The sequence below is a fragment of the Streptomyces sp. MGP-P1 genome, assembly GCF_057766565.1.
Genome location: NZ_JBYMEM010000006.1, coordinates 966,094 through 1,021,547, shown reverse-complemented (window position 1 = coordinate 1,021,547; position 55,454 = coordinate 966,094). Strand labels below are relative to the sequence as shown.

General features: G+C 71.4%; 52 protein-coding genes and 2 pseudogenes (2 of these 54 only partly in view). 17 read left to right on the top strand and 37 right to left on the bottom strand.

Annotated elements, in window-relative coordinates:
* Together AC3CH1_RS20300 and AC3CH1_RS20295 are read left to right on the top strand one after the other, a co-directional pair.
* On the top strand, positions 1–853 hold the 3' portion of the coding sequence (locus tag AC3CH1_RS20300) for a glycoside hydrolase family 64 protein (RefSeq protein ID WP_488464453.1). The gene continues 359 nt to the left of window position 1, outside the view; the window shows 853 of its 1,212 coding nt (coding positions 360–1,212); the start codon falls outside the window, past its left edge; its stop codon occupies positions 851–853.
* A 158-nt stretch (positions 854–1,011) separates the two neighbouring features.
* On the top strand, positions 1,012–1,764 hold the full coding sequence (locus AC3CH1_RS20295) for a peptidoglycan-binding domain-containing protein (protein ID WP_488464220.1): 753 nt from the start codon (positions 1,012–1,014) through the stop codon (positions 1,762–1,764).
* Between the two features lie 62 nt (positions 1,765–1,826).
* On the opposite strand, the gene AC3CH1_RS20290 is transcribed toward AC3CH1_RS20295, so the two are convergent.
* Positions 1,827–2,351, bottom strand: a complete 525-nt coding sequence (locus AC3CH1_RS20290; protein WP_488464219.1) for a hypothetical protein — start codon at positions 2,349–2,351, stop codon at positions 1,827–1,829.
* 235 nt (positions 2,352–2,586) lie between these two features.
* Between AC3CH1_RS20290 and AC3CH1_RS20285 the strand changes: the two are divergent.
* From AC3CH1_RS20285 to AC3CH1_RS20275, 3 genes and pseudogenes are all read left to right on the top strand, one after another.
* A pseudogene (locus AC3CH1_RS20285) lies at positions 2,587–2,976 on the top strand (mycothiol transferase); the annotation flags it as partial.
* Positions 2,977–3,465: 489 nt separating this feature from the next.
* A complete protein-coding gene (locus AC3CH1_RS20280; protein ID WP_488464452.1) occupies positions 3,466–4,629 on the top strand; it encodes a DNA gyrase subunit B in 1,164 nt (387 codons plus the stop codon).
* Between the two features lie 254 nt (positions 4,630–4,883).
* A complete protein-coding gene (locus AC3CH1_RS20275; RefSeq protein ID WP_488464218.1) occupies positions 4,884–5,504 on the top strand; it encodes a YceI family protein in 621 nt (206 codons plus the stop codon).
* A gap of 116 nt (positions 5,505–5,620) precedes the next feature.
* Here AC3CH1_RS20275 and AC3CH1_RS20270 read toward each other — a convergent pair whose 3' ends face one another.
* From AC3CH1_RS20270 to AC3CH1_RS20255, 4 genes are all read right to left on the bottom strand, one after another.
* On the bottom strand, positions 5,621–6,649 hold the full coding sequence (locus AC3CH1_RS20270; protein WP_488464217.1) for an iron-siderophore ABC transporter substrate-binding protein: 1,029 nt from the start codon (positions 6,647–6,649) through the stop codon (positions 5,621–5,623).
* 82 nt (positions 6,650–6,731) lie between these two features.
* Positions 6,732–7,583: an ABC transporter ATP-binding protein gene (locus AC3CH1_RS20265; protein WP_488464451.1), complete on the bottom strand. Its 852-nt coding sequence runs from the start codon at positions 7,581–7,583 to the stop codon at positions 6,732–6,734.
* 106 nt (positions 7,584–7,689) lie between these two features.
* Positions 7,690–8,778 carry a FecCD family ABC transporter permease gene (locus tag AC3CH1_RS20260; RefSeq protein ID WP_488464216.1) on the bottom strand — a complete coding sequence of 363 codons (1,089 nt, stop codon included), beginning with the start codon at positions 8,776–8,778 and terminating at the stop codon, positions 7,690–7,692.
* Entirely contained in the window at positions 8,775–9,842 is a 1,068-nt protein-coding gene (locus AC3CH1_RS20255; protein ID WP_488464215.1) for a FecCD family ABC transporter permease, read from the bottom strand. The genes AC3CH1_RS20260 and AC3CH1_RS20255 overlap by 4 nt, the downstream gene beginning before the upstream one ends.
* Before the next feature lie 212 nt (positions 9,843–10,054).
* Between AC3CH1_RS20255 and AC3CH1_RS20250 the strand changes: the two genes are divergently transcribed.
* A complete protein-coding gene (locus tag AC3CH1_RS20250; protein WP_488464214.1) occupies positions 10,055–10,627 on the top strand; it encodes an MSMEG_1061 family FMN-dependent PPOX-type flavoprotein in 573 nt (190 codons plus the stop codon).
* A 35-nt stretch (positions 10,628–10,662) separates the two neighbouring features.
* On the opposite strand, the gene AC3CH1_RS20245 is transcribed toward AC3CH1_RS20250, so the two are convergent.
* Both AC3CH1_RS20245 and AC3CH1_RS20240 read right to left on the bottom strand, forming a co-directional pair.
* Positions 10,663–11,055, bottom strand: coding sequence for an SCO4402 family protein (locus tag AC3CH1_RS20245; protein ID WP_488464213.1), 393 nt, complete (start codon positions 11,053–11,055; stop codon positions 10,663–10,665).
* A gap of 3 nt (positions 11,056–11,058) precedes the next feature.
* Positions 11,059–12,966 carry an RHS repeat domain-containing protein gene (locus AC3CH1_RS20240; protein WP_488464450.1) on the bottom strand — a complete coding sequence of 636 codons (1,908 nt, stop codon included), beginning with the start codon at positions 12,964–12,966 and terminating at the stop codon, positions 11,059–11,061.
* Between the two features lie 1,273 nt (positions 12,967–14,239).
* Between AC3CH1_RS20240 and AC3CH1_RS20235 the strand changes: the two genes are divergently transcribed.
* Entirely contained in the window at positions 14,240–14,788 is a 549-nt protein-coding gene (locus AC3CH1_RS20235) for a hypothetical protein (protein ID WP_488464212.1), read from the top strand.
* 76 nt (positions 14,789–14,864) lie between these two features.
* On the opposite strand, the gene AC3CH1_RS20230 is transcribed toward AC3CH1_RS20235, so the two are convergent.
* Positions 14,865–15,479: a GNAT family N-acetyltransferase gene (locus AC3CH1_RS20230; protein WP_488464211.1), complete on the bottom strand. Its 615-nt coding sequence runs from the start codon at positions 15,477–15,479 to the stop codon at positions 14,865–14,867.
* Between the two features lie 65 nt (positions 15,480–15,544).
* Between AC3CH1_RS20230 and AC3CH1_RS20225 the strand changes: the two genes are divergently transcribed.
* Together AC3CH1_RS20225 and AC3CH1_RS20220 are read left to right on the top strand one after the other, a co-directional pair.
* Positions 15,545–15,766: a hypothetical protein gene (locus AC3CH1_RS20225; protein ID WP_488464210.1), complete on the top strand. Its 222-nt coding sequence runs from the start codon at positions 15,545–15,547 to the stop codon at positions 15,764–15,766.
* Positions 15,767–15,868: 102 nt separating this feature from the next.
* Positions 15,869–16,342, top strand: coding sequence for an NUDIX hydrolase (locus tag AC3CH1_RS20220; RefSeq protein ID WP_488464209.1), 474 nt, complete (start codon positions 15,869–15,871; stop codon positions 16,340–16,342).
* 151 nt (positions 16,343–16,493) lie between these two features.
* Here the strand turns inward: AC3CH1_RS20220 and AC3CH1_RS20215 are convergent, their stop codons facing one another.
* Positions 16,494–18,017, bottom strand: coding sequence for a catalase (locus tag AC3CH1_RS20215; RefSeq protein WP_488464208.1), 1,524 nt, complete (start codon positions 18,015–18,017; stop codon positions 16,494–16,496).
* A 144-nt stretch (positions 18,018–18,161) separates the two neighbouring features.
* A complete protein-coding gene (locus AC3CH1_RS20210; protein WP_488464207.1) occupies positions 18,162–18,428 on the bottom strand; it encodes a GlsB/YeaQ/YmgE family stress response membrane protein in 267 nt (88 codons plus the stop codon).
* 340 nt (positions 18,429–18,768) lie between these two features.
* On the opposite strand from AC3CH1_RS20210, the gene AC3CH1_RS20205 reads away from it, so the two are divergent.
* Positions 18,769–18,939: a hypothetical protein gene (locus AC3CH1_RS20205; protein WP_488464206.1), complete on the top strand. Its 171-nt coding sequence runs from the start codon at positions 18,769–18,771 to the stop codon at positions 18,937–18,939.
* Between the two features lie 49 nt (positions 18,940–18,988).
* Here AC3CH1_RS20205 and AC3CH1_RS20200 read toward each other — a convergent pair whose 3' ends face one another.
* Together AC3CH1_RS20200 and AC3CH1_RS20195 are read right to left on the bottom strand one after the other, a co-directional pair.
* Positions 18,989–19,972: an NAD(P)/FAD-dependent oxidoreductase gene (locus tag AC3CH1_RS20200; protein ID WP_488464205.1), complete on the bottom strand. Its 984-nt coding sequence runs from the start codon at positions 19,970–19,972 to the stop codon at positions 18,989–18,991.
* A gap of 76 nt (positions 19,973–20,048) precedes the next feature.
* The gene (locus AC3CH1_RS20195) at positions 20,049–20,462 is read right to left on the bottom strand and encodes an ATP-binding protein (RefSeq protein WP_488464204.1); all 414 of its coding nucleotides are present in this window, start codon (positions 20,460–20,462) and stop codon (positions 20,049–20,051) included.
* A 113-nt stretch (positions 20,463–20,575) separates the two neighbouring features.
* Here AC3CH1_RS20195 and AC3CH1_RS20190 point away from each other — a divergent pair, with 113 nt between their 5' ends.
* Positions 20,576–21,412 carry a helix-turn-helix domain-containing protein gene (locus AC3CH1_RS20190; protein WP_488464203.1) on the top strand — a complete coding sequence of 279 codons (837 nt, stop codon included), beginning with the start codon at positions 20,576–20,578 and terminating at the stop codon, positions 21,410–21,412.
* A complete protein-coding gene (locus tag AC3CH1_RS20185; RefSeq protein WP_488464202.1) occupies positions 21,409–21,681 on the top strand; it encodes a DUF397 domain-containing protein in 273 nt (90 codons plus the stop codon). The genes AC3CH1_RS20190 and AC3CH1_RS20185 overlap by 4 nt, the downstream gene beginning before the upstream one ends.
* Positions 21,682–21,755: 74 nt before the next feature.
* Here AC3CH1_RS20185 and AC3CH1_RS20180 read toward each other — a convergent pair whose 3' ends face one another.
* The 3 genes from AC3CH1_RS20180 to AC3CH1_RS20170 form a co-directional block, all read right to left on the bottom strand.
* Positions 21,756–21,998 (bottom strand): hypothetical protein, encoded by a 243-nt coding sequence (locus tag AC3CH1_RS20180; protein WP_488464201.1) that lies wholly within the window; start codon positions 21,996–21,998, stop codon positions 21,756–21,758.
* Positions 21,999–22,192: 194 nt separating this feature from the next.
* Positions 22,193–23,065 carry an AraC family transcriptional regulator gene (locus AC3CH1_RS20175; protein WP_488464200.1) on the bottom strand — a complete coding sequence of 291 codons (873 nt, stop codon included), beginning with the start codon at positions 23,063–23,065 and terminating at the stop codon, positions 22,193–22,195.
* Positions 23,066–23,194: 129 nt separating this feature from the next.
* On the bottom strand, positions 23,195–24,076 hold the full coding sequence (locus AC3CH1_RS20170; protein WP_488464199.1) for an NAD(P)-dependent oxidoreductase: 882 nt from the start codon (positions 24,074–24,076) through the stop codon (positions 23,195–23,197).
* A gap of 140 nt (positions 24,077–24,216) precedes the next feature.
* Between AC3CH1_RS20170 and AC3CH1_RS20165 the strand changes: the two genes are divergently transcribed.
* Positions 24,217–24,804, top strand: coding sequence for a TetR/AcrR family transcriptional regulator (locus tag AC3CH1_RS20165; protein ID WP_488464198.1), 588 nt, complete (start codon positions 24,217–24,219; stop codon positions 24,802–24,804).
* A gap of 28 nt (positions 24,805–24,832) precedes the next feature.
* On the opposite strand, the gene AC3CH1_RS20160 is transcribed toward AC3CH1_RS20165, so the two are convergent.
* Positions 24,833–24,973: a hypothetical protein gene (locus tag AC3CH1_RS20160; protein ID WP_488464197.1), complete on the bottom strand. Its 141-nt coding sequence runs from the start codon at positions 24,971–24,973 to the stop codon at positions 24,833–24,835.
* 255 nt (positions 24,974–25,228) lie between these two features.
* Positions 25,229–25,462, bottom strand: coding sequence for a hypothetical protein (locus AC3CH1_RS20155; protein WP_488464196.1), 234 nt, complete (start codon positions 25,460–25,462; stop codon positions 25,229–25,231).
* A 216-nt stretch (positions 25,463–25,678) separates the two neighbouring features.
* Here AC3CH1_RS20155 and AC3CH1_RS20150 point away from each other — a divergent pair, with 216 nt between their 5' ends.
* Entirely contained in the window at positions 25,679–26,689 is a 1,011-nt protein-coding gene (locus AC3CH1_RS20150) for a YdcF family protein (RefSeq protein ID WP_488464195.1), read from the top strand.
* 120 nt (positions 26,690–26,809) lie between these two features.
* Complete coding sequence (locus AC3CH1_RS20145) at positions 26,810–29,104, top strand: FlgD immunoglobulin-like domain containing protein (RefSeq protein ID WP_488464194.1); 2,295 nt, start codon at positions 26,810–26,812, stop codon at positions 29,102–29,104.
* A gap of 118 nt (positions 29,105–29,222) precedes the next feature.
* Here the strand turns inward: AC3CH1_RS20145 and AC3CH1_RS20140 are convergent, their stop codons facing one another.
* The 10 genes and pseudogenes from AC3CH1_RS20140 to AC3CH1_RS20095 all read right to left on the bottom strand — a co-directional run bounded on the left by AC3CH1_RS20140 (position 29,223) and on the right by AC3CH1_RS20095 (position 42,184).
* Entirely contained in the window at positions 29,223–30,614 is a 1,392-nt protein-coding gene (locus tag AC3CH1_RS20140; protein ID WP_488464193.1) for a hypothetical protein, read from the bottom strand.
* Between the two features lie 57 nt (positions 30,615–30,671).
* Positions 30,672–33,155: a glycoside hydrolase family 3 N-terminal domain-containing protein gene (locus tag AC3CH1_RS20135; protein WP_488464192.1), complete on the bottom strand. Its 2,484-nt coding sequence runs from the start codon at positions 33,153–33,155 to the stop codon at positions 30,672–30,674.
* A gap of 407 nt (positions 33,156–33,562) precedes the next feature.
* The gene (cimA, locus tag AC3CH1_RS20130) at positions 33,563–35,170 is read right to left on the bottom strand and encodes a citramalate synthase (protein WP_488464191.1); all 1,608 of its coding nucleotides are present in this window, start codon (positions 35,168–35,170) and stop codon (positions 33,563–33,565) included.
* Between the two features lie 340 nt (positions 35,171–35,510).
* On the bottom strand, positions 35,511–36,125 hold the full coding sequence (locus AC3CH1_RS20125; RefSeq protein WP_488464190.1) for a TetR/AcrR family transcriptional regulator: 615 nt from the start codon (positions 36,123–36,125) through the stop codon (positions 35,511–35,513).
* A pseudogene (locus AC3CH1_RS20120) lies at positions 36,122–37,164 on the bottom strand (agmatine deiminase family protein). Before AC3CH1_RS20120 ends, AC3CH1_RS20125 begins: the two are co-directional and overlap by 4 nt.
* 178 nt (positions 37,165–37,342) lie before the next feature.
* The gene (locus tag AC3CH1_RS20115; RefSeq protein ID WP_488464189.1) at positions 37,343–38,446 is read right to left on the bottom strand and encodes a branched-chain amino acid aminotransferase; all 1,104 of its coding nucleotides are present in this window, start codon (positions 38,444–38,446) and stop codon (positions 37,343–37,345) included.
* A 257-nt stretch (positions 38,447–38,703) separates the two neighbouring features.
* Positions 38,704–39,780, bottom strand: coding sequence for a 3-isopropylmalate dehydrogenase (locus AC3CH1_RS20110; RefSeq protein WP_488464188.1), 1,077 nt, complete (start codon positions 39,778–39,780; stop codon positions 38,704–38,706).
* A gap of 111 nt (positions 39,781–39,891) precedes the next feature.
* Positions 39,892–40,020 carry a hypothetical protein gene (locus tag AC3CH1_RS20105; protein WP_488464187.1) on the bottom strand — a complete coding sequence of 43 codons (129 nt, stop codon included), beginning with the start codon at positions 40,018–40,020 and terminating at the stop codon, positions 39,892–39,894.
* A gap of 334 nt (positions 40,021–40,354) precedes the next feature.
* Complete coding sequence (locus AC3CH1_RS20100; RefSeq protein ID WP_488464186.1) at positions 40,355–40,906, bottom strand: GNAT family N-acetyltransferase; 552 nt, start codon at positions 40,904–40,906, stop codon at positions 40,355–40,357.
* Positions 40,907–41,116: 210 nt separating this feature from the next.
* Positions 41,117–42,184, bottom strand: a complete 1,068-nt coding sequence (locus AC3CH1_RS20095; protein WP_488464185.1) for a S1 family peptidase — start codon at positions 42,182–42,184, stop codon at positions 41,117–41,119.
* A 201-nt stretch (positions 42,185–42,385) separates the two neighbouring features.
* Here AC3CH1_RS20095 and AC3CH1_RS20090 point away from each other — a divergent pair, with 201 nt between their 5' ends.
* The gene (locus AC3CH1_RS20090; protein WP_488464184.1) at positions 42,386–43,096 is read left to right on the top strand and encodes a nitroreductase family protein; all 711 of its coding nucleotides are present in this window, start codon (positions 42,386–42,388) and stop codon (positions 43,094–43,096) included.
* A gap of 168 nt (positions 43,097–43,264) precedes the next feature.
* On the opposite strand, the gene pruA is transcribed toward AC3CH1_RS20090, so the two are convergent.
* Positions 43,265–44,896: an L-glutamate gamma-semialdehyde dehydrogenase gene (gene pruA, locus AC3CH1_RS20085; RefSeq protein WP_488464183.1), complete on the bottom strand. Its 1,632-nt coding sequence runs from the start codon at positions 44,894–44,896 to the stop codon at positions 43,265–43,267.
* An 80-nt stretch (positions 44,897–44,976) separates the two neighbouring features.
* Positions 44,977–45,903: a proline dehydrogenase family protein gene (locus AC3CH1_RS20080; RefSeq protein WP_488464182.1), complete on the bottom strand. Its 927-nt coding sequence runs from the start codon at positions 45,901–45,903 to the stop codon at positions 44,977–44,979.
* A 191-nt stretch (positions 45,904–46,094) separates the two neighbouring features.
* Here AC3CH1_RS20080 and AC3CH1_RS20075 point away from each other — a divergent pair, with 191 nt between their 5' ends.
* Positions 46,095–47,243, top strand: a complete 1,149-nt coding sequence (locus tag AC3CH1_RS20075; protein WP_488464181.1) for a PucR family transcriptional regulator — start codon at positions 46,095–46,097, stop codon at positions 47,241–47,243.
* A gap of 39 nt (positions 47,244–47,282) precedes the next feature.
* Here the strand turns inward: AC3CH1_RS20075 and AC3CH1_RS20070 are convergent, their stop codons facing one another.
* The 8 genes from AC3CH1_RS20070 to serA form a co-directional block, all read right to left on the bottom strand.
* Positions 47,283–47,642 (bottom strand): STAS domain-containing protein, encoded by a 360-nt coding sequence (locus AC3CH1_RS20070; protein ID WP_488464180.1) that lies wholly within the window; start codon positions 47,640–47,642, stop codon positions 47,283–47,285.
* Positions 47,639–48,907, bottom strand: coding sequence for a PP2C family protein-serine/threonine phosphatase (locus tag AC3CH1_RS20065; RefSeq protein ID WP_488464179.1), 1,269 nt, complete (start codon positions 48,905–48,907; stop codon positions 47,639–47,641). Before AC3CH1_RS20065 ends, AC3CH1_RS20070 begins: the two co-directional genes overlap by 4 nt.
* The gene (locus AC3CH1_RS20060) at positions 48,907–49,716 is read right to left on the bottom strand and encodes an alpha/beta fold hydrolase (RefSeq protein WP_488464178.1); all 810 of its coding nucleotides are present in this window, start codon (positions 49,714–49,716) and stop codon (positions 48,907–48,909) included. Before AC3CH1_RS20060 ends, AC3CH1_RS20065 begins: the two co-directional genes overlap by 1 nt.
* 168 nt (positions 49,717–49,884) lie before the next feature.
* Complete coding sequence (locus AC3CH1_RS20055; protein WP_265599140.1) at positions 49,885–50,667, bottom strand: isoprenyl transferase; 783 nt, start codon at positions 50,665–50,667, stop codon at positions 49,885–49,887.
* 82 nt (positions 50,668–50,749) lie between these two features.
* Complete coding sequence (locus tag AC3CH1_RS20050) at positions 50,750–51,280, bottom strand: hypothetical protein (RefSeq protein WP_488464177.1); 531 nt, start codon at positions 51,278–51,280, stop codon at positions 50,750–50,752.
* Positions 51,277–51,975 (bottom strand): hypothetical protein, encoded by a 699-nt coding sequence (locus tag AC3CH1_RS20045; protein ID WP_488464176.1) that lies wholly within the window; start codon positions 51,973–51,975, stop codon positions 51,277–51,279. Before AC3CH1_RS20045 ends, AC3CH1_RS20050 begins: the two co-directional genes overlap by 4 nt.
* A 127-nt stretch (positions 51,976–52,102) precedes the next feature.
* Positions 52,103–54,637: a Tox-REase-5 domain-containing protein gene (locus tag AC3CH1_RS20040; protein ID WP_488464175.1), complete on the bottom strand. Its 2,535-nt coding sequence runs from the start codon at positions 54,635–54,637 to the stop codon at positions 52,103–52,105.
* Positions 54,638–54,928: 291 nt separating this feature from the next.
* A protein-coding gene (gene serA / locus AC3CH1_RS20035; RefSeq protein ID WP_488464174.1) for a phosphoglycerate dehydrogenase crosses the window boundary here: on the bottom strand, positions 54,929–55,454 show its 3' portion. The gene runs 1,067 nt beyond the window's last position; the window shows 526 of its 1,593 coding nt (coding positions 1,068–1,593); its start codon lies beyond the right edge, outside the window — the gene reads right to left on this strand; the stop codon is at positions 54,929–54,931.

Sequence of the window (55,454 nt, the reverse complement as noted above, 5' to 3'; positions counted from 1 at the left end):
CTACCTCAACCCGGGCCCCTCGCTGGTGGAGCCCGCCTTCGCGACGCCCACGGACCCCAACTACGGGCGCACCTGGTCGTTCTGCGAGTTCACCTTCAACACGCAGCAGCTGTACTCCAACATCAGCTACGTGGACCTGATCACCGCCCTTCCGATCGGGATCACGCTGGAGGGCGACGGGACGCACGTCGTCGCGCCGCACCCGGAGGGCGCGGTGCAGCGGATCGCGGACGACCTCACCGCCCAGGCCGCCGCCGACGGGCAGCCGTGGGACAAGCTGATCACCCGGAGCGACGACGGAGGCGTCCTGCGGGTCGTCTCGCCGCAGAACATCATGGCCCCGTACTTCGACCGGCCCGCCGAGATGCCGTTCCGGGACCTGTTCACCGCGCAGATCGACGAGGTCTGGGAGAAGTACCGCTCCGAGGACCTGCGCATCGACCTCCAGGGCGGCCGGGGCACGCTGGCCGGCCGGGTCAGCGGGGACACGCTGACCTTCCAGGGCGGCCACACCTTCGTCAAGCCGCAGACGAAGGACATCTTCACCTGCAATCACGGCCCGTTCACCAACAACCCGGGCGACTCCGACGACAAGAAGGCGATCCTGGCCCGGCTGGCGGCGGGCTTCAACCGCTCGATCATGCTGAGTCACCCGAGCCAGCCGAACGGCACGTCGACGGCGGACTACTACAAGGGAACCGTCACCAACCACTGGTCCCGGGTGGTCCACGCGAACAGCCCCATCGGTTACGCGTTCCCGTACGACGACGTCCGCCCGGACGGCCAGCCGGATGTCTCGGGCGCGGCGCACGACGGGAACCCGCGCCGCTTCACGGTGAGCGTGGGCTCCTGACGCCCGCCCGGTAGGCATGTGCGCCCCCGCCCCCGTGTCGCTTCGGGTGGGGGCGCACGCATGCGCGACCGACGCTGTGCGGGTCCATCCGATACGCCATCAATTGACATGTTGTGTGGCGTTCTTGACTTCGCCCGCGCGCCCCGGGACGGTTCCGTATGCGAACGAACCGACTCCCCCGCCGCGTGCTCGCGGCCGTCGCCGCCGGATTCCTGCTCACCGCAGCGGCTCCGGCGCACGCCGACCCCGCCCCGCCGCCGTCCCCCGCCCCGCCGTCCCCCGCCCCGCCGTCCCCCGCCCCGCCGTCCCCCGCCCCGCCGTCCCCCGCCCGGCAGGCTCCCGGCGCGCAGGCTCCCGGCGCGCACGGCCTGCGCGCCTTCCAGCAGAGCTACGGCCTGCCCGCGACCGGCCGGGTGGACACCGCCACCGCGCAGCTGCTCAGGTCGGCCCCGGACAGCGAGCTGCGGGTGTTCTTCGCCGCCGCGGCCGACCTCGGCCCGGAGCAGCTCGCCCACGCCCGGACGGTCATCGGCGTCGGGAAGGGGGCGGAGCTTTCCGAGGAGGCCCAGGTCATCGCGCTGATGACGGCCATGCAGGAGTCGAAGTTCGTCAACTACACGTCTCCGGTCGACCATGACTCGCTCGGCGTCTTCCAGCAACGTCCCAGCATGGGCTGGGGCACGCCGGCGCAGATCACCCATGTGCCGACCGCGTCGAAGTCCTTCTACGGGCTGCCCTCGCCCAGCGCGAATCCGGGGCTGCTCCAGATCGACGGCTGGGAGTCGATGGAGCCCGGCGACGTGTGCCAGGCGGTCCAGCGGTCCGCGCACCCGGACCGGTACGCGCAGTGGGAGGACTTCGCCCGGGACCTGCTGGAGCGGGAGGGCCCGGGCGTGGACCCGATCCCGTAGGGCCCGGTGCCATCAGGCGGTGGGGGTCGCCCCGGGGTGGGGCGACCCTTGGGCTTCCGCCGTCAGCAGCCGCCGCAGTTGTAGTACGTCACGTCCCAGTGGTTGCCCTCGTCCGCGTAGATGTTGCCGGAGCCGGACTGGTACTGGCGCGCGCCGTCGCCCCGCGTGCCGATGTAGGTGAAGGTGCGGGTGACGTAGTTGTTCAGGCAGGTGCTCTTGGAGAAGTCGAGCTTGTAGCCGTTCCAGTGGGAGTACGTGCCGCCGGCGTGCCCGGTCTCCGTACCGCCGGTGATGTTGAGCGCGCAGCCGGTGGCGCTCCTGAGGGTCTGCGCGCCCTGGGCGCTCGCCAGGTTGAGCTGGTCGAAGGACGTGCACGTGGGGACGTTCCGGTTGGAGCAGCCACCGGAGGACGACCAGGTCACCCCGGACGAGGTGAACCGGGAGGTCGCCTGCGCGTGGGTCAGCTTGGTCACGGCGTGCGCCTCGGTGGCGCCGCTGCCGAGGGCGCCGATGCCGGGCGCGAAGAGGGCGCCGAGGACGAGGGCCAGGGCGGTGAGGGCGGAGCGGAGTCGTGGACGGGTCACCATGGGGGATTCCTCCTGCTCATGACAAATCAGGGGACGTACGGGCGCGGGGCCGCGCACGCCGGGCAGGGAGATAGTGCCCGAGTTCTACGCGCGTCCGCCAGAGGGCGCGGCGCCTCAGCCTCTGGGGGCCTCGGGGGGGGCGGGCCCTACGTCACCGCGACCGGGTGTCAGGGCCGCCTTTCCGGCCGACCGGACACTCGGGCAACGAACCGGTGGATCACGTTAATGTTCCCGGATGACAGAGACACAACAACGGCGCGACGTGGGCCCGCCCGACAGCGGCTCCGACGAGAAGGCGACACTGCTCGCCTTCTTGAACTACGTCCGCGACGCGGTGATCTCGAAGGCGCGGGGCCTCGACGACAGGCAGGGGCGCACACCCGGCGTGCCGTCGGGGACCAGCGTTCTCGGCCTGGTCAAGCACCTGACCGCGGCGGAGCTCTACTGGTTCGCCTGGGCCTTCGAGGGTGCCGATATGGAGCATCCGGACTTCGGCATGGATCTCGCCGAGACGGACGGCGCGGCCGGTCTCCTCGCCGCCTATCGCCGCGCCATCGAGCGGTCCGACGAGATCATCGAACACTGTGGCGACTTGAGTCAGCCGTGTGCTCGATCGGCCGGCAAGGCGGCCGTCGTGCGATCGATGCGATGGGTGCTGGTGCACATGATCGAAGAGACGGCTCGCCAGCGGGTCACGCCGACATCCTCCGCGAGCAGGCCGACGGTTCCATCGGCAGGTAGTTGCCGCGCGCCACCCGAGCGGGCTCAGCCGTTTGCATCGAACCGCGAGCTTGCTCACCGTGTCTCGTCGCTACGGCACGGCGCCTCGCGGCGGTCCATGCGCGCCCGGTGGTCCATCGGGTCGAGCTTCGGCGCCCGCCCACCCGACAAAGGTGGAACGAGAGGCCTCAGAAGTGCCCGGAGTGAGGGCGTACGTGGCTTCGGCGGGGTCGCGGCCGCGTTCCGGGCCCGGTCCGCGGCCCGCCTGGCCGACTGCTTCCCGGCACGCTCCCACCCACCCGCTCGCGGCTTCGACCGAACACCTCTGACCTGGTGTTTTCATGGATCCTGCATAGGCTGCGGACATCTACCGAGCACTATGGGAGGGGTCTTCGTGAGCGGGAAGAGGATGGGGTACGGCGGTGTCGGGATCGAGTCGCTGGAGGGGCGGGAAGCCGTTCGGAAGCGGCCCGGTATGTGGGTTGGCTCGACGGGCGAACGCGGGCTGCACGAGTTGGTGTTCCAGGCCGTGGGCTGGTCCGTGAACCGTGTCCTGGCCGGCCGCGAAGGCGGCTCCGTCGACGTCACGCTGACCCAGGACGGCGGAGTGCGGGTCGCCGACGACGGACCTGAGGTTCCCTTCGGGGCCGACGCGGACAGCGGCGGCGGTCTCGAAATGCTGCTGACCGGTATGCCCGCCGCCGAACGCGGTGGTCGGCACATCGCGCACCTGAGCCCCGTCAACCGTGCGGGGCTCTTCGTGCCCAACGTTCTGTCGAGCAGGCTGACGGCCGAGGTGCGGCACGGGGGGACGCGTCGGGTCCAGGAGTACGCGCGCGGCATCGCGGCCGCCCGGCCCGTCGCCACGGGGCCGACGGCCGGAAACGGGACGGTCATCGCCTTCTGGCCCGACGCGGAGCTCTTCGAGACGACGCGGTGCTCGTTCGCCGTGCTGGCGGAGCGTTTCCGGCAGGTGTCCTTCCTCAACCGGGGCCTGGGCATCTCGTTGACCGACGAGCGCCCGGCGGGCGGCCCCCGGGCGGTCAGCTTCCGCTTTCCGGACGGCGTGCGGGACTTGGTGGCCGCCCTCGACGCGGAGAACGGGGCCTTCCCCCCTCCGGACGTCGTCGGCTTCGAGCAGGAGGATCCGCGAATGGCGGGGACGATGGAGGTGGCCCTGCTGTGGAGCGGCTCCCACCCGGAGCACGTACGCGGCTTCACCAACAGCCGGGCCACTCGCCAGGGAGGCACGCACGTGGATGGCTTCCGGGACGGAGTGGCGGCGGCGGTCACCGCGTACGCGCGTGAACGAGGGCTGCCGGCAGGGAACGGCGCTCCCCTGGCCGACCGGATCGGCGACGGCCTCACGGCAGTCGTGTCGGTGAAACTCGACCACCCCGAATACCTCGGCGCCACGCGCGAGTTGCTGGGCAACACCGAGGTGCGCGGCTGTGTCGGGGAGGCTGTCCGTGAACACCTCGGCCGATGGTTCGACGAGCAGCCGCAGCGCGCCGCGCAGATCGTCGACCGGATCCTCCGGACCGACCACCGGGACTGAACAGCCCGCAGAGCCGTGCGCGGCGGCGCGGACGGGCTCGTTCGCGTGCACCTGAGTCCGCTGAGCGCCGCAGGCGGCCAGTCCGGCCGGTTGTGCCGCTCAGAGCGTGCACGCGAATGCCCGGACACACGAATGCCCGGATCTAGATGTTGAACTTTGAACTAGATGGGGTTACAGTCGAACTCGTTGAAGGTTGAACAACACCTTCGGCACCGCTCGATCCACCCCCCGTAGCGCATCCCCGAGGAGGAGCCATGGCTCTGTTCACCCGTAAGTCGACCGCCGCCCCCACCGTCACCGAGGCCCCCGCGGTGGACCCGGCGCTGGCCGCCCTGACCGGCACGTACACCATCGACCCCTCGCACAGCAGCATCGGCTTCACCGTGCGCCACGCGATGGTCACGAACGTGCGCGGCTCCTTCGGCGAGCACGAGGGCACCCTGGTGGTGGACGGCACGGACCCGGCGAACTCCTCCGCCTCCATCGACGTGAAGATCGCCAGTGTCGACACCGGCATCGCCGACCGCGACGGCCACCTGGTCAGCGGCGACTTCTTCGACGCCGAGCAGTTCCCCCTCATGACGTTCCGCTCGACGAAGGCCGAGCAGCTGGGCGGCGAGGCGTACCGGATCGCCGGCGACCTGACCATCAAGGACGTCACGCGCCCCCTCTCCATCGACCTGGAGTTCAACGGCTCCGCCACCGACGTCTACGGCAACGAGCGCGTCGGCTTCGAGGGCAGCGCGGACATCCTGCGCTCCGACTGGGGCCTGACCTGGAACGCGGCGCTGGAGACCGGCGGCGTGATGGTCAGCGACAAGGTGAAGCTGACCTTCGACATCTCCGCGATCAAGGCCGCGGCCCCGGCGGCCTGACGCCCCGGCGGCCCGACACGACCGGCCGCCGCGCGCGTCCGCCCGGTACACAGCAGCGCCCCGCACCCGGTTCTCCCGGGGACGGGGCGCGCGGTGCGTTCGGTGCCGATTCGCGGCTACTTGGCGACCTTCTCCGCGAAGAGCGGGACGACCTTCTCCAGCGCGTACGAGACGGACAGGACCGAGTCCGTGGCGAAGGCCTGGGAGATGTCCTGGTCGTCGAAGACGATGTCGTGGCCCGCCTTGACCGACGGGACCGCCTTGTACAGCGGGTCGCCGCCGATGTCGGTGGCCGGAATGCCGATCGGCGCCATGACCGTGAGGTCGGCGTCGAGCAGGTCCAGGTTCTCCTTGGAGACCGGGACGGAGAATCCCTCGCCGGCCTTGGCCTCGGCCTCCGGGTTGTTCTCGAAGCCGAGCCGCTCGACGAAGTCGACGCGCCCGGTTCCACCGACGTAGACACCGAAGCCCTCGGAGGTGCGCGAGCCGACCGTGATGGTCTTGCCCTTGAACTCGGGGTGGGCCTTCGCGGCGGCCTCGAACTTCCTCTCGGTCTCCGCGATCAGCTTCTCACCCTTCTCCGGTACGCCCATCGCGGCGGCGATCATCGTGGTCTGCTGCTCCCACGAGAGCTTGTACTGGTCGCCGCCCTTCGGCACGCCGACGGTCGGGGCGATCTTCTTCAAAGTGTCGTAACGCGTCTGGTCGCCGCTGGACTTGGTGTCCAGGATCAGGTCCGGCTGGAGTGAGGCGATCTTCTCGAACTCCGGCTCCATGGTGCCGATCAGCTCCGGCTTCTCGTCGTACATGCCCTTGGCCCACGGGCCGACGCCCTCGCCGCCGAACGGCAGCCAGTCGCTGGCCCCGACCGGCTGGCCGCCGAGCGCGAGCACGGTCTCGGCGTCGCCCCAGCCGAGCGCGACGATGCGCTTGGGCTGCTTGTCGACGGTGACCTCGCCGAACTTCGTCGCCACCTTGGCGGGAAAGGCGCCCGCGGAAGCCCCTTCGGAGGCGGAGGAGGCGGAGCTGTCGGAACCGTCCGACGAGCCGCAGGCCGAGAGGCCGACGAGCAGGGCGGCGACAGCGCCGACCGCGAGGAGGGGGGTGCGGCGCAGGCGCCGGGTCCGGGGAGCGGAAGCGTTCATGCCTTTTAGGTTAGCCTCACCTAACGACAACGGTGCCATCGGGGTGGTCCCGTCCCGGAAACGACTACCCGGATATCGCGTCTCAGGCGGCCGGGCCCTTCACATGGTGGCGGCCCAGCGGCACGACCATCGGGGTGGCCGACGCCGGGTCCTCGATCACCGAGCAGCGCATGCCGAAGACCTCGCCGACCAGCTCCTCTGTCACGATGTCGACGGGCCGGCCCTCCGCGACGATCCGCCCAGCCTTCATGGCGATCATGTGGTCCGCGTACCGGCAGGCCAGGTTGAGGTCGTGCAGTACGGCCACCATGGTGACGCCCTGCTCGTGGTTGAGGTCGGTGAGCAGGTCCAGGACGTCCAGCTGGTGGCTGGCGTCCAGGAAGGTCGTCGGCTCGTCGAGCAGCAGGATGTCCGTGCGCTGGGCGAGCGCCATCGCGATCCACACCCGCTGGCGCTGGCCTCCGGACAGCTCGTCCACCGACCGGTCGGCGAGTTCGAGGACGTCGGTCGACAGGAGGGCCCGCGCGACCGCCTCGTCGTCCTCGGCGCTCCAGCGGCGGAACCAGCCCTGGTGCGGGTAGCGGCCACGTCCCACCAGGTCGGAGACGGTGATGCCCTCGGGGGCCGTCGGGCTCTGCGGCAGGATCCCGAGCACGGCGGCGACCTCCTTGGTCGGCATGTCCTGGATGGACCGGCCGTCCAGGAGCACCGCCCCGGCGGTCGGGGCCAGCAGCCGGGCCATCGCCCGCAACAGCGTCGACTTCCCACAGGCGTTGGGGCCGACGATGACGGTGATCCGGCCGGGCGGAACCGCCACGCTCAGGCCCGGGACGATCTCGCGTTCGCCGTAGCCGAGCCGGACGTCCCGGGCTTCCAGAGTGTGATCGGCCACGAGGGGGCCACGCCTTTCGTCGTCCTGTTGGTACGTCGCCATGTCCTGCTGGTACGTCGCCATGCCCTGTTGGTACGTCGCCATGCCCTGTTGGTACGTCGCCATGCCCTGTTGGTACGCCGCCATGTCCTGCTGGTACGTCGCCATCTCAGCCCCCGCCGCCCACGCGGTTGGCGCGCGCCAGGAGCAGGAGCAGATACGGGGCGCCGATGATGCTCGTGACCACGCCCACCGGCAGCTGCACGGAGGGCAGCGCGTGCTGCGCCGCGAAGTCGGCGACCAGGACCAGCAGCGCCCCGGTCAGGGCCGCCTGCGGCAGGGCCGCGCCCCGGCCCGGGACCAGGCGGCGGGCGATCGGGGCGGCGACGAACGCCACGAACCCGACGGGTCCGGCGGCGGCGGTCGCGACCCCGGCGAGCGCGGTCGCGCAGCCCAGCAGCGCGAGCCGCCCGCCCTCGACCTTCGCGCCGAGCCCGGCGGCGGCGTCGTCCCCGAGCTGGAGGGGGCGCAGCGCGTGGGCGGCGAGGACGGTGAGCGGGACGAGGACGCCGAGGGCGATGAGCAGCGGCCACACCTGGCCCCAGGAACGGCCGTTGAGGCTGCCCGCGAGCCAGCGGAACGCCTCCTGCGCGTCGGTGACCTCGGAGCGGGCCATCACGTACCAGACGACACTGGACAGGCCCATGCCGACGCCGATCCCGACGAGGACCAGGCGCTGGCCGGCGATTCCCTGCCGCCAGGCGAGCAGGTAGATGACCGCCCCGGCGACCAGCGAACCGGTGAGGGCGCTCGCGGAGAGGGCGACTCCGCTGACCTGGAAGAGCAGGGCGGCGGTGACGGCGACCGCGCTGGCCCCGGCGCTGATGCCGATGAGGTCGGGGCTGGCCAGGGGGTTGCGCAGGACGGTCTGGAAGACGGCTCCGGAGAGGCCGAATCCCGCGCCGACGAGGATCGCGAGGAGGGCGCGGGGCAGCCGCAGTTCCAGGACGACGAACCGCGATCCGCCGTCGCCGCCGCCGAACAGGGTGGCGACGACCTTCCCGATCGGCATCACCATGTCGCCGAAGCTGAGCGAGACGCCGAACATGACGATCACGGCGGCCAGCAGGGCGGCGCCGACGAGGACGGAGCGCCGGAGGCTCCGGCCTCGTACGGCGGACACCTGGCGTACGGCGTCGGCGAGCCGCTCCTGGTCCGCGCGGGCGGCGTCCTCGGCAACGGGGGTCGGCAGGCTCACAGCTCCACCAGCTTCCTGCGCCGGACCAGCCAGATGAACGGGACGCAGCCGATGGCGGCCGTGATCACGCCGACCTGGACCTCTCCGGGGCGGGCGATGACCCGGCCGACGATGTCGGCGATGAGGAGCATGACCGGGGCGAGCACCATGCTGTACGGGAGCACCCAGCGGTAGTCGGGTCCGGTGATGAGCCGGGCGGCGTGCGGTACGGCGAGCCCGACGAAGCCGATGGGCCCGGCGACGACGGTGGCCGCGCCGCAGAGGATCACCACGGCGAGGGCGGACACCAGGCGGATGGTCCCGACGCGCTGGCCGAGGCCGCGGGCCAGGTCGTCGCCGAGGGAGAGGGCGTTGAGCTGCGGTCCGAGGGCCAGTGCGAGGACGACGCCGACCGCGATGAACGGCGAGACCTGCCACAGCACCTCGGAGGACCGGGCGGTCAGCGCGCCGAGCTGCCAGAACCGGAACTGGTCGTAGCTGCCGCGGTCCTGGAGGAGGATCGCGCTGGTCACCGAGGTGAGCACGGCGCTGGTCGCGGCCCCGGCGAGCGCCAGCTTCACCGGCGTGGCGCCTTCCCGCCCGAGCGAGCCGACTCCGTGGACGAGGAGGGCGGCGAGCAGCGCGCCGAGGAAGCCGAACCAGATGAACTGGGTGGCGACGGTGAACCCGAGCAGGGTGATCGAGCAGACCACGGCCACGGACGCGCCCGCGTTGATGCCGAGGAGCTGGGGGTCGGCGAGGGGGTTACGGGCGACGCCCTGCATCACCGTGCCCGCGAGGCCGAGCGCGGCGCCCGCCAGCAGCCCGGCGACGGTGCGCGGGATGCGGACCTCCTGGACGATGAGCTGCCCCTTGACGGCCGTGTCCGGGTCGAGCACGCCGTCGACGACGTCACGGAAGGGCACGTCACCGGAGCCGATGGCGAGGCTGGCGACGACGGTGAGGAAGAGCACGGCGAGGGCGGCGAGCAGCCCGAGCGCGAGTACGGGCCGGCTGCGCTTGCGCCGCGTCTCCTTGCCGCCGCGCGACGGCTTCTCCTTCGCCAGGAGGGCCGGGCCGCTCACGACCCGGCCACCGGGGCGGCCGGAATGCGGTGGTGCACTGTTCGTTCCTCAACCCTTGCTCGTCGGCGCCGGGAGCTCCCCCGGGCACGGATGACGCCCTCGTCGACCGGTCCACCCCGGACGGGGAACACAAGGGGGCCCAAAGTAAGGTCACCCTAACAGCGCCTGTTCGACAGCGCGCTGCCGCACCCCACGAGCTCCGGAGCACTTCCTTGTCGTACGCCGCCGCCCCCTCCGCCCCCGCCACCGGTCCGCTGGCCGGGGCCGTACCCCTGGGCTCGGCGGACGAACTGCGCGAGCTGCTGGGGACCCCGCACCCGATCGTCATCGACAAGGTCCACGACCGGCTCACCGAGGACGACCTGGACCTCCTGGCCCGCTCGCCGCTGTGCACCATGGCCACGTCGGACGCGGCCGGCAACTGCGACGCGACCCCGCGCGGCGGTGCCCCCGGCTTCACCCATGTCCTGGACCCGGGCACCATCGCCATCCCCGACCGCCCGGGCAACCGCCGCGCGGACAGCTTCCACAACATCCTGGCCAACCCGCGCGTGGGCCTGCTCTACCTGATACCCGGCGCGATGGACGTCCTGCGCGTCAACGGCCGGGCCCACATCGTCACGGACGCCCCGTTCTTCGACGCGATGACGGTGAAGGGCCAGCGCCCGAAGCTCGCCCTGGTCGTCGAGATCGACGAGATCTTCCGCCACTGCCCGGCGTCGCTGAAGCGGTCGGGGGTGTGGGCGCCTCAGACGTGGGCGGGCTCAGGAACAGCGGCGAGCTGAGCCAGCTTCCCCCTCAATGAGAACGGTGAGAATCTTCATCCCCGAGCGGATGTGTTTTCTCCGCCTGTTGCTGTGGACAGCACCTCCACCACGTTCGCTGATTCACGCCCTATCGGATCCCAAAGAGGGTCAGTTCCAGAGTTTTCACCAGTGAGTCCCCCGTCTTCGATAGCTGTCTCGAATGCCGCTCTCAGACGTTGAACAGCGTCTACTTCTCCTGGGCTCGCCAACGTAAGCCCAAGCGCGCCACGAGGATCATGCAGGAGACCACTCGTGTCGTACAGAAAGTTTACGAGATCATCAAAGTCCAGCTCTGATGAGTTCGCCTTTTGGAGGTTCAGCGCACGCCAGGAGGGATCAGCCAGCCTCGCGAGATGCTCCATTATGAGCATCCTCATCTCCGGATACTGCACATGTGCATCAATCACGGCTCACCCCGGAGAATCCCAACTCTTCCAATTGATCCACTCACTGTACGGTATATGACCTGCAGCGTGTCCGCTCTTCAGAGTCCCGCCTTGGACCTGAGGTAGCGGCTTGCCATCGCGGCCAATTATGGCGCCACCGCTATTGATCACCACATGGTCCACCTTCTGAGAGTCCGCACCATTCGGATCACCTCTATCAACCCGAATGCTTGCCTGCTTGGGCCCCCTCCAGACGAACCCGTATTTGATTGACCCGCCCTTCTTCACAGAAGCTCTCATGCTTCGAGTCATCTCAGGGCCGCTCCAGCCGGCTCCACGCGGCACCTTCCCTGCGGCACCCTCGGGGAACCAACCGACGCCGTAGGACTTGGGGAGGCCTGCCGCGCCCCCCTTCCCACCAGGTCGACGTGCCGCACCGCCCAAACCGAACATGGCAGCCAAAGCGCCTGGAACCAGGTAACTATCGGACTCCGTATCCATCCCTTGTTCGGCAGCCCAAGCATCGTATTGGGCCCCGAGGTCACACCCTCCGGCCTCCTGGTTGTCACCCCAGCAGTCCTGATTGAACGGCGTGTACAGAAGCTCCGCCGCGCCCGCCGCATTCCTCAGCAAGCCAAGGAGAGATTCTCCGACAGGGTCAGGTTTGTGCAGAGAGACACAGCCGTGGTTCCCGCAAACTATCCCGCCGGGCCCGACGACAAGAGGAGCGCCGCCACCACCTCCACCGCCACCGCCACCGCCGTCGGTGCCCCCGGAACCGCCGGTCGGGGCCGTCCCGTTCCAGCCCGGCCCGCCGTCGCCGGGCGGCGAACTGGTGTTGATCGGGAACGACGGGTCCGGCTTGCCGCTGTTGTTCCCGGGCTGGCACCTGCCGTTCCCCGGGTCCAGACACGTACCGGTCGGGTCGGAGTTCGTGGCCGGGGCCTGGCCGGCGTAGCTGTAGCCGTTGAGCGTCTGGTGTTTGTCGATTTCGAGCAGCGGATCGACGCTGATGAACTGGCCGATCCCCGGGTCGTACTCGCGGGCACCGATATGGGTCAGGCCCGTCGCGGAGTCGGCCGGCTTGCCGAGGAACGCTTTGTCGTCCGGCCAGGCGGTCGGCTTGGGCCCGCGCGGAGCGCCGAACGGCGTGCTGTAGCGCTTCGTGACGGCCTGAGTGGTGGCATCGGTGGCGATGCTGCTGGTGCCGTGGTGGTCGGCGGCCAGGAAGCTGAGCTTGGTGCCGGCCGTGCCCGACGTGGCCGTACGGACGGCGAGCGTCTGACCCGCGGCGCTGTAGTAGCGCGTGCCCGTGACCGTCTTCGCGGTGCCCTTGACGGTGAGGCGTACCTCCGTCGAGCCGAGGTAGAGGACCGTGTCCCCGTCACCGGTAGCGCGGCGGATCAGCAGTTCCCCGTCCGCGTCGTACAGGTAGCTGGTCTCCAGGGCCGGCTTGGTCCCGACCGCCGGTTCGGTGGTGGAGGCCAGTTCACCCTCGGAGTTCCAGGCCAGGGTCTGGGTGGCCTGGGTGCCGGGACGGTTGGTCGTGTTGCCCGCCAGGTCGTAGCCGTACGTTGCGGCCTTCGCACCGGTGGTCTTCACCAGGGGGTGGGGCTGACCGGTCGGCGTCTTGTACTCGTAGCCGGTGGTCGCGTCACCGGTCGCGGTGTGGCTGGTCTCACTGCTGCGCTGGCCCGCGCTGTTGTAGCTGTAGCTCGTCCAGTACGGGGCCGCGCCGTCGAGGTTGGCCGTCGTGCGGCCGGAGGTGGCGCAGTCGGCGGACTTCGGGGTCCAGGCCTCGGTCAGGCGCCGGTGTGCGTCGTAGGTATAGCACTGGTTGTCGGCCTTGGTGCTGCCGCCCAGCGTGGTGGGGTCGAGGATCGACAGGACGTTCCCGGCGTCGTCGCGGGCGAAGTTGAGGTCCTGCAGCATGTACGGGTGGGTCTGGTCCGTCACATGGCTGCGCGTGAGGCGGCCGGTGCCCGGTTCGTACTTGTTGGTGATGTAGGTGTTCTTCGCACCCGCTCCCAGCGAGAGCTGTTCCACCTGGCCTATGGCGGAGTAGGTCACACCGAGGAGATAGGGGCTCGTGCCCGAGAGCTTCGTGACCAGACCGGTGGGGTCGTACGTGGCCGAGACGATCTCGGCGGCGAGGCCTCCGGCGCCGGGCTCCTTGGTGTTGGCAACGCTCCCGTCCGGGAAGTAGGCCGTACCGAAGGTCAGGGTGGACGTGACAGCCCCGGAGGTGACCATCGGCTCGTCGGCCGGCAGCACGACGGTGCTACTGGTGGGACGGCCGAGGGTGTCGTATGCCGTGACCTGCTTCTTGTACTTCTTGCCGGTGGCTCCGCCTACGTAGCGGGTGGACGCGTCGGGCAGCCCCTTGAGGAGCGTGTCGTAGGTCCAGTCCGCGAGCTTGTTGGCGTCCGATTGAGCGGTCTGCCACAGACCGGTCTTGCGGCCCTGCTCGTCGTACGCGTAGAGAAGCTTCGCGTTGCGCGAGTCCGTGGTGACGCCGACCTGGTCCAAGTCGGTGTACTCGGTGCGGGTGCGGCCCTTGTCCGGGTCGGTCGTGTCGGTCTCGCGGCCGAACAGATCGTAGGAGTAGGTCCACTTGGCGTCGTCGACGCCGGTGATCACCGACGGCTTGCTGTCACGGGTGTAGTCGTACTTCACCCGGGTGTACGGGGTGCCGGCAGCGGCTCCGTACGCCGTGTCCGTCGGAGTGGTGCCTCCGTAGGTGCGAGTCTCCGCGGTCCGGCCCAGCGCGTCGGTGATGGTACGAGTGGCGTTGCCGCCCTTGGTCGCGGTGGTGGCGGTCGAGTCTCCGGTGTAGCTGGTGGTGGTCGACCAGCGGTCCTCCCCGAACACGGTGAACGTGGTCGTCGTGGGCCGGGCCGCGGCATCGAACACGGTCCGGGTCAGCCCCGGGGTGTGGGCGTAGGAGGCACGGGCGTAGGTGCCGTTGGGGGCCTTCAGGTTGTCGTAGATGTCCGCGTACGTGAGGTTGTGGAGGAGCGCTCCGAGCGGGAGACCGTCTTCGCCAACCCCGATGGGACGACGTCCACGCTGGAGAAATCGATCACTCCGGTTCGCGTGGCTTCCGGCCCCGAGAACTTCAGGGATCACTGACTGCTACGGCGATCCCCGCCCCACGCCGACGGACGGCGTGCCCAAACCCAGGCGGGTCGCTAGCATCCACGGCATGATCAGCGATCCCGTGGCCGAGCTGCGTCTTGAGGGTGCACCGACGGTGGAGCACATCGACTTCGAGGCCCTCGACGGATTCCGCTTCGCGGACGGCGGGGGGTTCCCGGATTCCTATCGGGCGTTCGTTCGCCACGCGGGGTGGGGACGCACCTTCGGGATGTGGCTGGTCTATCCACCGGTCCTGCCGGAGTACGCCGACGGCCTGCACGGTCGGGCCGACCGGCTCACGGCGCGTCTTCGCGCGAGCTACCGAGAGGGCGAGGCCGAGGAGTTCGACTGGATGATCGAGCCGGACGGCCACTGGTACCTGGCGGCCACGCTGGAGGTCTTCGCGTGGAGCGAGAACGGCGATGCCCTGGTGTGGAACACCGCATCACGCGACAGGAACGGGGAGTTCGCCGTCTGGGAATCGCGTGGTTGCGACTCGCTGCACCACCTCGGCGCCGACCTCCGTCAGGCGCTGCCGCTGATGCGCGCCCGCTCCGACCAGGCCTTCGGGCCGCGCCCGTTCGCCGTGGAGCCCCTCCCCGCCGCCCGCCTCTGAACAGGCCGGCGCGCCGATCGTGGTCATACACTCGACGCGGCGGGCGGGGCCTCGGGCCCCACCCTCCGTCGTTCTGCTAGCGCCCGGCCGGGCGCGGCTCCCGCCGCATCACCCACAGCGCCGGGCCGCCGCCGGGCAGTGCCGCCTCGCCCAGCACCGTGAAGCCGAAGTGCTCGTAGAAGGGCAGGTTGTCCGGCTTGGAGGACTCCAGGTAGACCGGCAGTCCCGCCGCGTCCGCCTTCGCGAGCCCGGAACGCAGCAGCGCCGCCCCGTGCCCCTGCCCCCTGGCGGCCGGGTCCGCGCCGACGACCGCGAGGTACCAGTGCGGTTCCTTGGGTCCCTGCTCGGCGGCTGCCTGGACGGCCTCCCGGAACAGGGGCGCCCGGTCGCCCAGGATCTCCTCCAGCTCCGCGACGGTCTCCGCGTCGGGAACGGCCTTCTCCTGCCCCTCCGGCGACACCCAGAACGCGGCCGCCGACCCGGTGCGCTCGCACACCCCGTGGCGGCCGTACTGCCGGGTGAAGATCGTGGTGAAGTAACGGACCAGGTCGGGCTCGCGCGAGGCCCCGCCGGGGAAGAACCACCCCATCATGGGGTCGTCGGCGAAGGCGCGGGCCAAGATGCGGCTGATCGACGGGGCATCGTCGAGCGTGGCCGCCTGAGGCGTGTTCTTTATCGACATACAGGTCATTCTGCACCGCGATGATCTTGAGCGGTGAGGGGGGTGGCGAGAACGGCCGGCGTTCGGCAAGGCCTGTGCGACCACGCGTACGCCGTCGGTGCCTCCCGGCCCGCGCCGGCCGGAACGCCGCCCGCCTTCTGCTGGTACTGGGCGCGATCCAGGTGGCCGCCACGGCCGTGGCGTTGTTCGTCGGCCTCACCCCGCTTCTCCTGACGGCACTCCCCGCACTGCTCCTTCTCGCACTCTGCTACGGCGTGGAGCAGCGCGCCGCCCGTGCCCGGCGGCACGGCCCCTGACCGCCTCGCAAGGCCCCCGCGAGGTCGACCCACCAGGACGACGGGCGCCCGGAGCCGGACACGGCATGGCCGACCGTGCCCGCCGCGGCCTAGTCTCCCCGCATGGATCGGCGACTGGCCGCGTACGCGGTGTGCATCGAGGACGGGCGGGTGCTGCTCGCGCTTGCCGTGGGTCCGGGCGGCGAAAGGACGTGGACCCTCCCGGGCGGCGGGGTCGAGCACGCGGAGGATCCGTACGACGCGGTGATCCGGGAGGTCGCCGAGGAGACCGGTCTGGAGGCCGTCGTCGAGCGTCTGCTCGGGGTGGACTCACGGGTGGTTCCGGCGGGCGAGCGCCGCCGGCCCGGTGCGCCCGAGCTGCAGAACGTCGGTGTCTTCTACCACGTACGTGTCACCGGTGGCCGACTGCGGCCCGAGCCGAACGGCGACACCGCCGAGTCGGTGTGGACCCCGCTGCCCGAGGTCGCCTGCCTGCACCGGTCGTCGCTGGTGGACGTCGGGCTCGCCCTGGCGCGGTCCCTTCCGCCCTCGGGGCACGTCGCCCCGGTCTCGGTCGGCGGCCTGATCCAGCACTGAGCGATGCCGTGTGGAGGGGTCCGGAGCACGGTGGCGGGCCGCTGCACCTTCGCCTTGAGCGCCCGGGCCCACGGTGCGGGGGAGCAGACGGCGAGGCCCTCGCCCCGTCGGTCCGACGGGGCGAGGGCCTTGCTGGACGGCCGGGCCCGCCTCAGGCCTTGCGCTGCATCGACGAGCGCGCCGGGTTGCTCTGCTCCGCCGCCTTCGGGTCTTTCTCGCCCGCCTTCGCGCGTACGCCCTGCTCGACGCGCTTGCCGAGGGTGGCGTCCACGTTCGTCCAGTACTGGAACGCCCGCTTCAGCACCGGCTCGGTCACCCCGTTCAGCAGGTGGCCGACGATGTTGTCCACCAGCCGGTCCCGCGCCGCGTCGTCCATGACCTCGCGGACCAGGGTGCCCGGCTGGCCCCAGTCGTCGTCCTCGGCGTGGTCCACGTAGGCGGCCCGGGTGATGTCGCCGTCCGCGTACCAGCTCGGCGGGGTGCCGTAGCGCTCCGTGTCGGCCGCCGGGCCGCCCTTGGAGTTCGGGGCGTAGACGGGGTCGGTGGTCTTCCGGTACGCCATCGCCCCGTCCTTGGAGTACGTGTGCACCGGGACGACGGGGGCGTTGACGGGAAGCTGCTGGTAGTTGCCGCCGATGCGGTAGCGGTGCGAGTCCGCGTAGCTGAACAGCCGCGCCAGCAGCATGCGGTCCGGGCTCGGGCCGATGCCCGGCACCAGATTGTTCGGCTGGAAGGCCGCCTGCTCGATCTCGGCGTGGTTGTCCGTGGGGTTGCGGTCCAGCGTCATCCGGCCGACCTCGATCAGCGGGTAGTCGCCGTGCGGCCACACCTTGGTCAGGTCGAACGGGTTGAAGCGGTAGTCCTTCGCATCCTCGTACGGCATGATCTGGACCTTCAGCGTCCAGCTCGGGAACTCCCCGTCGCGGATGTGCTCGAAGAGATCACGCGTGTGGTAGTCCGTGTCCGCGGCGGCCATCTGGTCGGCCTCGTGCTGCGTGAACGTCTCGATGCCCTGGTCGGTCTTGAAGTGGTACTTCACCCAGAACCGCTGGCCCTCGGCGTTGATCCACATGTACGTGTGCGAGGTGTAGCCGTTCATGTGGCGCCAGGTCCGCGGGATGCCCCGGTCGCCCATCAGCCAGGTGACCTGGTGGGCCGACTCCGGCGAGAGGGTCCAGAAGTCCCACTGCATGTCGTGGTCGCGGAGGTTGTTGTCCGCGCGGCGCTTCTGCGACCGGATGAAGTGCTGGAACTTCATCGGGTCCTTCACGAAGAACACGGGGGTGTTGTTGCCCACCATGTCGTAGTTGCCTTCGCTGGTGTAGAACTTCACCGCGAAGCCGCGCGGGTCCCGCCAGGTGTCCGGGCTGCCCCGCTCCCCCGCGACGGTGGAGAACCTGATGACCAGGTCGGTCGTGGCGCCGGGCTGGAAGAGCGCGGCCTTCGTGTACCGGGAGACGTCCGCGGTCACCTCGAACGTGCCGAAGGCGCCGCTTCCCTTGGCGTGCGGCTGGCGTTCGGGGATGCGTTCGCGGTTGAACTGGGCCATCTGCTCGATCAGGTACGAGTCCTGGAGCAGGATCGGCCCGCCCGGGCCGACGGTGAGCGAATGCTCGTCGCTCTCCACCGGGGCGCCGGAGTCGGAAGTGGTCGGCTTGCGAGAGGTGTCGGTCATGTCGTCTTTTCCTCTTGTTTGTCTTCCGCAGACGTGTCGGCGATGACTCCTACTACGGCTGCCCTACTGACCCTCTGCCAATGTAGGCAAACCCGGACGGATTGACTCGTCGTGGAATCGCTCCCGATGGTCCTCCGTGCCGCGTCAGCGCGATCGCCGTCCCGCGACCAGTCGGTAGACGAGCAGGACGATCACCGAGCCGACGACAGCGGCGATCCACGTCGACAGGCTGAAGAATCCGTCGATCGAGTCGACGCCGAAGATCACCTTGCCCAGCCAGCCGCCGAGCAGCCCGCCCACGATGCCGATGAGGATCGTGACGAGGCAGCCCCCGGGGTCCTTGCCGGGCGTCAGCGCCTTGGCGATGAGCCCCGCGAACAGGCCGATGAGGATCCAGGCGATGATGCCCACGGAGATCTCCCTTTACGTTGCCGACGCCCGGCCACCCTCGTGGTGCCGGACCCTCCGCGTATCCCCTCAACCGGAACTCACACATCCACCGGGCCCCGCCCATCACCCGGGAGCCCCGTCATTGACCTGCCTGCGTTACGCCGGACGGGCAGGGGCGTGGACCGACACGGGCGCCCTCACCGGCGGAGGCGGAGCCGACTGAGTACTTTCCCTCTCCTCTCCGAGTACGGCGCCGTCTCCGCCGAACCGACCGAACCGTGCGAGTCTTCACCCGAAGGAGCCGGGGGCTCCGATCACTCGGTCTCGGGTGATGGGGCGGGACAGGGACGGGGACGGAGCCATGGATCTGTTCGACGGGGAGCTGGGCGGGCGCGACGAGCCGGCGGGGGGACCCGGGGGCAGTTGTTCCTGGGTCACCGCCGTGATCCTCGGAATTCTGGTGCTGCTGGCGGTGCTGGTGCATACGTTCTTCGGGTGGGCGCGAGACCTCCTGGGGGCCGTGTTCTCGTAACCGCGCCCCCACCCGTGCAGCGGCGTCCCGTCCTCGCAGCGGTGCCCCGTCAGCCGCGCCGCCGCGCCTCCACCGCGTCACGGGTGTCCTCGGCGATCAGGGCGCCGTTGATGGCCGATGCCGCCATGAGGCCGGCCGCGGCGGCGCCGATGACCTGTTCGGTGAGGCGGGTGACATTGCCCGCCGCCCAGACTCCGGGGGCCTCGGTCGCGCCTGTCGGGTCGGTCGGGATGTACGTGCCGATCACCTCGCCGCCCATCTCCTGCGCGACCGGGACCAGCCCCAGCGATTCCAGTACGGCCGAACGCGCCACGAAGCGCGCCTGGACCACCAACGCCTCGCGCGGGATCACCCGGCCGCCGGCCAGCCGTACGCCGGTGAACCGGTCGTCCGCGACCTCCAGGCCCGTCACCTCGCCGTCCACCACGGCCACGCCCCTGGCCGCCAGCTCCTCGTACTCCTCGTCCGTCGGCTCCGGGCCCGTGTGGCGGAAGAGGGTGACGTCCTCGCTCCACTGCCGCCACATCAGCGCCTGGTGCACGGCGAGGGCCCCGGTGGCGAGCACGCCGATCGGACGGTCCGCCACCTCGTGGCCGTGGCAGTACGGGCAGTGCAGCACCTCGCGCCCCCAGCGCTCCGCCAGGCCGGGCACGGGCGGCAGCTCGTCGACGAGCCCCGTCGTCACCAGCAGCCTGCGCGCCTCGACGCTCCGGCCGCCCTCCGTGGCCACCCGGAAGCCCCGCTCCCCCGGCAGCCGCTCGGCCGAGGCCACCCGGCCCTCGACGATCTCCGCCCCGTACCCGGCGGCCTCGCCCCGCCCGATCGCCAGCAGCTCGCCGGGCGGGGTCGACTCGCGGCCCAGGTAGTTGTGCACGTGGGACGCGGGCGCGTTACGAGGCTCGCCCGCGTCGATCACCAGGACCGAGCGCCGGGCCCGCGCCAGGGTCAGCGCCCCGCTCAGGCCTGCGGCCCCGCCGCCCACGATCACCACGTCGTACCGCTGCTGCTTCATGTCGTCACTCCTGCTCTCCATGCGGACCACCTCCGGTTGATGGAGATGGTGCGCGCAACCAGGCGGAAACGACAAACATCATTGCCGAAACGGCAAGTCAGGAGAGAGCGAACTCGCACCACACGATCTTGCCGGGGTTCCGCTCCCCCACCCCCCATTTGTCCGCGAGCGCCGCGACCAGCAGCAGCCCGCGCCCACCCTCGTCGTCGGCCCCCGGCAGACCGTCCACCGGGCGCACCTCGCCGTCGCCGCTGTCGTGCAGTTCGACGCGGAGCGCGTTCTCGATCCGCTCCAGATAGATGTGGACCTTGAAGCCACGCCCCGGCGGGACGCCGTGACGCAGGGCGTTGGTCGCCAGCTCGGTTACGCAGAGCAGCACATCATCCATACGCTTCTCGCACTCCCACTCGACCAGCGCCTTGCGGGCGAACTTGCGTACGACCGGGATCGACCTGCGCTCACGGCAGTAGAAGGCGGCGCGGAAGTAGGGGAGTTGAGTTGTCTCGTTCATGCTTCCACGCTCACACGGTGTAACTACGCTTCAGCAGAGCCGAGAGACGTACAAAAGCTTTTGTACGGGTTCTGACGGGTTGACAGCGGGACCAGAAGGGGGAGAGCCAGGCCATGCAACCGGGAACACACAGCATCAGGCGAGTCACTTCATGGCAGTTGATCGGCGCGCAGTTGCGCCACTTCCGCAAGATCGCCGGGCTGACACAGGCCGTCCTCGCCGAACACCTCGGGGTGGGCGAGGACACGATCGCCTCGATCGAGCAGGGACGGCGGGCGCTCCAACTGGACCTGGCCGTCCAGCTCGATGAACTGCTGGACACCAAAGGGGCACTCAAGGTCGCCGTGGAGCGGGTGCCGAAGAAGGAGCGGTATCAGGCACTGGTCAAGGACTTCGTGCAGTACGAGCAAGGCGCGGTGAGCCTGTTCTCCTATGAATCCCAGCTCATCCCGGGGCTACTGCAGACCGAGGCGTACGCGCGACTGATCTTCTCCAGTCACTACCCGCCACTCGAAGAGGAGGAGATCGAGAAGCGGGTGACGACCCGACTCGATCGGCAGAAGATCCTGGAGCGCAAGCCCCGCCCCATCCTCCACTTCATCCTGGAGGAGAGCATCCTGCACGCGGAGTTGGGCGACCCCGAGGTCATGCTTGAGCAGCTCCTCCACCTGCGACGCTGCATGGACCTGCCCTTCGTCAGCATCCAGGTCATGCCGCGGAAGACGCCGAAGCACGCAGGGCTCGCGGGACCGCTGGTCCTGCTGGAGACTCCCGATCACGATCAGCTCGCGTACGTCGAGATGCACCTTCGGGCGGAGCTGTACGACGATCCGGCTGACGTCAGCTCGCTCATGCAGAAATATGGGATGCTGCGAACGCAGGCGCTGACCGCCGAGGAAAGCGCCCGGCTACTGGACGCACTGCTCGCAGCCCTGCTTGGAGAGACATGAACCGCGCATCCCTCCCCGTCTCCCGTTCCGCCGCCCTCCACTGGTTCAAGTCGAGCTACAGCAGCGACCAGGGCGGCAACTGCGTGGAGATCGCCTACCACTGGCGCAAGTCCAGCTACAGCAGCGACCAGGGCGGAGACTGCGTAGAGGTCGCCGCCCACCCCTCAGCCGTCCACATCCGCGACTCCAAGGTGACCGACGGTCCTGTCCTCACCGTCGGGCCCGCCACCTGGAGCGCCTTCGTCCACGGCAGCGGCACCGCCCTCTGAAGCAGCCGACCCCGCCCCGCCCCCGGCCACCAACGCGGCTGAACGCGGGGCGGTTTCCGTCTGCGCGGACGGGATCAGTAGCGCACCCACAGCTCGTACACGCCCGGCTTGCCCGCGAACGGGTTGCAGATGAAGACGCGGCTCCAGAGAGCGTTGTCCGCGCCGGCGTTCCCTACGGCCTGGCACTCCGCCACGCTGCCGTGATGGCTGCGGAGGAAGAAGCCGGGGCCCGTCGCGGAGGCGGACGACGCGGTGCCGAGCAGCATCGTGCCGGCGGTCGCCACGGTCACCGCGAGAGCGGCAATACGTCTGTGCATGTCGGTAACTCCCTTTTCAGTCAACGCACATGACTGTGCATCAGTGAATGGTCAGAGCCGAACCGATCAGCGCGCGCCGCCGAGAAAAAGCTAGCGAGCCGGGCGCGCCCGCACAATAGGTCTGGACCAATAAGGCATCGCATATGCCCCATGGCCGTAAACCTCCGCCGTGCCGCATATTTCGTGCGGCTCGCTCAGCCCACGGAGGTCCGCTCCACCGGGATCCACAGCTCCGCCTCCGCCCGCTTCCCCTCCTCCGTCAGCCGCAACCGCAGGATCTCCGGGCCGGGCCGGGAGGCGTACGGGTTCGACGGGAACCACTGGGTGAACACGTCCCGCCAGAGGTACTGGAGGGCCCCCGGGAACTCTCCCTCGCTCTCGAAGACCGCCCAGGTCCCCGCCGGTACGTCCAGGGCGTCCAGGTCCTCCGGAGGCTCCGCGCCGCTCACCACCCCATGGTAGTAGTCGAGTTCGGTGCCCTCCGCGCGGCTCGGGTCGAGCTGGTCGCTCACCCCGACGATCCCCGGCGGCTCCTGGTCCGAGAGGGCCACGATGCGGTCCAACTCCTCCCGGCCGATCCCCCGGATGAACTCCGCGATGGCCGGATTCGGCCCCTCATGGATGAGCGGGACACGAGCCTTCCTGCCCACCACCCGGAATGCGTCCTTCTCCACAAGCTTGTACCGCATGGCTGTACTCCCTTCGACGACGAGCCGGAAGGTCAGCCGTTGCTGGGACCGCAGAACCGCACCGCTTCGCCGGGCCTCGCCGGGGCCGATGCCGTGCACGGCCCGGAAGGCGCGGGCGAAGCCCTCCCCCGTGTCGTAGCCGTACCGCACCGCCACGTCCAGCAGCGTCCGGTCGGGGGCGCCGAGCACCTCGGCCCCCGCGACCGTCATGCGGCGGCGCCGGATGTACTCCGACAGCGGGAGGCCCGCGAGCGCGGAGAACATCCGGCGGAAGTGGTACTCCGACGTCATCGCCATACGCGCGAGCTCCGCCGCCTCGATGCGCTCACCGAGATGCGTCTCGATGTGTTCCATCGCGTCGTTCAGCCGTTCCAGCAACCGCTGACTCCTTCCCTTGCTCGTTCACCGTAGGAAGGAACCAGAGTGCCGGACCCGACCGTCCGTGTCCGCGTCGGTCGGATCGGGCGGGTCGGTCGGGTTGGTCGGGCCGGCAAAGGGCCGCTCCCCCTACTTCCCGGGCTTCGCCATCAGCTCCACCAGGGACGAGACGCTGTCCGCGCCGTGCCCCGCCTCCACGCCCCGGCGGAACAGGTCGACGACGGCGGCCGGGAGGACCGTGTCGACGCCCGCGTCGGCGTTGGTGTGCAGGACGTGCTCGGCGCTCGCCAGCCCCATGGCCAGGCGGTCGACGTCTCCCAGGTGCACTCCGGCGTCGATGCGCTCCGCGTAGAAGGCGAAGGTCTCCGAGAGCGAGTTCGCCGTCTCGGCGGTGCTGGGCAGGATGTCGGCCGCTGTCAGACCGTTCGCGCGGGCGAGGGCGATCGCCTGCCAGAAACTCAGCAGCGAGGTCCAGAACACGGCCATGCCGATCTGGTAGTGGAGTGCGGCGAGCCCCGGGTCCTCGCCCTTGTGGTCGACCCGGCCCGTCAGCGCTTCGAGGACCGGCCGGTGCCGGTCGAACGCCCCGCGCGGCCCGCTGTAGAAGGCGTACGACTCGGGCTGCCCGATCCCCGTGGGCGACGCGTTGACGCCACCGGTGAGCTGTACGGCACCGTGCCCGGCCGCCCAGTCGGCTCCGGCGCGGGCCTCCTCGGGCGTGGCGGAGGTGAGGTTGATCAGGACGCGGCCGTCCAGGGCCCGCGTCGCGGTCCCCAGTACGGCGTTGACCGCCACGTAGTCCGTGAGGCTGATGATGGCCACCTCGTTCGCCGCGATGGCGTCGGCGGGGCTCTGTGCGAGGGTCGCCCCTCGGGCCACCAGGTCGTCCGCGCGGGAGGCGGTGCGGTTCCAGACGGTGACCGCGAAGCCGCGGTCGAGCAGGGCCGCGGCCATCGCCCGGCCCATGGGGCCCAGTCCGATGACGGTGACCGCGTTCTGTGCGTTGTGCATTGCCTGCCTCCAACAAGCCGGTCAGGACAGAGGGCCAGACCTCCCGCCCCGACTAAAATGATCGCTCTATTCAGAGCGTGCCGAAAAGCTAGCACAGCCCTAGAACGAACGCTCTACCCAATGCCCGCTACAGTGGTGGCATGCAGACCAGCACCCGGGACCGGATCGTCGTGGCGACCGCGCGCCTCCTCCAGCGGCAGGGCTACGTCGGCACCGGCATCAAGCAGATCGCCACGGATTCGCAGGCCACGCTCGGCTCGATCTACCACTTCTTCCCGGGCGGCAAGGAAGCCGTCGCGGTCGCCGCGATCCGGTACAGCGCGCAGGAGTTCGCGACACTCCTGAAGGAAGCCCTGGACAGCGAGCCCGACCCGGCGGAGGCGGTGCTCTCCTGCACCCGTCAGCTGGCCGCCGGGCTCAAGGAGTCGGGCTGGGTCGACGGCTGCCCGGTGACGGCGGCGGCGCTGGAGACGCTAGGGACCGACTCGGAGCTCCAGCAGGTCTGCGCCGACGCGCTGAACGGCTGGGAGCGGCTCGTCCGCGACAAGTTGCTGGGCTGCGGATTCCCGGTGGAGCACGCCCGCGAGCTGGCGACCACCACCATCAGCGCCATGGAGGGCGCCGAGGTCACCGCCCAGGTCAACCGTAGCGAGGAGCCCCTTCTGGCGGCAGGCCGACAGCTGGCCCGGCTCATCAGGTCGTACGAGGTCGACGCCCCCGGCCGCTGAGGCCCTACCAGTACAGCCGACCGCCTCCTCAGTCCAGGCCGGACAGGTCGGACGGGTCGGACTGCTCGGACGGGTCGGACAGGCCGGATAGGTCAGACAGGTCGGACAGGTCGAACACGAAGCGGTAGCGGACGTCGTTTCGCCGGAGGCGGTCGAGTGCCGGGTCCACACCTGTGACGACGGAAGGACCTCGACGTCGGCGGCGACGCCGCTGACAGGACCTGTCTCCGACCTGGCCCGTCCACCGGGCCGCCGCCGGAGCGGGCGCCTGCCCGCAGGTCGACCTCCTGGCCTGACCGGGGGCCGCACGGCCGGGCCCGGCGGCTGGGCGGCGGGCGCTGGGCGCTGGGCGCTGGGAACGGAGAAGGGGATGAGGACGACCCTTCGGTCGTGCCCATCCCCGTCATCCCCGTCCCCAGCCGGCTCAGCTGAGCTGGGCGCCTTCCACGGTGCTGGTGACCGTGCCGGCGGTGGAGGTGGTGGCCTTCGCCGCGCCGTCGACCAGCGCGCCGAGCTCGCCGACGTTGTCCAGCGTGCCCAGGCTGACGGGCGGCTCGGCGGCGTGCGCGGTGTCCCCGCCTCCCGGGGGCGGGGAGATGGCGGCGATGACCGCTCCGGCGGCGAGGGTGACGGCGGCGAGTACGCTTCGCTTCTTCATGCCGGGTTCAACGGCTCGGCCCCCGCAAAGGGCACGCCCCGATCGAGATTCACCGTCTCCATCACGGCCGCCGCACCCCGGAGACGGCGTCCGCGCGGCGCGGCTCTCCCACCGTCAGTCCGCCGACGGCGGCACCGGCGGACATGCCGACCCCCCTCCAACCCCACCCCCCACCTCGCCGTCAACCACTCCCTGAGCTCTGCCTAGTCTGTGCGCATGGTGGTCTACGCCCCAGCGGCGCTCCTTTTCCTCGTCTTCTGTGTGAGCGTGCTGCGCGAGCGCCGCAAGTTCAGCAACGCCGTCTTCCTCGGGCTCGCCGCGCTCTGTGCGCTGGCCGGCCTGCTCTACCGGCTCGTCGACTCCGGCTCCGCCTCCGCGCCCGTCGTGGTGTGGTCACTGCTGGGCCTGGGGGCGGTGGCGGTGCTCGTACTGACGTGCTTCCTGTTCCTCAACGGCGTACGCATGCTGCGCAAGGAGGGCAGGAGTCCGGCGAATCTGCTGTCCCTGCTGGCGGCCCTGGCCGTCCTCGCCGTGGTCGCCCTGCTCGCCACCGCCGCCGCCCTGCGGACGCCGATACTGATCGGCGCGGCGACGGCTGCCGGCGGGCTGGCGCTCTACTTCTCGTTCCTGTTCCTGTGCTTCGTCTGTTACGCGTTCCTCTACGGGCGGCTGCGGGTGCGCCGCAAGGCCGACTTCGTGGTCGTACTGGGCTCGGGGCTCGTCGGCGGCTCCACCGTGCCCCCTCTGCTGGCGAGCCGGCTGAAGCGCGCCCGGGAGGTGCACGCACGGCTCTCCCGACGCGGCGGGTCCCCCGTGCTCATCACCTCGGGCGGGCGGGGGCCCGACGAGGACCTGCCGGAATCCCACGCGATGGCCGACCACCTGGTGGCCGACGGCTTTCCGGCGCACCTCATCGAGCGGGAGGACCGGTCGACGAACACCGAGGAGAACCTGCGGTTCAGCAAGGCGATCATGGAGGAGGCCAAACCCGACTACCGGTGCGTCGTCGTCACGAACAACTACCACGCCTTCCGCGCCGCCCTCACCGCCCGGCGGGTCCGGATCCGGGGGCAGGTGGTGGGCTCGCCGACGGCCGCGTACTTCTGGCCCAACGCGACGCTCCGCGAGTTCGCCGCGATCCTGGTGGACTACCGGCGGAGCAACACGGTGATGTGTGTGCTGATCACCCTCGGCGGAGTGGCCGCCTGGTGGGTGAACTGGCGGTAGCAAGCAAGCTCCGTACCACCGTTCACGCATGTTTTGGCCACAACTCCCCCACATATGAATAAGCTTGATCATGTGCGCATCACAGATGCGCACTATCGGTCAACTGACAAGGGGGGTCAGGTGTCCCGACACCTGTACACGAACAGCCGCAGCCGACGTACGGGGCGGACCGCGGGGGCGGCGGCCGTCGCGGTGGTGCTGGCCGCAGGGCTCGCCACGGCGCTGCCGGCCACCGCGCACGCCGCCGGGGCGGCGGCCGCCGCCGAGGTCCTGATACCCGCGCCCGACGCCTTCGGCGAGGGGCCCGAGAAGATCCTGGCGACCGGCAGGCAAGGCGTACTGCACCGCGAGGGCGACGACTACCTCTGGACGAACTCGTACAACTCCCGGACCAGGGTCGTCACCGAACTGGCGGGCGTGCCGGAGGAACGGCTCGTGGGGGGCCACGACGAGCACAACCGGGCGATCTACACCCAGCAGCGTGCGGACGGCGGGACCGACATCGTACGGATCGGCATCGAGGACCCGGCCTTCACCAACAGGTCCACCGTGCCCGCCCGATACCTCAACCTCCGCTTCGCGGGCGGTTGGACGGTGGCCACCGTCGACAAGGGCGACGGGACGTACGAGATGCGGGTGCCCCGGGGCGGGGACCCGTCGGCGGATCCCCTCGTGCGGCTGCCCGCCGGGGCCACCACGGGTGCCGAGCCCGTGGTGCTCGGCGGGCAGGGCAGCGAGGTCCTCATCGGCTACCGCCTCGCGGACGGTTCCCCGGGCTACGGCATCCTGACCGCGTACGACGGCCGGGTGAAGCCGCTGCCCGTGACCGGGGACGCGAGCAGCTTCCGCCTCACCCAGATGACGGTCAGCTGGTTCTCGCGGAACGGCAGCGGAGGCCAGGGGGTCCGGATCCTGCCGCGCAGCGGCACGGGCACGCCGAAGATCGTCCCGCTGGCCACGGAGTCCACGGAGAGCGAGGTCACCTCGTTCGTCGTGGAGGACAGCATCGTCTGGCACGAAGGCCTCGGCGGCCCGCTGCGGCTCACACCGCACGCCGGTGTGGACACCGAACGCACCCTCCTGCCCACCGTCGAGTTCGCCCAGCTCCGGGCCGAGGGGTACGGAGACGTACTGGCCCTGGGCAAGGACGCCCACGGCAAGCGGGCCATCCACGCGTTCAACCAGGACGGCAGCGGGACCGTCTTCGACCTGGTCATGCGGGAGGTGCCCGAGGTCAAGACGGCCGACGGCGAGATCGGCGCGCTGAGCCTCGACCGGGGGCGGCTGCGGTACGTCAACTCCCTGGTCGGCAAGGACACGCTGCACGGCAAGGCCGTCGGGGCCGGCCTCGACCCGGCGGAGGGTGCGCGGCTCGCGGACTTCCCCGGACTCGCGGCGGGCCGCTTCGCCGACGGCACGGACGAGGGTCTCGCCCGGCTGGTCACCGACCCGGCCACCGGCAAGGACACCCTGGTGACCGGCGACGACCCCGAACAGCAGTCCCAGGGCCTGGCCCTGCCCGGCACCGGCGGCCGCATCCTCGACGCCTCACCGGAGTTCGTCCTGTACGAGGCGGGCGGCCGGAGTTACGTCGTCGACACCACCCGCGACCTCGTCGTCCGCGACCAGCCGGTGCAGGGCGCGGTGCTCGACGGGGACAGGCTGATCAAGTCGGCGCCGGGCAACCCCGGCACGGTGAACGTGGTCGACCCGCGCTCCGGGCGGGCGACCGCGAACCACGATCTCGGCGTCGACTGCGTGCCGAGCGAACTCCAGCGCAGCGGGACCCTGTTGTACTGGAGCTGCGCCTCCGAGGACGCGGCGGGCGTGTACGACACGGCGACCCACCGGGACTACCCCGCGCCGGTCTCCGGGGTCCTGCTGGGCGACCGTTTCCTGGCCGCGCGCGACGGGTCCGGGGAGCTGCGCCTCACCGCTCTGCGCGTGGACGGCTCCACTGCGGACCTGGGCACCGTCACGGGCGTGAAGCAGCCCGCGGCCGGCGACGGACGGGGCACCACCTGGACGCTGGACGCGGACGCGGGCAAGCTCGCCTGGGTCGGGACCGACGACACCGTCTACGTCACCGCCCCGCAGCAGGCGGTCTCGCCCCTGGGCGTCACCCACAGCACCGTGCCCGCCACCTCGGCGGGCGCGTGGAGCGCCGCGTGGTGGCTCACCAAGCCGGCGGCGTCCTGGCAGCTCACCCTCACCCGTCGCTCGACCGGCGAGACCGTCCGCACCTGGACGGGCGAGGACACGCGCGGAACGGTGAAGGTCAGCTGGGACGGTACGTCCGCCTCCGGCGGCCCCGTACCGGCCGGCGGCTACACCTGGCGGCTGACCGCCGCGCCGGCGGACGGCTCGGGCGCGGACGCCACGGCCTCGGGCACGCTGCGGGTCACCACCGGCTGAGCGCGAAGCCCACACGGTCCGGGGCAGCCCTCCGCCGGCCCCGGACCGTCAGCCTGACCCCGGGCCCCGGCTGAGGGGATCCGCCGGGGCCAGGGGCGTCGCGGGAGGATCCGGAGGCTCAGAAGCCGCCGCCGTCGAAGCCGCCGCCCCCGAAGCCCCCGCCGTCGCCGAAACCGCCGCCCCCGCCGAAGCCCGAGGCGTCGAAGTCGGAGCCGGAGAAGTCACCGCCGCCCCATTCGCCGCCCGCGCCGCCGCCGAAGTCACCGCCGCCGTACTCGGAGGCGTACGCCGGAGTGGCGAGCATCGAGCCGAGCATGGTGCCGACCAGGAGGCCGGGGAGCAGGCCGCCGCCGAAGTAGCCGCCGGCCCAGGGCCCGTACGCCGGGCCCGCTTCCCAGTACGGGCGGCGGTTGCCGTCGCCGACGTCGACCGTACGGCTCATGGGGTCCTCGCCCCGGCTGAGCCGGGCCTCGTCCGCGCCGCAGACCGGGACCTCCCGGGACGCGCCGCCGGACGGGGTCCACAGGACCTCCGTGACCGCCGTGCCGTGGCGCGGGTCGAAGAAGCACGGCGGGCGGCGGGCCGGGATCTTTGCGCCGGTGCGGCGGGCCTCCAGGACCGCGAGGGAGTAGCGGCCGTCCTCCAGGGACCGGGTGACTTCGCGTACGTCGGAGGGGTGTCCGGCCCTGTCCATCTTCGACTTGGCGCTCTCGTAGGAGTCCAGGGCCCGTTCGTAGTCGGCGCGCATGGTGTCGTCCGCGCCCGGTTCGGCGGGGTGGAAGTCCAGGCGTTCCAGGGTTTCGCCGTACGCGGTGATGTCCTCGTCGACGACGACCCGGAGCTTGTCGAGCGCCTCGCGCTCCTCTTCCTCCTTGCGGCGCTTGTTGCGGCGGGAGATCGCGTTCGCGCCCGCGCCGCCCGCCGCGACGAGCGCGCCGAGCGTGATCAGGCCGCCGACCGGGGCTCCGGACCCGTCCGCCGCGCCCGAGCCGCCGGACCAGGAGGCGGGGGCGTTGCCCCGGGCCTGTTCGACGGCGCGGTCGACGAAGGCGTTGAGCTGGGTGTCGGCGTCGCCGGCGGTGGTGGGGTTCTCCACGGCGGCGGTGAGGTTGTCGACCGCTCGGGTCGGCATGACCTGCGGGTCGGCACCCGCGTCGAAGCCGTCGCCGAGGCGGACCGCGTAGACGCCGGTGATGCCGGTGTCGCTGCGCAGGGTCTGGAGGAGGCCTTCCTCGGGGAAGGCCGGGGCGTCGGGGAGGACCGCCACGAACACCGGCTTGTCGGCGTCCGTGATCTTGTTCTCCAGGGCCTTCTCGTCAGCCACGGAGAGCTGATCGCGGGCGCCCGGGTCCACGTACACCGGGTCGTCGCGCAGGGCCTGGGCAGCGTCCTGGATGGTCGCGGCGGGCGCGGCGGGCGCGGCCGAAGCGGGGGAGGTCAGGGCGAGGGCCGCCGCTGCGAAGATGAGCAGCAGGCCCGCCAGCAGCGCGGGGAAGAGCCTTTTCCTCATACTTAACGCTACTCCAGACGGGCGACGAACGCCGTCGCCCGTCTGGAGAGCGGGTGCCTACGCGGCTCGGTACGCCGTGCGCAGCCTGTCCACCGCCCCGGTCAGATCACCGGTGAGCAGCAGGTGGTCCGCCTCCGCGAACGGCTTCGAGACCTCCTGCCCGAACGTCCCGTCGATCGTCCGCTGGACCAGCAGCCGGGCCCGGTCCACGATCGCCCTGCCCGCCGGGGTCTTCCCCAGGTGCGCCTCCTCGGCGGCCCGGGCGGCGGCGGCGAGGGCCGCGAGGGCCGGTTCACCGCCGGCCGGGGGCTCCTTCAGGGTGGTCAGGCCCCAGCCGTACGGAAACTGCGGGTCGTAGGCGGTGTCCCCCACGTTGATCGGGAGCTGGGCCTCCGACTTCGGCCAGGTCACCGGGGACTGTCCGGTGAAGGCCCGCCTGCCGTAGAGGACGTCGGCGACGCCGTCGCCCTCGGAGCCCGGCAGCCAGGAGGCCACCAGTGCGTTGAGCTCGGCGAGCCGGTCGCCGATGAGCTGGGGGCGGCCGGAGACGATGAGGACGGCGCAGTCCATGGCGGCGCAGACCGTGTCGACCGCTGCCCGGTCGGCGGCCGTCAGTTCCAGGTCGTGCCCGTTGCCGACGTCGCCGATGCCTTCGGCGTACGGGGTCTCGCCGACGACGACCACGCCCACGTCGTAACCGTCCGTGGCGGCGGAGGCGTCCGGGGAGAACGTCACGGACTCGGGGGTTCGCGCCGCCTTTCGCATGCCCTCCAGGATCGTCGTGCCGGTGGTGGTCGCCCCGGAGGCCCCCTGCCAGCTGGTGGTCCAGCCGCCGGTCTGGTTGCCGATGTCGTCGGCGTTGGACCCGGCGACGTACACCTTCTGGCCGGGCCCGATCGGGAGGAGGGCTCCGTCGTTCTTCAGCAGCACCTGGGACTTGGCCACCGCCTCGCGGGCCACGGCGCGGTGCTCGGCCGAGCCGACCATGTCCAGGTGGGTGGTGTCCGCGTACGGCTTCTCGAAGAGACCGAGGCGGAACTTCTGGGTGAGGATGCGGGCGACCGCGTCGTCGATCCGGGCCTCGGGGACGCGGCCCGCGACCACCTCGTCCTCCAGGGTCTTCGTGAAGTCCTGGTACGCGGTCGGGACCATGATCATGTCGAGTCCGGCGTTGACCGCCGTGACGACGTCACTGGCGTAGTCACCGGGGAGCTGGTCGATGGCCTGCCAGTCGCTGATGACGAAGCCCTCGAAGCCCATGCGGTCCTTGAGGACGCCGTTGATCATCTCGGCGTTGGCGTGCATCTTCACCGGGCCCTCGTCGTCGCCCAGGACGTCCAGCGAGGAGAACGAGGGCATGATCGTGCCGACGCCGCGCTTCACCGACTCCTCGAACGGCGACAGGTGCACGGCCTCCAACTCCTCGCGGGTGACCCGGGTGACGCCCTGGTCGACCGTGTACGAGCCGGTGGTGGAGGAGCCGTACGCGGTGCCGCCGTCGCCGACGAAGTGCTTGGCGCTGCCCAGCACCTTGTCGTTGCGGTGCAGGTCCTTGCCGGACGGACTGCCCTGCATGCCCTGGATGACCGTCTCCATGGCCTCGACCAGGGCGGGGTCCTCGCCGAACGCCTCGTAGGAGCGGCCCCAGCGTTCGTCGCGGGTGACGCAGACGCAGGGGGCGAAGTCCCACGGGACGCCGGTGGCGCGGACTTCCTTCGCCGTGATCGCGCCCGTCCGCTCCGCGCTCTCCGGGTCGCGGCCCGCGCCGATGCCGATGTTGTGCGGCATGATCGTCGCGCCGACCACGTTGTTGTGCCCGTGCACCGCGTCCACGCCGTAGATCAGCGGGATCTGGAAGCGGGTGGTCCGGGTGCGCAGCTGGTAGGCGTCGGTCATCCTCGCCCAGGCGGCCGCCGTGTTGGGGGTGGGGGCCGAGCCGCCGCCGGAGAGCAGCGAGCCGAGGCCGTAGGCGGCGATGTCGCCGGGGACGCGGAGCGCGCCGCGCTCGGCCTGGGTCATCTGGCCGGCCTTCTCAGCGGGCGACATGCGCCCCAGCAGATCCGCCACCCGCTGCTTGATGGGCAGTCTCGCGTTCTGGTACGGGAGTCCGTGGGCGTCGATGACGACCTGCGGGTTCTCCTCGGGGGCCTTGGCGCCGCTGACGGTCAGCTCCAGCGGAACCGTCTTCGCCACGGCGGGCTTCGGCGCCTTCGCCGTGCGGACGGTCACCGTGTGGGTGGTGCCGGAGGCGGTGCCCGCGGGGAAGGTGTGGCTGCCGGTGACCGGGGTGTAGTCCTTCCCGGCCTCGGCGGTGCCGCCCTTGGTGGTGTACGCGACGGTGACGGGCTTCTCCGTGGGCGCGGAGTCGGCGGTGGTCACGGAGAGGCCGACTTCCGCGCGGTCGCCGTTCTCCACCGGGTGGACGGCCTTGTCGGTGACGACGCCGGGGGTGGGGGCCGGGTCCGCCGCCGCGGCGGGGCCGGTGGGCGGGCCGGCGAGCAGGGTGGCCAGCACGACCCCGGCGGCGAGAGCGGCCGTCACGGGTCCCGCTCCGTCCTTCCGGGGCCGGGAGCGGGGGTGCGGTGCGCGGTGCATGGGGGCGCTCTCTCTCTTCCTGCGGTCGAGGCCGGCCCCCGTGCACGATCGTGATCCGGCCCGGGAATTCGATCAGGGGCGGGACGGTGTGGGTGATGAACACGACCGAGAAGTTCGGCTGTTCCCTCGACTGTTCCCTCGACCGGACGAGCCGTCGCGGGGTCCGCCGCCGCATGACGCCATCGAGCGCGGGACCGTCAGGACTTCACGACGCCTCACGTCGGGATCGGTCCGGCTCCATCCGCCCTTCGGGCAGGGCGGGTCGGGTGCTCCGTCCCGGACGCGCGGGAGCCGCCGCCCTGTGACGGGCGGCGGCTCCCGCGCGACGCGGTCCTGGGCGTGCTGCCCGGCGGCTACTCCGTGGGCTCGATGCCCGCGCGCAGCAGTCCGTAGGTGTACGCGTCCTCCAGCGCCTGCCAGGACGCGGCGATGACGTTCTCGGCGACCCCCACGGTCGCCCAGTCGCCGGTGCCGTCGCCCGTGGTGATGAGCACGCGGGTGGTGGACTCGGTGCCCGTGCGGCCCTCCAGGATGCGGACCTTGTAGTCGACCAGCTCCAACTTGGCGAGCTGCGGGTAGATCCGCTCCAGAGCGACGCGCAGGGCCCGGTCCAGGGCGTTGACCGGGCCGTTGCCCTCGGCGGTGGCGACGATCCGCTCGCCCTTGGCCCAGAGCTTCACGGTGGCCTCGTTGGCGTGGCTGCCGTCGGGGCGGTCCTCGACGATCGCCCGCCAGGACTCCGTACGGAAGTAGCGCCGGGCCCGGCCCTCGACCTCGCCGCGCAGCAGCAGTTCGAAGGAGGCGTCGGCGGCCTCGTAGGTGTAGCCCTGGAGTTCGCGCTCCTTGACCCGCTCCACGACCCGGCCGACCAGGGCGCGGTCGTCACCGAGGTCGACGCCGAGTTCCTTGCCCTTCAGCTCGATGGAGGCACGCCCCGCCATGTCGGAGACCAGCATCCGCATGGTGTTGCCGACCAGCTCGGGGTCGATGTGCTGGTAGAGGTCGGGGTCGACCTTGATCGCGGAGGCATGCAGCCCGGCCTTGTGGGCGAAGGCCGAGACGCCCACGTACGGCTGGTGGGTGGAGGGGGTGAGGTTGACGACCTCGGCGATGGCGTGCGAGATGCGGGTCATCTCGGCGAGCGCGCCCTCGGGCAGCACCCTCATGCCGTACTTGAGTTCCAGGGCGGCGACGACCGGGAAGAGGTTGGCGTTGCCGACCCGCTCGCCGTAGCCGTTGGCCGTGCACTGGACGTGGGTGGCGCCGGCGTCCACGGCGGCCAGGGTGTTGGCGACGGCGCAGCCGGTGTCGTCCTGGGCGTGGATGCCGAGGCGGGCGCCGGTGTCGGCGACGACCGTGGAGACGACCGCCTGGACCTGGGCGGGGAGCATGCCGCCGTTGGTGTCGCAGAGGATGACGACCTCGGCGCCCGCCTCGTACGCGGTGCGGACCACGGACTTGGCGTACTCGGGGTTGGCGCGGTAGCCGTCGAAGAAGTGCTCGCAGTCCACGAAGACCCGGCGGCCCTGCTCGCGGAGGTGGGAGACGGTGTCGCGGACCATCTCCAGGTTCTCCTCCAGGGTGGTGCGCAGGGCCAGTTCGACGTGCCGGTCGTGCGCCTTGGCCACCAGGGTGATCACCGGGGCGCCGGAGGTCAGGAGGGCCTTCACCTGGGGGTCCTCGGCCGCGCTGCCGCCGGCCCTGCGGGTCGCGCCGAACGCCACGAGCTGGGCGTTCTCGAACGTGATCTCCTGCTGGGCGCGGGCGAAGAACTCCGTGTCGCGCGGGTTGGCCCCCGGCCAGCCGCCCTCGATGTACCCCACACCGAAGGTGTCCAGATGACGGGCGATGGTCAGCTTGTCGGCGACCGTCAGGTTGATGCCCTCACGCTGAGCACCGTCGCGCAGTGTGGTGTCGAAGACATGGAAACTGTCGTCGGTGGCGTTGGCCTTGGTGGTCATGCTGATCTGACTCCTGTCGGATGAGTGGATCCGGACGGTCTGGGCCTGTTCGGGGAACCCGGAACAGGCCCCAGCTCCACTTGCCCCCATCATCCCGCGCGCCTCGCCCTAGCCCGGGTGCGGGCCGGAAAACGAAAAAACCCCTCGCGGGTGCGAGAGGTCTGCGCGCGGGTCTGGGGCACGATGGCCGCGCCGTACGGAGTGGTACGGGGCGGTCACTGCGGACCGGCGCGCCTGCTGCCAATAATCATGACGAACGAGGACACGGGAGCAGTCTCGCACAGCGACGGCCCCGTGACTGCGGTGTCTCAGGATGCGGGCGTGATGCTGGTCGCGTCGCTCAGTGAGCGCCCGGCGTCAGCGTCTCGTCGAGGAACTCCGCCGCCTGCCCCAGCACCCGCTCGCGCCCCGCCCCCGGGATCCCGACCGTCACATGGATGCTGAACCCGTCGAGCAGCGCCCGCAGCCGGGCGGCGAACCGGTCGGCGTCCACCGGCCGGAACTCGCCGCGCGAGACCCCCTCGGCGAGCAGCGCCACCAGGTCACGGTGCCAGACCCCCTCGATCGCGGCCTGCCGGGAACGGGCGTCGTCGTCGGCGTTCTGCGAGCGGCCCCAGACCTCCAGCCAGAGCGTCCAGTGGGGGTCGCGGTGCCCGGCGGGCAGGTAGAGGTCGATGTACGCGTCCAGCCGCTCGCGGGCCGTCCCCGGCCGGGCGAGCAGGGCGCCCCGTTCGGCCCCCAGGCGCCGCTCGCTCCACTCCAGGGTCTGGAGGAGCAGTTCGTCCTTGGTGCGGAAGTAGTAGAGGAGGTGCCCGCTGCTCATGCCCACCTGCCGCCCCAGCCCGGCCATGGTCAGCCCGTCGAGCCCGCGCTCGGCGACGGTGGCCATGGCGGCGGCGAGGACGTCCTCGCGGGGCGGGGCGGCGTGGTGGGTGCGACGGGGGGCGCGGGTCATGGGTTCGCTCGGACCTTCGGCTGCTGCTGGGTGATGCAGTGGATGCCTCCACCGCCGGCAAAGATCGTACGGGCGTCGACCGGCGTCACCGTACGGTCCGGGAAGAGGCCCCGGAAGATCGCGGCGGCCTCTGCGTCGCGCGGGTCGTCGAAGGCGCAGAGGATCACGGCGTCGTTGCAGAGGTAGTGGTTGATGTAGGAGTAGTCGACCCATTCCCCGTCCTCGTCGCGGAGCACGGTGGGGGCGGGCACCTCGACGACCTCCAGGGGACGCCCCTGGCGTCGGTGGCGGCCCGGAGGATCGCCACGGTCTCCCGGGTGACGTCGTGGTCGGGGTGGGCGGGGTCCGGCTGGACGTGGGCGACGACGGTGCCCGGGCGGGCGAAGGCGGCGACGATGTCGACATGGCCGAGCGTGCCGTACGTCCCGTAGTCGCCGGTCAGCCCTCGGGGCAGCCAGATGGCCTTCTCGGTGCCGAGGCGGGCGTGGACCTCCGCCTCGACCCGCTCCCGGGTCCAGCCGGGGTTGCGTTCCGCGCCGAGCTGGACGGTCTCGGTGAGCAGGACGGTGCCCTCGCCGTCCACGTGGATCGCGCCGCCCTCGTTGACGAGCGGGGAGCTGTGGGCGGGGGCCCCGGCCAGCTCGGCGACGGCCCGGGCGATGTGCTGGTCGTGCTCCCAGCGGGCCCAGCCCTGGGCGCCCCAGCCGTTGAACGTCCAGTCGACGGCGGCGAGCGTCCGGCCGTCGGTGACGAAGGTGGGGCCGATGTCCCGCATCCAGGCGTCGTCGAGCGGCCGCACGACCAGCTCCACGTCCGGCCCGAGCAGCGCCGCCGCCCCCTCCTCCTGGCCGGGCCCGACGACCACGGTCACCGGCTCGAAGCGCCGCACGGCCCGAGCGACACCGGCCCACGCGCGACGGGCCTCGTCCAGCTCGGCGTCGGAGGCGAAGGTGGGGTTGGGCCCGGGCCAGGCCATCCAGGTGCGCTCATGGGGGGCCCACTCGGGGGGCATGCGGAAGGGGGCGGGGGTGACGGGCATGGGGGCTCCTGGTCGACACAGTTAGAGTGTCACTCTAACTGTGTTCCGAAGCGTTGGGAAAGTTCTGTCCGGTCCTTTTGGAGCGACGCTCTATTCTTCGGGCAGGAAAAAGGCCGCACCGGCGAGAAGCCGTGTGCGGCCCGATCCCACTGGGCGGGGCCAGACGAGAGCCGAGAGCCTAGCCCAGCGGGTGCATCCAGCCGTGGGTGTCCTCGACGACGCCGCGCTGGATGTCGAGAAGACGCTCCCGGAGCCTCAGGGTGACCTCGCCGGGCTCGCCGTCGCTCTGGGTCCACTCGCCGCCCTCGGACTTCACCAGGCCGACGGGGGTGATGACGGCGGCCGTGCCGCAGGCGAAGACCTCGACGAGGGTGCCCTTCGCCGTGTCGTCGCGCCACTGGTCGATGGAGACCCGGCCCTCCTCGGAGCCGTAACCGAGGTCGCGGGCGACCTTGAGGAGGGAGTCGCGGGTGACGCCGGCGAGCAGGGAGCCCGTGAGGGACGGGGTGATGATCTTCTTCGAGCCGTCCTCCTGGGCGTACACGAAGTAGAGGTTCATGCCGCCGAGCTCCTCGACCCACTTGTGCTCGACCGCGTCGAGGTAGGCGACCTGGGCGCAGCCGTGTGCGGCGGCCTCGGCCTGGGCGAGGAGGGAGGCGGCGTAGTTGCCGCCGGTCTTGGCGTCGCCCACGCCGCCGGGGACGGCGCGGACGCGGTTCTCCGAGAGCCAGATGGACACCGGCTTCACCCCGCCGGGGAAGTAGGCGCCGGCGGGCGAGGCGATGACCAGGAAGAGGTATTCGTTGGCCGGCTTCACGCCGAGGCCGACCTCGGCGGCGATCATGAAGGGGCGCAGGTAGAGCGATTCCTCGCCACCGTGGGCCGGGACCCACGCCTTGTCCTGCTGCACCAGCGCGTCGCACGCCGCGATGAACGTCTCGACGGGCAGCTCGGGCATGGCCAGGCGCGCGGCCGAGCGCTGGAAGCGGCGGGCGTTGGCGTCGGGGCGGAAGGAGGCGACCGTGCCGTCGGGCTGGCGGTAGGCCTTGAGACCCTCGAAGATCTCCTGCGCGTAGTGCAGGGTCATGTTGGCCGGGTCCATCGACAGCGGGCCGTAGGGGACCAGCTGGGCGTCGTGCCAGCCCCGGCCCTCGGTCCAGCGGATGGTCACCATGTGATCGGTGAAGTGCCGGCCGAATCCGGGGTTGGCCAGGATCGCCTCGCGCTCCGCGTCGGACAGCGGGTTCGAGGAGGGCTTGAGCTCGATCGTGGGCGTCGTCATGAGTGCGTGTCCTTCACCGGTCTTGTGTGTGATGGACCGCGCTCACGCCTGTTCGTGCCCGACGCTTTTCGGTCAGGTCCTAGGACGTCCGAGCTTTACCGCGAGCCACGGCCCCGCGTTCGATTATCACTTGCGGGGGGCCGTGCACGAAATGGTGTGAATGCGGTCCAGGGGTCGATGGTGGCACCCGGGGGCCGCACAGGTGAAGCCGCCGGGCGCTGAGTGCGACCCGGCGGCTTCGAAGTGGAGTCGTCGGGTCAGCCCGCTACGCGTACCGCGAGGGCGTCGCCGATCTCGTCGGTCGTACGCGTGGCGGCTCCTCCCCCAGAGCCTGAAGGGCCTGGGAGGTGCCCCCCTCGCTCCGCGAGGTCGGCGGAGACGGCGTCCTCGATGCGCGCGGCCTCGGTCTCGTAGCCGAGGTGGCGCAGCATGAGGGCGACGGAGAGGACCGTGGCGGTCGGGTCGGCCTTGCCCTGCCCCGCGATGTCGGGGGCGGAGCCGTGGACCGGCTCGAACATCGACGGGAACGCGCCCGTCGGGTTGATGTTGCCGGAGGCGGCCAGGCCGATACCGCCGGATACGGCGGCGGCGAGGTCGGTCAGGATGTCGCCGAAGAGGTTGTCGGTGACGATGACGTCGAAGCGCTCCGGCTGGGTGACGAAGAAGATCGTCGCGGCGTCGACGTGCAGATAGTCCGTGCTGACCTGCGGATACTCGGCGGCAACCCGGTCGAAGGTGTTCTTCCACAGGTGGCCGGCGTAGACGAGGACGTTGTTCTTGTGGACCAGCGTCAGCTTCTTGCGCGGACGGGCCGCCGCACGCTCGAAGGCGTCCCGGACCACGCGCTCGACGCCGTACGCCGTGTTGAGGCTGACCTCGGTGGCGACCTCGGCGGGGGTGCCGGTGCGCAGCGAGCCGCCGTTGCCGGTGTACGGGCCCTCGGTGCCCTCGCGGACGACGACGAAGTCGATGTCGGGGCGGCCGGCGAGCGGGGTCGCGGTGTTGGGGAAGAGCTTGGAGGGCCGCAGGTTGATGAAGTGGTCGAACGCGAAGCGCAGCTTCAGCAGCAGCCCCCGCTCCAGAACGCCGGACGGCACGGACGGGTCGCCGATCGCGCCGAGGAGGATGGCGTCGTGGTTCTTGAGGGCTTCCAGCTCCGCGTCCGGGAGGGTGTCGCCGGTGCGGTGCCAGCGCTGGGCGCCGAGGTCGTACTCCTTGGTCTCCAGCTTCACATCCTGCGGGAGGACAGCGTTGAGGACCTTGAGGCCCTGGGCCACGACTTCCTGGCCGATTCCGTCACCGGGGATCACTGCGAGATCGATGCTGCGAGACATGCCGGAAGCCTAACGGTGCGTCCCACCCCATGACATCCGGCGTCCACCATACGGACGAGACGTAAAGGTGTTCGGGGCGTTCGGGGTGGGGTCGAGTGGTCTGTCGGCGGCTCAGTGGCCGGTCGAGCCGCCGTTGTCGCGGCGGTCCAGGGCGCGCTGGAGAGCGGCGGCGGCGTTCTTGCGGTCCGACTCGGACGGGCGGGGAGTGTGACGGACGCGGCGGGTGGTGGTGGTGGCCATGATGGATCGACTCCTTGAGATCGCATGGATGCCGGGGGCAGGCCGCACATCGCGGTGCGGCGCCGAGGCCGGGCCGGGATCGGATTTCGAGGTGCCGTAAGGAGCGGGGAGCGTGCGCCGCAGGGGGTTACCTGCTTCGGGGCGCGCGCCCACGACCGCCACAGTCGCTCGATCGAGCGAATCGTTCGGCTCCTACCAAGTTAGGACAGTCGGGCCGTCCTGTCTCCACAGTTACTCGGACTTCCTACTATCTGAGACGGGTCATCGGATCGGACCAGGTGACAGCGGTGGAAGGAGTCCGTCCCCGAACCGTCCGGCCCGTCCGCCCGCCCGCTCAGAGCAGGTCGCCCTCCCGCCAGTCGAACTGGAGCGGGTGACCGGTCGCGGGCAGAGCGCCCCCGGCCGAGGGGCGGACGTAGGTGGTGCCCTCCTCCTCGGGCAGGAGGACGGGGCCGGCCGGGCCGAGGGCTGCGAGCCTGCCCGGCCAGACCTGCCAGCCGCGCGACGCGTAGAGCGCCGCTCCGGCGTCGGAGGCCGACAGGGCCCCGAAGTCGTAGGCCGTGTCGATGACGTGTTCCAGGGCGGCCATCACCCGGTGGCCGAGGCCCGCGCGGCGGTGGTCGGCGTGGACGGCGACGGCCTCGACGTATCCGGCGCGGTAGGAGCGGTCCGCGTGCAGGACCCGGCGCTGGACGACGCTGCCGTGGGCGATCAGGAGGCCGGCGGCGTCGTCCACCAGGGCGTGGACGCCGCCGAGGGAGTGCTCCCAGTCCTCATCGGCGAAGTCGCCGTCGAAAGCGGTGTCGAGCAGCTCGCGGATCCGGTCCCGTTCGGCTGCGGTGAGCTCGTGGGTGTGGACAATGCGCGGTGCGGGAGAGCGGTCCATGACCGTAAGCCTGCCAGCCGCCCCGACCCGCCGGACACCGAATTTCGCCGCCGCGCACAGGCCCGCCCGGACCGGGGTGCGCGGCGGTCCAGGCGGGCGGGGTCAAGCAGTGCCGGTGGTGGCGGCGGCCGGGGCGGCGGCCGTAGCCGTGGCCCTGCTCTGGGCGGTGGCCGTGGCCGTGGCCGCAGCGGTGGCCGTTGCTGTGGCGGCTCAGTACACCGTCACGCCGTACGCGGAGAGCGCCTCGGCGACCGGCTGGTGGATGGCCGAGCCCGCGGTGCCCGAGCAGCCGGAGCTGCCGGAGTGGATGCCGAGGGCGACCGATCCGGCGAAGTGCGCGCCGCCGCTGTCGCCGCCGGCCGAGCAGGCGGTGGTGCGGACCATGTTGTAGACGGGCCCGTCGCCGTAGTTGACGGTGACGTTGACGGCGGTGACCGTGCCGGAGGTCACCTTCGTCGTGGATCCGCTCTTCTTGATCGCCTGGCCGACCACGGCGTTGGCGGCGGAGGAGATGTCCTGGGTGGAGCCGTTGTAGAGGTCGACGGTCCCGGCGGGCGACGAGCCGTCCGTGTAGCGGACGATGCCGTAGTCGTTGGTCGGGAAGCTGGTGCCCTCGCGGACGCCGACGACCGAACCGCCCGAGCTGGCCGACCAGTTGGCGGAGATGTTGGTGCAGTGACCGGCGGTCACGAAGTAGCGGGCCCCGCCCTTGGTGACGTTGAAGGCCGCCGAGCAGCGGCTGCCGCCGCCGTAGATCGCTCCGCCGCCCAGCACCTCGCGGTGGAAGACGCCCGGTACGCGCTTGATGTCGACCGCGCCGTCGAGCCGTTCCGCGACGGCTTCGAGGCGGGCCATGTCCCGTGCGGAGACGGAGGAGTCGGCCTCGACGGCGACCCGGTTGGTGCGCGGGTCGACGCCCCAGGAGGTGCCGGTGATCTTGGCCTCGGCCTCCAGGGTCTCCATCGCGGCGTCCAGCTGGGCGGCGCTGCGGGCCACCCGGCGGACGGTGGCCCCGGCGGCGCGGGCCTGCTCCTCGGCCCGGTCGGTGGTGACGGTGACGACCAGCTTCCCGGTCTTCGCGTCGAGGTAGGAGCCGGCGGTGGCGGCCCCGAGCTGCCGCTCGACGGTGGCGTCGAGCGCGTACGCGGACGGGGTGGGGATCGCCGGGGGAACGGACGCCGGGGTGTCGGCGGCAGTGGAGGGGGCGGCTCCGAGTCCGAGGGCGCCGGCGACGAGCAGCAGGGAAACACCGAGGCGCGCGCGGGAGTTGCGTCTCATGGGGGAGCTCCTTCTGGGTGACGTGTGGGGACGTACCGAGAAGGAATTTGACATGCTCATTACCTATTCCACAAGACCGCGTGTCCGGGGCGCCGGAGGGCGGACAGCTGGTCCCGCTCAGCGGACACTGACCGGGACCGGTCCCGCGCCTGTCCGAAGCCCCGCTTCCCCCGGGCCTCCCCCACCGCGCACACTGCGGCCATGTCCGACACGACGCCCACGCCCCGGCAGTGGTCGCCCATCCATGGCGACCCGTACCGTCCCGCGCCCTACCGCCCCGAGCGGATCGCCCCGCAGGAGTCGCTCGCCCGTGCCGCCCGGCTGCGGGAGCGCATGGACGAGCGCAGGACCGTCCGCGCCTTCTCCCCCGACCCGGTCCCCGAGCAGGTGGTGCGCGACGCCATCGCGTGCGCGGCCACCGCCCCCTCCGGCGCGCACCAGCAGCCGTGGACCTTCGCCCTGGTCAAGGACCCAGAGGTCCGCCGCCGGATCCGGGAGGCCGCCGAGCACGAGGAGAAGGTGAGCTACGACGGGCGGCTCGGCGAGGAGTGGCTCGCGGCGCTGCGCCCGCTGGGCACGGACGCGGTGAAGGCCCATATGACGGACGCGCCGGCCCTGGTCGTGGTGTTCCAGCAGCGCTACTGGCTGGGCGAGGACGGCACGAAGCGCAAGCACTACTACGGGGACGAGTCGGTGGGGATCGCGGTGGGCATGCTGCTCACCGCCCTGCACCTGTCCGGTCTCGCGGCGCTGATCCACACCCCGAGCCCGATGCGCTTCCTCGGCGAGGTCCTGAACCGGCCCGAGAACGAGAAAGCGTTCGCCGTGATCCCCGTCGGCTATCCCGCCGACGACTGCGAGGTCCCCGACCTGGTACGCAAGTCGCTGGACCAGGTGCTGGTGGAGATCTGAGGAGCATCGGCGAAGCTCGGAGGAGCCGCGCCCGGCCCCGAGAACAGGAGGCACATGGAAACCGCCCCCCGGCCGGCAGGGGGGCCGGTCGGGGGGCGGTGCTCTGGGGGGACCTCCGTCGCCGGAGGGCCCGGGTCCGGGGCGTCGTGCTGCGGCGCCCCGGGGGCGTCAGCCCTGGTGGGGGTAGGTGTAGTCGGTCGGCGGGACCAGCGTCTCCTTGATGGCCCGGGTCAGGGTCCAGCGCTGGAGGTTCTGCGGGGCGCCCGCCTTGTCGCAGGTGCCGGAGGCACGGCCGCCGCCGAAGGGCTGCTGGCCGACGACGGCCCCGGTCGACTTGTCGTTGATGTAGAAGTTGCCCGCGGCGTAGCGGAGCTTGTCCATCGTGTACGCGGCGGCCGCGCGGTCGCCCGAGATGACCGAGCCGGTCAGCGCGTAGTCGGAGACCGACTCCATCTGCTCCAGCATGGCGTCGTAGTTCTCGTCCTCGTAGACGTGGACCGCGAGGATCGGGCCGAAGTACTCGGTCGTGAAGACCTCGCTCTCGGCGTCGGAGCACTCGATGACGGTCGGGCGGACGAAGTAGCCCACCGAGTCGTCGTAGGTGCCGCCCGCGACGACGGTGCACGCCGGGTCGGACTTCGCGCGGTCGATCGCGGCCTTGTTCTTGGCGAACGAGCGCTCGTCGATGACGGCCCCGATGAAGTTCGTCAGGTCGGTGACGTCACCCATGGTGATCGAGTCGACCTCGGCCGCGAACTCCTCCTTGAAACCGGAGTTCCAGATGGAGGCCGGGACGTACGCCCGCGAGGACGCCGAGCACTTCTGGCCCTGGAACTCGAAGGAGCCGCGGGTCAGCGCGGTCTTCAGGACGGCGCGGTCGGCGCTGGGGTGCGCGACGACGAAGTCCTTGCCGCCGGTCTCGCCCACGAGCCGCGGGTAGGTGCGGTACTTGGCGATGTTGTTGCCGACCGTCTTCCACAGGTGCTGGAAGGTGGGGGTCGAGCCGGTGAAGTGGATGCCGGCCAGGTCGCGGTGGTTCAGCGCCACCTCGGAGACGGCGATGCCGTCGCCGGTGACCAGGTTGATGACGCCCTTGGGCAGCCCGGCCTCCTCCAGCAGCTGCATCAGCAGCACGGCGGCGTGGGTCTGGGTCGGGGACGGCTTCCACACCACGACGTTGCCCATGAGGGCGGGGGCGGTGGGGAGGTTGCCCGCGATGGCCGTGAAGTTGAACGGCGTGATCGCGTAGACGAAGCCCTCCAGCGGGCGGTGGTCCATGCGGTTCCACACGCCCGGGGAGTTCGCCGGGGGCTGCTCGGCGAGGATCTGGCGCGCGTAGTGCACGTTGAAGCGCCAGAAGTCGATGAGCTCGCAGGGGGTGTCGATCTCGGCCTGCTGGGCGGTCTTGGACTGGCCGAGCATGGTGGAGGCGGCCAGCGTCTCGCGCCAGGGGCCGGCCAGCAGCTCCGCGGCGCGCAGGATGATCGCCGCGCGGTCGTCGAAGGCCATCGCGCGCCAGGCCGGAGCGGCGGCCAGGGCCGCGTCGACGGCGTCCTGGGCGTCCTGCTCGGTGGCGCCGGCGAAGGTGCCGATGACGGCCTGGTGGTTGTGCGGCTGTACGACGTCCACACGCTCGCCGCCGCCCATCCGCTTCTCGCCGCCGATGGTCATCGGCAGGTCGATCGGGTTCTCGCTGAGTTCCTTGAGCTTCAGCTCCAGGCGGGCGCGCTCCGGGGAGCCCGGGGCGTAGGAGTGAACCGGCTCGTTGACCGGCGCGGGGACCTGGGTGACGGCGTCCATGGTTGCCTTGTCTCCTTGGTGTCGGCGGGGGTGGGTGTGTCGGCCGTGGCCGGTTCAGCCCCGGTTCGGGGGCGGGGCGCTCAGCCCTTGGTGAGGATCGAGCGGCCGAAGAACAGCAGGTTGGCCGGCTTCTCCGCGAGGCGGCGCATGAAGTATCCGTACCAGTCGGTGCCGTACGCCGTGTAGACGCGCATCCGGTGGCCCTCGGCCGCGAGCCGGACGTGCTCGTCGCTGCGGATGCCGTACAGCATCTGGAACTCGTACTCATCCAGTTTGCGCCCGGCCTGGCGGCCCAGCTCCTGGGCGATGGCGATGAGACGGGGATCGTGGGACCCGATCATCGGGTAGCCCTCGCCCTCCATCAGGATCCGGGTGACGCGGACGTACGCCTTGTCGATCTCGGCCTTGTCCTGGTACGCGACGGAGGCGGGCTCCTTGTAGGCGCCCTTCACGATGCGTACGCGGCTGCCCGCGGCGGAGAGCCTGCGGGCGTCGTCCTCGGTGCGGAACAGGTAGGACTGGATGACGCAGCCGGTCTCCGGGAAGTCCTTCCGCAGCTCCTCGTGGATGGCGAACATCGAGTCGAGGGTGGTGTGGTCCTCGGCGTCCAGGGTGACCGTGGTGCCGATGGCGGCCGCCGCCTCGACGACCGGGCGCACGTTGGCGAGGGCCAGCTCGTGGCCGCCCTCCAGCGCTTGGCCGAACATGGACAGCTTGACGGACATCTCGGCGCGGGTGCCCAGGCCGAGGTCCTTCAGACGCTCGACGAGCTCCAGGTACGCGTCACGGGCGGCCTCGGCCTGAGCGGGGGTGGTGATGTCCTCGCCGACGACGTCGAGCGTGACCTCCAGGCCCTTGTCCGCGGCGTCCTCCACGATCGGCACGACCTGGTCGACGGTCTCCCCGGCGATGAAGCGGTCGACGACCTGCTTGGTGCCGGGCGCGGCCGAGACAAACCGGCGCATCTTGTCGCTGCGCGATGCGGCGAGAATCACGGGACCCAGCACGGGGCACCTCCACGAATGTACGGACGAAGGGCCGTAACGGTACGAACGCGAACGGACCGGTACGGCACGGATAACCACCGTGAAATCTAGGGACCGCTCCGATCCTGTGCCATCGACACCTGTCACGCATCCGTGGCCGCCATCTCAGACATCTGTCTGAAGAAGGGCGCGAAGGGGTGCAGAATGGCGGAGTGACAGGCGATTACCAGGAACTGGTCGACGAGATCTCGGCCCTTCTCGACGCCCCGGCCACCCTGGAGAACCGGGATTTCGGCCTGGTCGCCTTCGGAGCCCACGACAGCGACGACGACTCCGCGATGGACCCGGTCCGCACCCGGTCGATCCTGACCCGGCGCTCCACGCCCGCCGTGCGCGCCTGGTTCGAGGGGTTCGGCATCACCCGGGCGACCGGTCCCGTGCGGATCCCCGCCGCCCCCGAGGCCGGGGTGTTCCGGGACCGCATCTGCCTGCCCGTACGCCATCGAGGTGTCGTCCTCGGTTACGTCTGGCTGCTCGACGCCGACCCCGGCCCGACCGACGAGCAGCTGACCGCCGCGATGGAGGTCGCCGCCCGGATCGGGGCGCTGCTCTTCGACGAGGCACGGGCGGGCGCCGACCTGTCGCGGGAGTTCGGCGCGGTGCTCACGGCGGGCCCCGGCCGACAGCGCGACACCGCCGTCGCCGCGCTGGGCGAGGCCCTGGGGCCGGACGCGGAGGGGCTGCACACGGTGGTCTGTGTGACCCCGTGGGCGGACGACACGCCCTCGGTACGGGGGGTGGGCTCGGCGGCCGCCCTGGCGACGGTCGCCGCGCCGGGGGGAGCCGGGGCGCTGTCGCTGGCCGCGCTCGTCCGGCTGCGCGCGCCGGACCGCCTCGACCCGGCCCTGAGCGCCGCGGACCGGTTGCGCGCCGATGCCGGCCCGGTCGCTGCCGGGGGGATCGCCACGCCGCGCCGGGGCCTGGACGAGCTGCCGGTCTCCTGGCACGAGGCCTCGGCGGCGGCCCGCGCGGCACGGGCCGAGACCCGCCTCGGCCCGGTCGCCCGGTGGTCGACGATCGGCCCGTACCGTCTGCTGACCGCCCTCCCGGGTACCGGCGAGGGCCCCGGGGACCCGGTGGTCGCCCCGCTGCTGACCTCGCCGCACCGGGAGCTGGCGCACACCGCCGAGGTGTTCCTGGACTGCGCGGGCCAGGCGGGCCGGACGGCCGCCGCACTGGGCATCCACCGCCAGACGCTGTACTACCGGCTCTCCCGGATCCAGCAGATCACCGGCCTCGACCTCAACGACGGCGAGGACCGGCTGCTGCTGCACATGGCGGTGAAACGGGCCCGGCTGTAGGGAAGAGAGCCGGGGCCGGCCGAGCCGTGCGAAGGCGGGTCAGCCTACCGGGGGGCGCCAGGCGGCCTCGGCGTCCTGGGCGGTCGGGAAGGTGGGGAAGACCTGGTCCAGGCCGACGATGCGGAAGATCCGGCTGACGCGGTCGGGGACCGCGACCAGCACGATGCTCGCCTCGGCGGCGAGGACGTGGTTGCGTGCGGCGATGAGCACGGTGATGCCGGTGGAGTCGCAGAAGGTGAGGGCGCCGAGGTCGAACACGAGCTGCTGGCCGGGGTGCAGGCCGAGAGCGGGAAGCGCGGCGCGGACCTCGGGTGTGGTGTGGTGGTCGAGGTCTCCGGTGAGTTCGATGACCGGCCCGGCCGGGGTCGTGCGGGTGTTCATGGTCAGGTGCTTGGTCACTGCCGCTCTTCACTGGGGGGCCGGGGCACATGGATGGCCAGGATGGCGGTGTCGTCGTCGACGCCGGTGCCGAAGCTGTCGAGCAGGCCACGGACCGCGCTGACGGTGTCCGAGGCCGTGGTGGGGGCCAGGGCGCGGCCGAAGTCGAGAAAGGCGTCGTCGCCGTAGCGTTCTCCGTCGCCGGCGGCAGCGTCGGTGTGCGCCTCGGTGAGACCGTCGGTGTGCAGGAGGAGGGTGTCGCCGGGGGCGAGATGGAGGGTGGTGGTGGCGATGTGGGCGTCGGGCAGGACGCCGATGAGCTGTCCGCCGGGAGTGGGCAGGAAGTCGGCGGTGCCGTCGGCGCGCATCAGCAGGGCGGGGGGATGGCCGCCGCTGGCCAGCGTGATCTGGAAGCCGCCGTGGAGGAGATCGGGGGTGAGCAGGCCGAAGACGACGGTGCAGAACCGTGGGTCGGAGCCGTGGTACTCGTGGTTGAGGACCGTGTTGAGGTTGCCGAGGACGGCGACGGGGTCGGGGTCGTAGACGGCTGCGGCGCGCAGGGTGTAGCGCGCCAGCGAGGTGACCGCCGCCGCGGCGGCCCCCTTGCCGCAGACGTCGCCCAGGAACAGGCCCCAGGTACCGGCTGCCAGGGGGAAGAGGTCGTAGAAGTCGCCGCCGACCTCGTCGACGGAGGCGACGTGGTAGTACGCGGAGACGTCCAGGTCGGGCACGTTCGCCAGGACCGGCGGCAGCAGGCTCCTCTGCAGGGTCGTGGTCAGAGCCTGGAGGCGGTCGCGTTCCCGGTCGGCGGCCTGACGGGCGCGCAGCAGTTCGGTCTCGTAGGCGCGGCGGTCGCGGGCGTCGAAGACCGTGGTGCGGACCAGCAGCGGCTGCCCGTCGCTGCCCGTCTTGACCGTGGAGGTGACCAGGACCGGCAGTCGGGTGCCGTCGGCGGCCTTCATCTCCAGGGCGATGCCGCTGATCTCCCCCTGCATCCGCAGCATGGGGGCGAAGTGCGTCTCGTGGTAGAGCCGGCCGCCGACGGTGAGCAGGTCGGAGAAGTGCCTGCGGCCGACCAGGTCCTCGCGCCGGTAGCCGAGCCAGTCCAGGAGGGTGGTGTTGGCCTTCGCGATCCGGCCGTCGAGCAGGGTGGAGAGGTAGCCGCAGGGCGCGTGCTCGTACAGGTCCTCGGCGCTGTCCTCCAGCAGCGCGGAGAACTGTGCCCGGTCGTCCACCGGCCCCTCGTCCCTCGTTCCACCGTGTTCCTCGTCGTTGGTCCTGCTCATCAAAGGGTGTCTCCCGCGAAGCCGGCGATCGCCGCAGCGGTCTCCTCGGGGGCGGCGAGCTGCGGGCAGTGCCCGGTGGCCTCCAACGTGACCAGCCGACTGCCCGGTATCCGCGCGTGCACGAAGGCGCCGACCTCGGGCGGGGCGATCGCGTCGCTGGAGCACTGGGCGACCAGGGTGGGCACAGTCACCTCGCCGAGGTCGGCGCGGTTGTCGGAGAGGAACGTCACGCGGGCGAAAGCCCTGGCGATCTCCGGATCGGTACGGCAGAAACTGCTCGTGAGCTCCTCCCCCAGCTCGGGGCGTTCCGGGTTCCCCATGATGACCGGGGCCATCGCACCCGACCAGCCCAGGTAGTTCGCGTCGAGCGACTCCAGGAGCTCGTCGATGTCCTCGGCGCTGAACCCGCCCCGGTAACCGGTGGCGGGGTCGTCGATGAAGCAGGGCGAGGGGGCCAGCAGCACGAGACCGGCGAACGCCTCGGGCTCCTTCGCGGCGGCCAGCACTCCCATCATCGCGCTCACCGAGTGCCCGACGAAGACCACCGGGCCCAGCGCCAGCTCCCCGCACAGCTCCAGGAGGTCGGCGACGTACCCGTCCAGGGTCGAGTACCGCTCCGGGCTCCACGCCGACAGATCGGAGTTCCCCGAGCCGACGTGGTCGAAGCGGACCACGGTGAAGTGGCGCTCCAGCTCGGGCACCACGAGACGCCACATGTTCTGGTCGCACCCGAACCCGTGCGCCAGCATCACCACCGGCCCCTCGGCCCGGCCGCTCACCTTTACGTGGTTCCTGCTCAGCACGTCCATACCGCACATCTTCGCAGACCGCCTTCGAGCCGCCCGGTCCGCTACCGCCCCCGCTGCGCGACGCCTCCCCTGCCCCTCGGGGCGGCCCGCCCCGAGGGGGTGCCGGGCGCGCCCGGCCGGAGGAGGGAGGGCCGGCCCGGCCGGAGGAGCGTCCGGAGGGCCGGTCCTTCACTTGCCGAAGCGGCGTTCCCGGTTCGCGTACGAGCGCAGCGCGCGCAGGAAGTCCACGTGCCGGAAGGCCGGCCAGTAGCAGTCCACCCAGTGCATCTCGGCGTAGGCGGACTGCCAGAGGAGGAAGCCGGACAGCCGCTGCTCCCCGGAGGTGCGGATGATGAAGTCGGTGTGGTCGGCGACGGGTGAGTAGAGATGGCGGGAGATGTCGTCGATCCCGAACCGGGCGGCCAGTTCGGCCGGGTCGCCGCCGGCCGCGATGTGCTCCTCGAAGGCGCTCTTCACGGCGTCGACGATCTCGCGCCGGCCGCCGTAGCCGACCGCCACGTCCACCTTGAGGCCGCCGCGCCCGGCCGTGGCGGCGGTGGCCTCCTTGAACACCCGGGCGCTGGCGCCGGGCAGCATGTCGAGCGAGCCGATCGCCCGGACCTCCCAGTCGCGGCCCTCGGCGGTGATGTCCCGGACGGTCTCCTCGATGACCTCGATGAGCGGGCCGAGCTCTTCGGCGGGGCGGCCCAGGTTGTCGTCGGAGAGCATGAAGAGGGTCACGTGCTCGATCCCGGCGGCCGTGCACCAGCCCAGGAACGTGGTGACCTTGGCGCCGCCCGCCCGGTAGCCCTCCCGGACGTCCGTGTGCCCGGCCTTCCGGGCCCAGCGCCGGTTGCCGTCGACCATGATCCCGACGTGCTGGGGGCGCGGCAGTCCCACCAGGGTGGCGGCGAGCCGACGCTCGTACACCGCTTCGATCGGCCGTCGGAGGAACAGGGGAAGCAGCTTCATGGACCCACTCCATCACAGGACCGCCCCTGCCGGAGGACCCCGCGGACGGTCCCGGACGCCTCCGGCGTGTTCCGGCCGGTCCTCACAACGGGCTGTCCCCGTCGTCCGGTTCGGTGATCGGGCGGTCGCTGACCAGGGCGGCCAGCACCAGCGGCGCGTCGCCGTCGCTGTGCCCCACGGTCAGGGCGATCCATCGGCCGTCGGGGCCGAGGGGCCCCCAGACCACCAGGTCTCCGTACAGGTCCTGGGCGAACAGCGCCTCGAACAAGGGCTCCACGGGCGTCCCGGCCTCCCGACGCAGCAGCGCCACGTGCAGCCGCACCGGCCGGTGCGGGCCCCACTGGTCGCCCAACGCCTGTGCCAGCACGGTCAGATGACCCTCGGCGGCCTCCACCGCTTCGTTCCACCCGGGGGCGTACACACCGGTGAGGGAGTGGCCCTCCCAGAGCGGCACGATCCGGAAGCCCTCCCCGACGGTGACCGTCCACTCGCCGGTGGCCGGGTCGCCCTCGGCGGCGGTGGGGCCGGTCGCCGGTACGGGGGCGGCGAGGAGCTCGGTCACCTCGGCCGCCGCGCGCTCCGCGTCGAACTCCTCGCCCGCGCGGGAGGTCACAGGACCGCCCGGTCCATCGGGCGGGGCAGCGGAGCCAACGCCCCCGCCTCACGCAGCCGCTGGTACACCCGCACCACGCCCGCGCTGTCGCCCGGGGCCGCGATGCTCAGCAACTCCCCGCCGCCGGGCTGGGGTTCACGGACAACCCCCAGGTCTTCGGGGACGAGGGCGGCGCGGGCCGGGGAGAGGTAGCCGGTCCGGCCGACGACCGGGTCGCCGACGGAGTAGCCGGCGTCGTCCTCCAGCGCGTCCAGCACGTCGTCGTCGCTCACGTCGCCGAAGTCCGGTTCCCACACCCGGGCGACAAGCGACAGGAGCGCCTCCTCGGGGACCACGGCCTCGTCCGGGGCGTAGAGGATGATCGCGAGCGACTGGAGCAGGAACTCCGGCGCCCCGCCCGCCAGTCCGCTGACCTCGGCCTCCCAGCCGCGCGCCCCGGTGCCGACGAGCCGCAGCCCGGTGCCGGTGAGGTCCGACCAGTCGGCCGCGCTCCGGGCCGTGCGGACCGCGCCGAGCAGGGCGTCCCCGTCGGGGGTGAACGCGGTGGCGGGACCGTTCCCGTGGACCTGGCTCCAGGCGTCGGCCGCCTGCGGGACCAGCTCGGCGAACCCGTCGAGGGTCCGCAGCCACCGGTCGGCAAGCGCCTCGGCCGGCTCCGGCCGGGGGCCCCAGAAGCCCCGCACTACACGTCGCATGCTCGTCTCTCCTCCGTCGGCGGGCCCGCAGCGCGCGGTCCCCCGGCCGGACGGCGGCCGGGATCACCACGCGTGCAGGCTACAAGGCGCCCCCGGGACGAGGACGGCTTGCGTCCCGGCGCGCGGCCTACTCGTCGAACGCCCCCGGCTTCCTGGTGCTGTCGTTGGGCTTCGTCGGGCTGTGGACCACCTTGACCGGCAGCCCTTCGTCCCGGAACGCCTTGCGGGCGGCCTTGGCCACCTCCGGGTCGGAGAAGTGCCACTCCACTCTCCGGCCGCCGGACGCCTCCACCTGGGAGCGGGCCTCGGTGACGAACTTGTCCTTGCCCGAGGGGGTGAGGGCGCCGCTGCCGGACTGGGACAGATAGCTGTCGTAACCGTTCTTGGCCTCCAGGAACGTCTGCCGGGAGGAGTCCCAGCCGTCGTACTCCACCGCCGGCTTGCCCTCCCGGGGGTGCGGCACGACGTACTCCTGGCCCCGGTTGGTACCGGTCACCTGCTCCTGGTAGCGCAGCCAGGACTCGTTCTTCCAGTTGGGCGCGGGGTTGCGGTCCCGGCTCGCCCAGTAGCCGTCGCCCGCGTCGGCGTCCCCGAGCGTGCGGTCCTTGAGGTCGTCGGCCCAGGACGGCGGGTTGTAGTTGCGCGGGTCGGAGGTGTCGTTGCGCTGCGCCTGCGGGTACTTCTTCTTGTCCACCTCCGCCTTGCGCGCCCGCTCGGGCTCCTCCAGCCTCTTCCGCTCCAGGTGGGCGGCCCGCTCGGCCGCTCGCGCCCGGGCGGCGGCCGCCTTGGCCGCCTCGTCGCACCCGCCGTCTCCGAGGACGATCCGGTCCGGGGAGCCGCCCGCCAGCACGCCGGTGCCCGAGCCGGGGACACCGGTGGCCCCGCCCCCGCCGTACCGCGCGCGCGGCGGGCCCGAGGCGATGGCGCAGCCGGTGCGGCGGGCCGCGTCCTCGGCGGTGTCCGCAGCGTCGTCGGCCTCCTTCGCCGCCTTCCGTACGCCGTCGAGGTCGCCGGCCTCGGCCGCCTTGCGGGCCCTGCGGGCCGCCGCCCCCGCATCGTCCGCGGCCCTCGCCACGGCTCCGGCGACCTTGCCCAGCACACCGAGCTTGCCGACCTTGCCGACGACCTTCGCGACGTTGTAGCCGGGGATGAAGATCGAGCCGATGTTCCAGATCACGTCGGTGACGGCCCGGGTCTTCTCGCCGTTGTTCCAGCGCTCGCGGACCTCGTCCCCGACGAACACGTCGTCGCCGACCGTGACCACCGTACCGACGGACGCCTTGCCCCAGTCCAGGATCGCGCCCAGGTAGTCGCCGTCCGCCCACTTGTCGCCCGCGCCCGAGGAGTCCTTCGTCCACTGGTCGCCGAGTTGCCTGCCGTAGTCGGCGAGGCCCGACCAGGTCTCCGGCTTGAACAGGTCGATGATCCCGGTGATGTCGCCCCAGAGCCCGTCGACCACGAGGCCCTTGACGACCTGCGTCGTACGGTCCCAGGCGCAGCCGAAGAAGCCCCAGCCGCCGCAGTCCTCCTGCTCCTCGGCCTGCTCGCCGCCTCCCTCGCCCTCCCCGTCGTCGGACGCCTGTACGTCGTGGGCGGCCTCGGGCTCCTCGTTGTCGTCGGGGAAGGTGTCCTCGCCGGTGCCGGGGCGGCCTGTGTCGTCGGGGCCTCCCGTGCCGCCGCCGGTCGCGGTCGAGCCCTCGGTACCGCCCGAGCCCTCCGTGCCGCCCGAGCCCTCGGTACCGCCGGCGCCTCCCGGGCCCCCGGTGGAGCCGGTGCCTCCGGTCGAGCCGGTGCCTCCCGTACCGCCGGTGGCGTCACCACCGGTGGCCCCGTCCGTGGACCCTCCGGTGACGCCGCCCGTGGTCGTCGAACCGCCGTCGGCTCCCCCGTTCGTACCGCCGTCGGCGCCTCCGTCCGCGCTCCCCGACGTACCTCCGTCGGCTCCTGCGTCCGTACCTCCGTCGGCTCCCCCGTCCGTACTGCCGTCCGGGCGGTCGCCCGCCTCGACGGAGCCGCTGCCCGGGGAGACCGGGCAGGAGCTGCCGGTCAGCGAGCAGATCGCGGACTGGAGGCCCTCGGTGATCCGGCCGCCGAGGCCGCCCACGGTCAGGGCCCCGATCAGCGCGACGACGATCAGGACCAGGCCCAGGTACTCCAGGGCGGTCTGCCCCCGGTCCCGCTTCCAGGTGATCATGTGCGGGAGCGAGAACTTCGGCGGCCGCCCCCGTTCGCCGGGCGGCAGCCGGAACCACGCCCGGCTCCCCGCGCGGCTGATCAGGACGGTGATCAGGATCGGCAGGACCAGCTGGGTCAGCCCGTCCGGCGACCCGTCCCCGAGGTTGGCGAGGCCCCCGAGGACCAGCCACACCTGTACGGCGACGATGCCCCACCGCACACGCGCGCCGCCGGTCCTGACGTGCCGGGCCAGCAGCGCCGCGAGCACCCCGGGCGCGGAGGCGTACAGCAGGATGCCGAGCACCTCGGCGCCCATCGCGTCCGCGGCGAGGGCCGAGCCGGACAGGCCGATCGCCCCCAGCACCGTCGCCCCGAACAGCACGAGGAGCAGCACGCGGACCAGGACGAGCGGGCGCGGGAGTTCACGCCGCGGGGCGGCGGCCGGAGCCGGGCCTCCCGCTACGGGTATGCCACCGACAGCAGACATACGTGATCCGACCCCCGGCGCCCATGAGTGACATGACAACAGGTCACCCTAGGGGCGGGGGCCCGCCACGTCGTGGGCCCCAGGACCCAACCCCGGGCCCACCCGGAGGGGTTGACCGAAGGGGTTGACCGGACCGCGGAAAGCAACGTACCCGGCAGCGGGGCCGCTCGTACGGAACGAGCGGGCCTGCTACCGGGTACGGAGCGGGGTCGTGCGCAGTGCGTCTGCGTCAGCCGGTGAGACTCATCGACGCTTCCGCGTCAGCCGGTGAGGCTCACCAACGTGTCCGCTTCAGTCGGTGAGGTTCACCGAGCGGGCCGAGGACGCGCCGATCTCCTCGGAGATCTCGGTCAGCACCGGCTGCGGGACGGTCTCGTCGACGGTCAGGACGACCAAGGCCTCGCCGCCCTCGGCGGCCCGCGACACCTGCATGCCCGCGATGTTCAGCCCGGCCTCGCCGAGGATCTTGCCGACCGCTCCGACCACACCGGGACGGTCCTGGTAGCGCAGGACGACCATGTGGTCGGCGAGCGCCAGATCGACGTCGTGCTCACCGATGGCGACGATCTTCTGGAGGTTCTTCGGGCCGGCCAGCGTGCCGGAGACCGCGACCTCCTGGCCGTCGGAGAGCGTGCCGCGCACGGTGACCACGTTGCGGTGGTCGGGCGACTCGGAGCTGGTGGTGAGGCGGACCTCGACACCACGCTCCTGTGCGAACAGCGGGGCGTTGACGTAGCTGACGGTCTCGTCGACGACGTCCTCGAAGACGCCCTTGAGCGCGGAGAGCTCCAGCACCTTGACGTCGTGCTGGGTGATC

Bases quoted from the DNA above. Each gene is read 5' to 3' on its own strand.
- AC3CH1_RS20180 (WP_488464201.1), bottom strand. From the start codon at position 21,998: ATGCACAGACGTATTGCCGCTCTCGCGGTGACCGTGGCGACCGCCGGC.
- AC3CH1_RS20200 (WP_488464205.1), bottom strand. From the start codon at position 19,972: ATGGAGAGCAGGAGTGACGACATGAAGCAGCAGCGGTACGACGTGGTG.
- AC3CH1_RS20055 (WP_265599140.1), bottom strand. From the start codon at position 50,667: ATGAAGCTGCTTCCCCTGTTCCTCCGACGGCCGATCGAAGCGGTGTAC.
- AC3CH1_RS20040 (WP_488464175.1), bottom strand. From the start codon at position 54,637: ATGTCTGCTGTCGGTGGCATACCCGTAGCGGGAGGCCCGGCTCCGGCC.
- AC3CH1_RS20170 (WP_488464199.1), bottom strand. From the start codon at position 24,076: ATGCACAACGCACAGAACGCGGTCACCGTCATCGGACTGGGCCCCATG.
- AC3CH1_RS20100 (WP_488464186.1), bottom strand. From the start codon at position 40,906: ATGGACCGCTCTCCCGCACCGCGCATTGTCCACACCCACGAGCTCACC.
- AC3CH1_RS20090 (WP_488464184.1), top strand. From the start codon at position 42,386: ATGTCCGACACGACGCCCACGCCCCGGCAGTGGTCGCCCATCCATGGC.
- AC3CH1_RS20295 (WP_488464220.1), top strand. From the start codon at position 1,012: ATGCGAACGAACCGACTCCCCCGCCGCGTGCTCGCGGCCGTCGCCGCC.
- AC3CH1_RS20110 (WP_488464188.1), bottom strand. From the start codon at position 39,780: ATGTCTCGCAGCATCGATCTCGCAGTGATCCCCGGTGACGGAATCGGC.
- AC3CH1_RS20060 (WP_488464178.1), bottom strand. From the start codon at position 49,716: ATGGACGTGCTGAGCAGGAACCACGTAAAGGTGAGCGGCCGGGCCGAG.
- AC3CH1_RS20165 (WP_488464198.1), top strand. From the start codon at position 24,217: ATGCAGACCAGCACCCGGGACCGGATCGTCGTGGCGACCGCGCGCCTC.
- AC3CH1_RS20275 (WP_488464218.1), top strand. From the start codon at position 4,884: ATGGCTCTGTTCACCCGTAAGTCGACCGCCGCCCCCACCGTCACCGAG.
- pruA (WP_488464183.1), bottom strand. From the start codon at position 44,896: ATGGACGCCGTCACCCAGGTCCCCGCGCCGGTCAACGAGCCGGTTCAC.
- AC3CH1_RS20190 (WP_488464203.1), top strand. From the start codon at position 20,576: ATGCAACCGGGAACACACAGCATCAGGCGAGTCACTTCATGGCAGTTG.
- AC3CH1_RS20240 (WP_488464450.1), bottom strand. From the start codon at position 12,966: ATGCTGCAGGACCTCAACTTCGCCCGCGACGACGCCGGGAACGTCCTG.
- AC3CH1_RS20270 (WP_488464217.1), bottom strand. From the start codon at position 6,649: ATGAACGCTTCCGCTCCCCGGACCCGGCGCCTGCGCCGCACCCCCCTC.
- AC3CH1_RS20290 (WP_488464219.1), bottom strand. From the start codon at position 2,351: ATGGTGACCCGTCCACGACTCCGCTCCGCCCTCACCGCCCTGGCCCTC.
- AC3CH1_RS20215 (WP_488464208.1), bottom strand. From the start codon at position 18,017: ATGACCGACACCTCTCGCAAGCCGACCACTTCCGACTCCGGCGCCCCG.
- AC3CH1_RS20205 (WP_488464206.1), top strand. From the start codon at position 18,769: ATGGATCTGTTCGACGGGGAGCTGGGCGGGCGCGACGAGCCGGCGGGG.
- cimA (WP_488464191.1), bottom strand. From the start codon at position 35,170: ATGACCACCAAGGCCAACGCCACCGACGACAGTTTCCATGTCTTCGAC.
- AC3CH1_RS20265 (WP_488464451.1), bottom strand. From the start codon at position 7,583: ATGGCGACGTACCAACAGGACGACGAAAGGCGTGGCCCCCTCGTGGCC.
- AC3CH1_RS20045 (WP_488464176.1), bottom strand. From the start codon at position 51,975: ATGCGACGTGTAGTGCGGGGCTTCTGGGGCCCCCGGCCGGAGCCGGCC.
- AC3CH1_RS20125 (WP_488464190.1), bottom strand. From the start codon at position 36,125: ATGACCCGCGCCCCCCGTCGCACCCACCACGCCGCCCCGCCCCGCGAG.
- AC3CH1_RS20220 (WP_488464209.1), top strand. From the start codon at position 15,869: ATGGATCGGCGACTGGCCGCGTACGCGGTGTGCATCGAGGACGGGCGG.
- AC3CH1_RS20140 (WP_488464193.1), bottom strand. From the start codon at position 30,614: ATGAGGAAAAGGCTCTTCCCCGCGCTGCTGGCGGGCCTGCTGCTCATC.
- AC3CH1_RS20095 (WP_488464185.1), bottom strand. From the start codon at position 42,184: ATGAGACGCAACTCCCGCGCGCGCCTCGGTGTTTCCCTGCTGCTCGTC.
- AC3CH1_RS20115 (WP_488464189.1), bottom strand. From the start codon at position 38,446: ATGACGACGCCCACGATCGAGCTCAAGCCCTCCTCGAACCCGCTGTCC.
- AC3CH1_RS20065 (WP_488464179.1), bottom strand. From the start codon at position 48,907: ATGAGCAGGACCAACGACGAGGAACACGGTGGAACGAGGGACGAGGGG.
- AC3CH1_RS20155 (WP_488464196.1), bottom strand. From the start codon at position 25,462: ATGAAGAAGCGAAGCGTACTCGCCGCCGTCACCCTCGCCGCCGGAGCG.
- AC3CH1_RS20150 (WP_488464195.1), top strand. From the start codon at position 25,679: ATGGTGGTCTACGCCCCAGCGGCGCTCCTTTTCCTCGTCTTCTGTGTG.
- AC3CH1_RS20235 (WP_488464212.1), top strand. From the start codon at position 14,240: ATGATCAGCGATCCCGTGGCCGAGCTGCGTCTTGAGGGTGCACCGACG.
- AC3CH1_RS20105 (WP_488464187.1), bottom strand. From the start codon at position 40,020: ATGGCCACCACCACCACCCGCCGCGTCCGTCACACTCCCCGCCCGTCC.
- AC3CH1_RS20230 (WP_488464211.1), bottom strand. From the start codon at position 15,479: ATGACCTGTATGTCGATAAAGAACACGCCTCAGGCGGCCACGCTCGAC.
- AC3CH1_RS20185 (WP_488464202.1), top strand. From the start codon at position 21,409: ATGAACCGCGCATCCCTCCCCGTCTCCCGTTCCGCCGCCCTCCACTGG.
- AC3CH1_RS20195 (WP_488464204.1), bottom strand. From the start codon at position 20,462: ATGAACGAGACAACTCAACTCCCCTACTTCCGCGCCGCCTTCTACTGC.